General features: G+C 74.3%; 46 protein-coding genes, 1 pseudogene and 1 riboswitch. Of the genes and pseudogenes, 20 read left to right on the top strand and 27 right to left on the bottom strand.

Annotated elements, in window-relative coordinates:
• The coding region (locus VGI02_RS08650) for a hypothetical protein (protein ID WP_331626903.1) at positions 1-226 on the top strand (226 nt) is incomplete at its 5' end.
• Positions 223-1,221, top strand: a pseudogene (locus VGI02_RS08645) (glycosyltransferase family 4 protein); the annotation flags it as partial. The gene VGI02_RS08650 and the pseudogene VGI02_RS08645, both read left to right, overlap by 4 nt.
• A 50-nt stretch (positions 1,222-1,271) precedes the next feature.
• Here the strand turns inward: VGI02_RS08645 and VGI02_RS08640 are convergent.
• The gene (locus tag VGI02_RS08640; RefSeq protein ID WP_331626902.1) at positions 1,272-2,462 is read right to left on the bottom strand and encodes a GNAT family N-acetyltransferase; all 1,191 of its coding nucleotides are present in this window, start codon (positions 2,460-2,462) and stop codon (positions 1,272-1,274) included.
• A 191-nt stretch (positions 2,463-2,653) separates the two neighbouring features.
• Between VGI02_RS08640 and VGI02_RS08635 the strand changes: the two genes are divergently transcribed.
• From VGI02_RS08635 to VGI02_RS08615, 5 genes are all read left to right on the top strand, one after another.
• Positions 2,654-3,262: a hypothetical protein gene (locus VGI02_RS08635; protein ID WP_331626900.1), complete on the top strand. Its 609-nt coding sequence runs from the start codon at positions 2,654-2,656 to the stop codon at positions 3,260-3,262.
• A gap of 512 nt (positions 3,263-3,774) precedes the next feature.
• Positions 3,775-5,241, top strand: a complete 1,467-nt coding sequence (locus VGI02_RS08630) for an ArnT family glycosyltransferase (RefSeq protein WP_331626899.1) — start codon at positions 3,775-3,777, stop codon at positions 5,239-5,241.
• Positions 5,242-5,244: 3 nt separating this feature from the next.
• Positions 5,245-6,591 carry a beta-galactosidase gene (locus VGI02_RS08625; protein WP_331626898.1) on the top strand — a complete coding sequence of 449 codons (1,347 nt, stop codon included), beginning with the start codon at positions 5,245-5,247 and terminating at the stop codon, positions 6,589-6,591.
• Between the two features lie 135 nt (positions 6,592-6,726).
• Positions 6,727-8,268, top strand: coding sequence for an oligosaccharide flippase family protein (locus VGI02_RS08620; protein WP_331626896.1), 1,542 nt, complete (start codon positions 6,727-6,729; stop codon positions 8,266-8,268).
• A gap of 210 nt (positions 8,269-8,478) precedes the next feature.
• Positions 8,479-10,059, top strand: a complete 1,581-nt coding sequence (locus VGI02_RS08615; protein ID WP_331626895.1) for a DUF6777 domain-containing protein — start codon at positions 8,479-8,481, stop codon at positions 10,057-10,059.
• Between the two features lie 60 nt (positions 10,060-10,119).
• Here the strand turns inward: VGI02_RS08615 and VGI02_RS08610 are convergent, their stop codons facing one another.
• Positions 10,120-11,079 carry a GlxA family transcriptional regulator gene (locus tag VGI02_RS08610; protein ID WP_331626894.1) on the bottom strand — a complete coding sequence of 320 codons (960 nt, stop codon included), beginning with the start codon at positions 11,077-11,079 and terminating at the stop codon, positions 10,120-10,122.
• A 72-nt stretch (positions 11,080-11,151) separates the two neighbouring features.
• Here VGI02_RS08610 and VGI02_RS08605 point away from each other — a divergent pair, with 72 nt between their 5' ends.
• Positions 11,152-12,456, top strand: coding sequence for an MFS transporter (locus VGI02_RS08605; protein WP_414638222.1), 1,305 nt, complete (start codon positions 11,152-11,154; stop codon positions 12,454-12,456).
• 142 nt (positions 12,457-12,598) lie between these two features.
• Complete coding sequence (locus tag VGI02_RS08600; RefSeq protein WP_331626892.1) at positions 12,599-14,293, top strand: DUF6777 domain-containing protein; 1,695 nt, start codon at positions 12,599-12,601, stop codon at positions 14,291-14,293.
• Positions 14,294-14,359: 66 nt separating this feature from the next.
• Here the strand turns inward: VGI02_RS08600 and VGI02_RS08595 are convergent, their stop codons facing one another.
• From VGI02_RS08595 to VGI02_RS08575, 5 genes are all read right to left on the bottom strand, one after another.
• Positions 14,360-15,262: an ABC transporter permease gene (locus VGI02_RS08595; protein ID WP_331626891.1), complete on the bottom strand. Its 903-nt coding sequence runs from the start codon at positions 15,260-15,262 to the stop codon at positions 14,360-14,362.
• On the bottom strand, positions 15,252-16,055 hold the full coding sequence (locus tag VGI02_RS08590) for an ABC transporter ATP-binding protein (RefSeq protein ID WP_331626890.1): 804 nt from the start codon (positions 16,053-16,055) through the stop codon (positions 15,252-15,254). The genes VGI02_RS08595 and VGI02_RS08590 overlap by 11 nt, the downstream gene beginning before the upstream one ends.
• Before the next feature lie 27 nt (positions 16,056-16,082).
• On the bottom strand, positions 16,083-17,156 hold the full coding sequence (locus VGI02_RS08585) for an ABC transporter substrate-binding protein (RefSeq protein WP_331626889.1): 1,074 nt from the start codon (positions 17,154-17,156) through the stop codon (positions 16,083-16,085).
• Between the two features lie 277 nt (positions 17,157-17,433).
• The gene (locus VGI02_RS08580; protein ID WP_331626888.1) at positions 17,434-18,375 is read right to left on the bottom strand and encodes an MBL fold metallo-hydrolase; all 942 of its coding nucleotides are present in this window, start codon (positions 18,373-18,375) and stop codon (positions 17,434-17,436) included.
• 182 nt (positions 18,376-18,557) lie between these two features.
• Positions 18,558-19,325 carry an SDR family oxidoreductase gene (locus tag VGI02_RS08575; protein WP_331626887.1) on the bottom strand — a complete coding sequence of 256 codons (768 nt, stop codon included), beginning with the start codon at positions 19,323-19,325 and terminating at the stop codon, positions 18,558-18,560.
• A gap of 86 nt (positions 19,326-19,411) precedes the next feature.
• Here VGI02_RS08575 and VGI02_RS08570 point away from each other — a divergent pair, with 86 nt between their 5' ends.
• Positions 19,412-20,269, top strand: coding sequence for a polysaccharide deacetylase family protein (locus VGI02_RS08570; protein WP_331626885.1), 858 nt, complete (start codon positions 19,412-19,414; stop codon positions 20,267-20,269).
• A 13-nt stretch (positions 20,270-20,282) separates the two neighbouring features.
• Here the strand turns inward: VGI02_RS08570 and VGI02_RS08565 are convergent, their stop codons facing one another.
• Positions 20,283-20,771: a DoxX family protein gene (locus VGI02_RS08565; RefSeq protein ID WP_331626884.1), complete on the bottom strand. Its 489-nt coding sequence runs from the start codon at positions 20,769-20,771 to the stop codon at positions 20,283-20,285.
• A gap of 167 nt (positions 20,772-20,938) precedes the next feature.
• Between VGI02_RS08565 and VGI02_RS08560 the strand changes: the two genes are divergently transcribed.
• Together VGI02_RS08560 and VGI02_RS08555 are read left to right on the top strand one after the other, a co-directional pair.
• Positions 20,939-23,125, top strand: coding sequence for an MFS transporter (locus VGI02_RS08560; protein WP_331626883.1), 2,187 nt, complete (start codon positions 20,939-20,941; stop codon positions 23,123-23,125).
• Between the two features lie 156 nt (positions 23,126-23,281).
• Positions 23,282-24,337 (top strand): isopenicillin N synthase family dioxygenase, encoded by a 1,056-nt coding sequence (locus VGI02_RS08555; RefSeq protein ID WP_331626882.1) that lies wholly within the window; start codon positions 23,282-23,284, stop codon positions 24,335-24,337.
• A gap of 32 nt (positions 24,338-24,369) precedes the next feature.
• Here the strand turns inward: VGI02_RS08555 and VGI02_RS08550 are convergent, their stop codons facing one another.
• Genes VGI02_RS08550 through VGI02_RS08520 form a run of 7 tightly spaced genes read right to left on the bottom strand, consistent with a single transcriptional unit; the run spans position 24,370 to position 33,071 of the window.
• Positions 24,370-25,731: an aminotransferase class V-fold PLP-dependent enzyme gene (locus VGI02_RS08550; RefSeq protein ID WP_331626881.1), complete on the bottom strand. Its 1,362-nt coding sequence runs from the start codon at positions 25,729-25,731 to the stop codon at positions 24,370-24,372.
• Positions 25,728-27,047 (bottom strand): MFS transporter, encoded by a 1,320-nt coding sequence (locus VGI02_RS08545; protein WP_331626880.1) that lies wholly within the window; start codon positions 27,045-27,047, stop codon positions 25,728-25,730. The genes VGI02_RS08550 and VGI02_RS08545 overlap by 4 nt, the downstream gene beginning before the upstream one ends.
• The gene (locus VGI02_RS08540; protein WP_331626879.1) at positions 27,047-27,406 is read right to left on the bottom strand and encodes a hypothetical protein; all 360 of its coding nucleotides are present in this window, start codon (positions 27,404-27,406) and stop codon (positions 27,047-27,049) included. The genes VGI02_RS08545 and VGI02_RS08540 overlap by 1 nt, the downstream gene beginning before the upstream one ends.
• A 17-nt stretch (positions 27,407-27,423) precedes the next feature.
• On the bottom strand, positions 27,424-28,698 hold the full coding sequence (locus VGI02_RS08535; protein WP_331626878.1) for a YeeE/YedE family protein: 1,275 nt from the start codon (positions 28,696-28,698) through the stop codon (positions 27,424-27,426).
• A gap of 38 nt (positions 28,699-28,736) precedes the next feature.
• Complete coding sequence (locus VGI02_RS08530; protein ID WP_331626877.1) at positions 28,737-30,788, bottom strand: hypothetical protein; 2,052 nt, start codon at positions 30,786-30,788, stop codon at positions 28,737-28,739.
• Positions 30,772-32,634: a selenium-binding family protein gene (locus tag VGI02_RS08525; protein WP_331626876.1), complete on the bottom strand. Its 1,863-nt coding sequence runs from the start codon at positions 32,632-32,634 to the stop codon at positions 30,772-30,774. The genes VGI02_RS08530 and VGI02_RS08525 overlap by 17 nt, the downstream gene beginning before the upstream one ends.
• Complete coding sequence (locus tag VGI02_RS08520; protein WP_331626874.1) at positions 32,631-33,071, bottom strand: hypothetical protein; 441 nt, start codon at positions 33,069-33,071, stop codon at positions 32,631-32,633. The genes VGI02_RS08525 and VGI02_RS08520 overlap by 4 nt, the downstream gene beginning before the upstream one ends.
• A gap of 706 nt (positions 33,072-33,777) precedes the next feature.
• Here VGI02_RS08520 and VGI02_RS08515 point away from each other — a divergent pair.
• The gene (locus VGI02_RS08515) at positions 33,778-34,566 is read left to right on the top strand and encodes an enoyl-CoA hydratase-related protein (RefSeq protein ID WP_331626873.1); all 789 of its coding nucleotides are present in this window, start codon (positions 33,778-33,780) and stop codon (positions 34,564-34,566) included.
• 301 nt (positions 34,567-34,867) lie between these two features.
• Positions 34,868-35,485, top strand: coding sequence for a LuxR C-terminal-related transcriptional regulator (locus VGI02_RS08510; protein WP_331626911.1), 618 nt, complete (start codon positions 34,868-34,870; stop codon positions 35,483-35,485).
• 92 nt (positions 35,486-35,577) lie between these two features.
• On the opposite strand, the gene VGI02_RS08505 is transcribed toward VGI02_RS08510, so the two are convergent.
• Positions 35,578-35,778, bottom strand: coding sequence for a hypothetical protein (locus tag VGI02_RS08505; protein WP_331626872.1), 201 nt, complete (start codon positions 35,776-35,778; stop codon positions 35,578-35,580).
• Positions 35,779-35,927: 149 nt separating this feature from the next.
• On the opposite strand from VGI02_RS08505, the gene VGI02_RS08500 reads away from it, so the two are divergent.
• Positions 35,928-36,893 (top strand): quinone oxidoreductase family protein, encoded by a 966-nt coding sequence (locus VGI02_RS08500; RefSeq protein ID WP_331626871.1) that lies wholly within the window; start codon positions 35,928-35,930, stop codon positions 36,891-36,893.
• A gap of 272 nt (positions 36,894-37,165) precedes the next feature.
• Positions 37,166-37,981, top strand: a complete 816-nt coding sequence (locus tag VGI02_RS08495) for a SigB/SigF/SigG family RNA polymerase sigma factor (protein ID WP_331626869.1) — start codon at positions 37,166-37,168, stop codon at positions 37,979-37,981.
• Here VGI02_RS08495 and VGI02_RS08490 read toward each other — a convergent pair.
• From VGI02_RS08490 to lepA, 3 genes are all read right to left on the bottom strand, one after another.
• Positions 37,948-39,948, bottom strand: a complete 2,001-nt coding sequence (locus tag VGI02_RS08490; RefSeq protein ID WP_331626868.1) for an FAD/NAD(P)-binding protein — start codon at positions 39,946-39,948, stop codon at positions 37,948-37,950. The two genes, VGI02_RS08495 and VGI02_RS08490, sit on opposite strands and share 34 nt — an antisense overlap.
• 233 nt (positions 39,949-40,181) lie before the next feature.
• A complete protein-coding gene (locus tag VGI02_RS08485; RefSeq protein ID WP_331626867.1) occupies positions 40,182-42,062 on the bottom strand; it encodes a DEAD/DEAH box helicase in 1,881 nt (626 codons plus the stop codon).
• 173 nt (positions 42,063-42,235) lie between these two features.
• Positions 42,236-44,101: a translation elongation factor 4 gene (gene lepA / locus VGI02_RS08480; RefSeq protein WP_331626910.1), complete on the bottom strand. Its 1,866-nt coding sequence runs from the start codon at positions 44,099-44,101 to the stop codon at positions 42,236-42,238.
• Between the two features lie 248 nt (positions 44,102-44,349).
• Between lepA and rpsT the strand changes: the two genes are divergently transcribed.
• Positions 44,350-44,643 (top strand): 30S ribosomal protein S20, encoded by a 294-nt coding sequence (gene rpsT / locus VGI02_RS08475; RefSeq protein WP_331626866.1) that lies wholly within the window; start codon positions 44,350-44,352, stop codon positions 44,641-44,643.
• 284 nt (positions 44,644-44,927) lie between these two features.
• Here the strand turns inward: rpsT and holA are convergent, their stop codons facing one another.
• Positions 44,928-45,944 carry a DNA polymerase III subunit delta gene (gene holA, locus VGI02_RS08470; protein WP_414638221.1) on the bottom strand — a complete coding sequence of 339 codons (1,017 nt, stop codon included), beginning with the start codon at positions 45,942-45,944 and terminating at the stop codon, positions 44,928-44,930.
• A 137-nt stretch (positions 45,945-46,081) separates the two neighbouring features.
• Positions 46,082-46,201, top strand: a riboswitch (SAM riboswitch).
• Positions 46,202-46,217: 16 nt separating this feature from the next.
• Between holA and thrC the strand changes: the two genes are divergently transcribed.
• Complete coding sequence (gene thrC / locus VGI02_RS08465) at positions 46,218-47,498, top strand: threonine synthase (protein ID WP_331626907.1); 1,281 nt, start codon at positions 46,218-46,220, stop codon at positions 47,496-47,498.
• 12 nt (positions 47,499-47,510) lie between these two features.
• On the opposite strand, the gene VGI02_RS08460 is transcribed toward thrC, so the two are convergent.
• From VGI02_RS08460 to rsfS, 5 genes are all read right to left on the bottom strand, one after another.
• On the bottom strand, positions 47,511-49,892 hold the full coding sequence (locus VGI02_RS08460; RefSeq protein ID WP_331626906.1) for a ComEC/Rec2 family competence protein: 2,382 nt from the start codon (positions 49,890-49,892) through the stop codon (positions 47,511-47,513).
• A gap of 80 nt (positions 49,893-49,972) precedes the next feature.
• Positions 49,973-51,160: a helix-hairpin-helix domain-containing protein gene (locus VGI02_RS08455; protein ID WP_331626865.1), complete on the bottom strand. Its 1,188-nt coding sequence runs from the start codon at positions 51,158-51,160 to the stop codon at positions 49,973-49,975.
• 10 nt (positions 51,161-51,170) lie between these two features.
• Positions 51,171-52,010, bottom strand: a complete 840-nt coding sequence (gene octT, locus VGI02_RS08450; RefSeq protein WP_331626864.1) for a diglucosylglycerate octanoyltransferase — start codon at positions 52,008-52,010, stop codon at positions 51,171-51,173.
• A 49-nt stretch (positions 52,011-52,059) separates the two neighbouring features.
• Positions 52,060-52,689: a histidine phosphatase family protein gene (locus VGI02_RS08445; protein ID WP_331626863.1), complete on the bottom strand. Its 630-nt coding sequence runs from the start codon at positions 52,687-52,689 to the stop codon at positions 52,060-52,062.
• 9 nt (positions 52,690-52,698) lie between these two features.
• Complete coding sequence (gene rsfS / locus VGI02_RS08440; RefSeq protein ID WP_331626862.1) at positions 52,699-53,085, bottom strand: ribosome silencing factor; 387 nt, start codon at positions 53,083-53,085, stop codon at positions 52,699-52,701.
• 69 nt (positions 53,086-53,154) lie between these two features.
• Between rsfS and VGI02_RS08435 the strand changes: the two genes are divergently transcribed.
• Positions 53,155-54,360 (top strand): FIST signal transduction protein, encoded by a 1,206-nt coding sequence (locus tag VGI02_RS08435; RefSeq protein WP_331626861.1) that lies wholly within the window; start codon positions 53,155-53,157, stop codon positions 54,358-54,360.
• A gap of 51 nt (positions 54,361-54,411) precedes the next feature.
• Here VGI02_RS08435 and VGI02_RS08430 read toward each other — a convergent pair whose 3' ends face one another.
• Positions 54,412-54,840, bottom strand: coding sequence for a TetR/AcrR family transcriptional regulator (locus VGI02_RS08430; RefSeq protein ID WP_414638220.1), 429 nt, complete (start codon positions 54,838-54,840; stop codon positions 54,412-54,414).
• A 277-nt stretch (positions 54,841-55,117) separates the two neighbouring features.
• Between VGI02_RS08430 and VGI02_RS08420 the strand changes: the two genes are divergently transcribed.
• Positions 55,118-55,282, top strand: a complete 165-nt coding sequence (locus VGI02_RS08420) for a nuclear transport factor 2-like protein (RefSeq protein ID WP_331626859.1) — start codon at positions 55,118-55,120, stop codon at positions 55,280-55,282.
• A gap of 65 nt (positions 55,283-55,347) precedes the next feature.
• Here VGI02_RS08420 and VGI02_RS08415 read toward each other — a convergent pair.
• Positions 55,348-55,551: YdeI/OmpD-associated family protein (locus VGI02_RS08415; RefSeq protein ID WP_331626858.1), on the bottom strand; the 204-nt coding region annotated here is incomplete at its 5' end.

Here is a 55,551-nt window from a genome sequence, read left to right as displayed (position 1 = left end):
CCTGCTGCACTCCCTGGCCATCCAGGACGCCTGCGAGCACGGCATCCGCTGGTTCCACATGGGGGAGTCCGACGCCGGGTCGGGGCCGGAGCACTTCAAGCGCTACTTCGGCGCCGTGCCCGTCGAGTACGCGGCGCTGCGGTTCGAGCGGCTGCCGCTCTCGCGGGCCGAGCAGACCGCCCGCGCGGCGTTCGGCGCCGTCTCGCGACTGCGCCGGTCGTCGTGAGCCGCGTCGTCCTCTCGATCTACGACGACCTCGGCAACCCGCACTACGGCGGGGGCGGGGCCGCGGTCGCCGCGCGGGTGGCGAGCCGGCTCGCCGACGAGCACGACGTCACCGTCTACTGCGGGTCCTACCCGGGCTCGATCTCCGGGATGCGCGACGGCGTGCGGTACGTCCACCTGCCCGTCGGGTGGGCCGGGCCGCGGGGCGGGCAGATCCTGTTCACGCTGCTCGTGCCGCTGCTCGCCCTCGTCGTGCGCCCGGACGTGTGGATCGAGAGCCTCACCCCGCCGGTGTCGGCGAGCCTGCTGCCGCTGGTGGCGCGGTGCCCCGTCGTCGGCCTCGTGCAGATGCTGTGCGGGGCGGACATGCAGCGCCGCTACGGGCTGCCGTTCGAGGCGGTCGAGCGGCGCGGGCTCGCGCTGTACCGGCACTTCGTGGTGCTCAACGACGTCGACGCCCGCCTCGTCGGGTCGTTCAGCCCGCGGGCCCGGGTCACCGTGATCCCCAACGGGATCGACCTGCCGGAGGACGGCGACGCCGGCGAGGACGTCTCCGACGGGCCGGTGCTCTTCCTGGGGCGCATCGACGTGCGCCAGAAGGGGCTCGACCTGCTCCTCGCGGCCGTCCGGGACGACCCGACGATCCGGCTCGACGTCGCCGGCTCCGGTACCGCGGCCGAGGAGGCGCGGCTGCGTGAGCTGGTCGCGGATCTCGGGCCGCGGGTGCGGCTGCTCGGGCGGGTCGAGGGTGACGCGAAGGAGGAGCTGCTGCGGTCCTGCTCGGTGATGGTGGTGCCCTCGCGCTACGAGACGTTCTGTCTGACCGCACTGGAGGCCATGGCCCACGGCCGCCCGGTGATCACCTTCGACCTCGACCGGTTGGGATGGATCGGGCCCGGCGCGGGCCTCACGGTGCCGGCGTTCGACGTCGAGGCGCTGCGGGCCGGGATCGTCGCGCTGACCGGCGACCGGGCCCTTCGCGCGGAGCTGGGGCGGGTCGCCCGGGCCCGCAGCCGCGCCTTCGACCGGCGGATCGTCGAAGCGCGCTACTCCGCGCTGGTGAGCGACCTGCTCGCGGCGGCGCCCGAAGCTCCCGGACCGCCCGATCGGCCCGCACCGCCCGGGCGCCAGCGGTTGCGGAAGGCGGACAGCCGGGCCCGGGTGTCGTCGGACATGCGGGCGACGGCCTCCGCGCGCAGCCGCGCGGCGCTCGCGAGGGCGGCGCGGTGGGCGGAGCCGGTCAGCCGGTGGCCGAAGACCTGGAGGCGGACCTGCTCGCGGGTGCCGCTGGCGAGGTCGGCCTTGTACGACTCGGCGTCGCCGAGCAGGTCGAGCTCGCTCAGCTCGGGATCCTCGCAGCAGTGATCGACGAGGTGGTGCGTGAGCACGATCCCGGGCCCGAGCTTCGTGAGGTCGTCGTCCATGCCGAGCTTCAGGAAGTACAGCGCGCCGCCCTGGCGCAGGCAGTAGCCGAACGCCACCGAGCGCCCGTCGATGCGCAGGTGCACGAGCCGGAGGATGCCCTCGGCGGCGGCCCAGCGGGCGCCCTCGGTGTAGAAGCGCACGCTCGCCGGGGAGGACCGGATCGCCGAGCCGGCCGCGAGCTTCCACGGCCGCGCCTCGAGGCGGAGTCCCTCGTCGAGCAGCTCGTCCAGATCCCCTGCGCTTCCTGGGTCGTCAGTGCCGTCCCGGACGTCGAGGACGACCTCTCCCGCATCGTCCATCCGGTGGCGTAGCCGGCGCATCCCGTGCCTGCGGTTCTTCGAGAGACGGCGCAGGAACGACGCCTGGTCGCCGGTGGTGTCGATGTAGGGCGACTCGCAGACCGGCCGCTCCAACGACGGCGCCCCGGCCCGCCGCGCGGCCGCGCGGAGGGCGGCGGTCGCGGGGGAGTCGGCGGCCAGCGCGGCGAGGTCGACGGTGGTGCCCGCCGCGAGGAGACGGTCGGCCAGTTCGGCGGCGGCCTCGTCGTCGGCGAGCACCGGGACGAAGCGCGCGGTCTCGTGGTTGGTGGGGGCACGCAGCCCCAGGGGACCCGGCAGCAGTGGGAGCACGCCCACCAGCTCGCCGCCGCGCTCGACGGTCAGCAGCCGGAGGTCGTCCGCGCGACCGAAAGCGTCCGCCCACGCGCCGAGCCAGCCGGGGCGCATGAACGGGGGCGCCCCGGACGCCACGGCGAGGGCGTCCCATCGCGCGCGGAGCTCGGGGTCGGGGGCGCGGAGGTCGCGCGGTCGCATGGGCGCGGACGCTAGTGGGCCGGGAAGCCGCTGACCAGGGACATCGCGCTGCGTCGCCGGACCGTCGCGGGGCGTGGATCGAGGGAACTCCCCACCCCGGTCGAGGGCTCGCACCATCGGATCGGCGGCCGCACGTTGCGACGCTCGTCCGGTCGGTCCGCCAGGGGCCGCACCAGGCCGGAGGAGACGCCATGACCGCCAGCGCGCAGCGTGGGCCCGGCGCGCTCGTCCGCGCGTTCGCCGCGGCACTGCGCGGCGAGGAGGTCGCGCTGCCCGCCCTGCTGCCGCCGGCCCCGTCGGGCCTCGGCTACCCGGCTCCCTCCGCGTACCCGAGGCTCCCGATGCCCTCGGCGGCGGCCCTGGCCCCCGCGGGTCTGACGCCGGCCGGCGCGATCGAGATGGCCGCCGCCGAGCTGGCCGAGCTCGAGGGCGTCGAGCCCCGTCACGCCCGGCCGACCGGGGGAGGACCCCACCCGGATCGGAGGGTCGGCCCCTCCGGCCCGCGGGCTCACCCCCTCGGATCGCCTGCCGCCGACGCGCAGGCTCGATCCCGAGCAACAGAGCACCGGCCCCAGCGGGGTCGCCCGGCCGAGGAGTCACGGATGAACGCCACGATCATCGATCTGCAGACCGAGCGTCTGGCCCGTCGCCGCGTGCGCGCCGGCGCGGTCTCCTCGGCCGCCGAGATGGCCGAGACCTGCCGCGTGCTGCTGTTCCACCGGCGCGCGGCCCGCGCCCCGCGGGTCGCCGTCGGCAACCCGTCCACCGGCCCCGGCCGCCGTGCGGACCTGCAGCGATGACCGGGACGAGGACCGGCGAATCCGTCAAATCCCCCGCGCCGGAGACTGTTCGTGTTCGCGTGGCCGTCGATAGAGTGAATCATTCGGAATCTGTCGCCGCCGACCCTCACACGGAGTTCCTGCGGCCGGGTCTCGGGTCCGGGTGGGGAGGTGGGGACGTGCCCGAGAACCACGGCGTCCCGGGTGGCCGGGCGCAGGGCCCGCGGCCCACCGGCCCCGTCCCGGGGCAACCCCGTCCGTCCGGTCCCCACCCCGCCCGCATCCCGGGTCAGCGCCCCGTCCCGGGTGGACCGCCGCGCCCGCCCGGCCCGCCCCGGCCACCGGGACCGCCCGGCCCGCCGGGGCCGGCGTGGGGTCGTCCTCCCGGCGCCGAGGTGCGCCCGGCTCCGCCGTCCGGTGCGGCCGGACCGCAGGGCCCCGCGCTCACTTCGATCATCAGGCCGTCCCAGCGGGGCCGCACGGGGTGGCTGACCATCGGGCGCACGTGGCCGCTGACGGTCGTCATCGGTCTGGTGGCTTTCGCGGCCCGGGCGATCGGCCTCGCGCGGGCGAACGACCTGTACATCGACGAACTGATCTACGCCCGGATCGGGAACTCCGTCGCGTCGGGGCAGACCCCGACCTTCGACGGCCTCCACTTCTACCTCCACCCGATCGGCTCGTTCCTCCTGGACGCGGCGTTCATCAAGATCTTCGGTCTCGGGTCGCTGCCGGTGATGGATCTCGTCTACGCCCTGCGCTGGCTCACCGCGATCATCGGCGCGGTCACCGTCGTGCTCGGGTTCCGGCTCCTGCGCAAGGTGGTGCCGCTCCCGATCGCCCTCGGCGGCGCGGCGGTCCTGGCGTTCGACCCGTTCATCCTGCGCAACGACAGCCGCCTGATGCTCGAGACGCCGGCCACGATGTGGACCCTCGCCGCCTGGCTGCTGCTCCTCGGCGTCCTGACCAACCCGGCGACCCCGTGGGTCCGGCGCTGGCGCGAGGTCGGGGTGGGCGTGGTCTTCGGGTTCGCCCTGGCGACCAAGGACATGACCGCCATCCAGATCCTCGTCCCGCTGGCCCTCGCGGTCGTCTGGCGGAAGACGCTCGGGTCGGCGCAGGTCGGGCGGATCGTGCTCGGCTCGCTGCTGCCGTACGCGGTCCTCGTGTCCGCGATCGCTGTGAGCGGCGACTTCGGGGAGTGGGCGGACCAGAAGCTCGGCGGCGTCCGCCGGATGATCGGGCTCGACCAGATGACGGGCTTCCACGCGGCCAACGTGAGCCTCGTCGACCGCCTGATCGCCGAGCTCTCCCGCTTCGGGACCAGCTACATCCTGCTGGGCCTCTGCCTCTTCGCCGGCCTGGGCACCGTGTTCGCGAAGGCGACCGCCCGGCGGCTGATGGGCCTGATCGGGGTGTCCACCGGCGTGTTCGGGGTGTACGCCGCGGCGGCGGGAGCCCTCGAGGAGCAGTTCGGCTACTACACCGTCGTCGTCGCCGTCGTGGTCTGCGCGACGTCGCTCGCCGAGCTGCGCGACCGGCGTCCGAAGCTGCGACGTCCGCTCGTGGTGCTCGCGTCGGTGTTCGTCGTGGCCACCCTCGTGCTCGGGATGTCGGCGCGCGTCACCGTCGACGACACGTTCCCGCAGGCGCGGGCCTGGATGGAGACGAACCTGCCGCCGGACGCCCGGGTCGGGCTCACCGGACCGGTCGCCCAGCTCGCCTTCCTGCCCCGCGAGGGCTGGGGCGACTGGCCCAGCCTGACCCAGCTGCGCGACAACAACGCTCAGTACGTCCTGACGTCGGCACGACCGCTCGAGCAGGGGTACGGCGACGCCGCCCCCCAGATGCTGACCTGGTTGCAGCAGCACGCCCGCCCGATCTACACCGCCCACGGGCCCTCCAACGGCGACACCACCGTCTGGCAGGTCGACCGGCCCGCCCTCGACGCGGCGATCGCCGCAGGCCAGGACGTCCCTCCGGTCTCCGAGAGCGGATGAGTCGTGCGCGCTCGATGGTGGGTCGCCGGGTCCAGCGCGGTGGCGGTGGTGGCGGTGGTGGTCCTGCTGACGGCCTTCGGGTCGATCGGCGGACCCGCCCGGCCGGACCGGCCGGCGTTCGGGGTCCTCGGATCGTCCTGCGCTCCCGATCGGGTCGCGGCGCTGCGACAGGCCGGCGTCACCACGGCCATGACCGAGATGCAGTGGGCCCAGGCCGAACCGGCCCCGGGGGTCGTCGACGAGGACTACCTCGCGTCCATCCGGGACCGGGTCCGGGCGTGCGCCCAGGGCGGGATGCGGGTGGTGCTGGGGCTCGGGCTGCAGAACCCGCCGTCGTGGGTCCTCCGCCTGCCGGGCGCGACCTACCTCGACCAGGAAGGCCGCACCTCCTCCCAGGGTGAGGCCGACCTGGTGTTCAGCGCCGAGGCGCGGGACGCCGCCGTCGCCTACCTGCGCGACGTGGCCGGCCGGGGCGGCTTCGAGCGCGTGGCCACCGTCCGGCTCGCCGGGGAGCTCGGCTACCCCAGTCCGGAACCCGGGTCGAGCGGGACGACGTTCTGGGCCTTCGGCCCGGCCGCTCAGGGCGGACCCGGCCGGGCGGTCGGGGTCGAGCCGTCACCGATGCCCGGCTGGCTCCCGGGCTCGCCGACGTGGCAGGACGCGCCGGTCGGCGCCGACGCGGTGGGTCGCTGGTACGACTGGTACGCCGGGTCGCTGGCCGACTCGATCGTGTGGCTGGCGGACGCGATGCGCGGGGTCGGCTTCACCGGGGACTTCCACGTCCCGGTGGCCGGCCGCGGGGTGCTGCCCGCCGACCGGCAGGAGGCGGTCGACGGTCTGCTCGACGGCCGGGCCGACCCGGACGGCGCGCTCGGGAAGGGCGGCGACTACCCCGCGCAGTTCGGGGTGTTCGCCGATCTCGACGCGAAGCTGCGGGGACAGTCCCCGCCGTCACGGCTGTTGATCGACTTCACGAGCCTGGACGACGACAGCGCCGTCCGGGCGCGGGCCGCGGATCCCCCGCAGGACACCTGCCGTCCGGACGACACCACCGCGTCACTCACCGCCGCGGGTCTGGACCGCGGGGCCAGCCAGCGCTGGACGGTCACGCTGGCCCACGAGGCGGGTCTCGGGGTCGTCGCCGAGAACCCGGGACCCCCCGACTTCGACAACACCGGAGGGACCGCGCAGTCGGACAGCGTGGCCGACCAGATGGTCCAGGCCGGCCGCTACGCGCGCGACTGCCGCCTCGAGGCCTGGTACCTCGCGTTCGAGGACCAGCTCTTCGAGCCCGGGTCGGGCATCGACGTGGCGGCCTACGGCCGGGTGATCGCGGGGCCCGGGTCGTGAGCCGGGTGTCGTGAGCCGGGTGTCGTGAGCGCGGAGTAGGGACTGCCCCCGTCGTCTCCAGGGTCGTCCCCATCCCGCCCGACCCCCGCCCGACGGGACGCTGAACTCGCCCACCAGCGAGGAAGGCCACCCACGATGCGAGACCTCCGAGAACACCAGTCCGCCGCCACCGGCACCGCGGTCCTGATGGCCGCGATCGCCCTGGCCGCACCGCTGAACTACGGATTCGGGCTCGCGCTCGCGTGGCTGCTGCCCGCCGCCGACTTCGGCGCGGTCAGCGTGCTGCTGACAGTGCTGCTGCTGGCCACCTCGGTCCTCGCCGCGGGGTTCCCGTGGGCCCTGGCTCGCAGGGTCGCCCGCGAGGAGGACCCGGAGTCCGCGGCCGCGTCGTTCCGGGCGGCCCTGATCGGCAACGTGGGGCTCGGAGCCGTGCTCGCGGCGGGCTTCGCCGGCGTCCAGCTCGCGACCGGCGCGATCCTGCCCGGCGCCGGGACGGGTCTCACCCTGCTCGTCGCGGCCACCATCGTGCTGCTCGCGCTCGGCCAGGTCCTCATCGGCGGCCTCCAGGGCACGCGGCGCTTCACCGCCGTGAGCGCCGCCCGCATCGCGGAGGTCGTCGTCAAGGTGGCGGTCGGTCTCGGCGTGGTCGCGCTGGTCGGCGCCGGCATCGTCGGGGTCGCGTGGGCGCTGCTGATCGGCGCGGCCGCCGCGGCGGGGACGGCGTGGTGGATGTACCGCGACCGCCTGCCCGGCCTGCGCGGCACGGTCGCCGGGTGGCGGGAGTTCGCGGCCGCCGCGCCGATGGCCGTGGCGACCACCGGCTTCGGACTGATCGGCACCCTCGACGTGCTGCTTCTCGGCGTCCTCGGCCAGGGCCACGGCGTCACCGTCGCCGCGATCGGCAGCTACCAGGCGGCGGCCATCCTGGCCAAGGCACCGTTCCTGGTCGGCAGCACCCTCTCCGACGTGGTGTTCCCCTTCATCGCCCGGGCCCGCGGCGCCGCGGAGGCGCACGGCTGGGTCGTCACCGGGCTGCGGTGGGTTCCTCTCGGCCTGGTGCCGATGCTGCTCGTCCTCGCGGTCACCCCGGACTCGTTCATCGGGCGGCTGTTCCCCGCCGACTACGCCGACGCCGCGGGCCCGACCCGGGTGATCGCGCTCGGTGCCGTCGGGCTGATCGTCGGGGACATGCTGCTCAAGGCCCTCTTCGCCCGTCACCTCGCCGGTGCGGCCGCGGTCCGGATCCCCGCCGCCGCGGTCGCCGAGGTCGCGACGATGGCCCTCCTCGTTCCCGGCCACGGAGCGATGGGAGCCGCGGCCGGCTTCGCGGTCGGGGCCTGGGTCGGCGTCGGGGTCCTCGCCTCCGTGTACCTGCGCCACCACCCCGTCGGCGCGCTCCCGGTCCGCCGGGCGCTGGCCTGGTCCGCCGCGGCCGGCGTGCTCACCGGCCTGCTGGCCCTCGCCTCGGCGGCGGGACCCGGGCTCGACCTGGTCATCATCGCCGTGGCCCTGCTGGTCTACGCGGCGCTCGCGGTCGGGCTGGGCGCGGTCCCGGCGCAGGACGTCGCCCGGGCCCGCGGGCTGCTGGGCCGCCTCACGGGGTCCGCAGCCGCACCCGTTCCCGCAGCCGCGCCGGCGGCCGTCCCTGCCCCCGTCCTGGAGGGAGCTCCGGAATGACCGCCCTCGGGCGCGTCCGTGAGGGCGGGCCGTCCCTGCTCCGTGTCTCCTCCGGAGGCCCGGGGTAGGGCAAACCCTCGGCAAGATCGTCGGGTTGTCCCCGGGCTGGTCGGGGGTGGACACGATCGTGGCGGGGCGCTGATCGCGACAGGCTTGTCCTCACACCGGAACGGAGCCGCCAGGGCTTCTCAGACACACCAGGAGCCTTCGATGACCGCCTTCGATCCCCGCACCGTCCACACCATGCCCGGCCAGCAGTTCGGGACCCCCCGCAACGACGCCGCGCAGTACGGCAGCGGCCAGTTCCGCACCGACCAGTTCCGCACCCAGGGCTTCGCGGGCCAGCAGTTCCCCGGCTCGGTCCCGCCGCCGCCCTCACACCCATCCCGGGCCAAGCGCCCGCTCGCCGCGAAGATCGTCGCCGGCATGGTCGCCGCCGGGCTCGTCGTCGGCGGAGCCGGCACCTGGATGGCCCTGTCCGGTGGCTCGGCCGAAGCCGCGGTGCAGACCACCTCGTTCGCCGGGGCCAACCCCACCACCGTCCCCTTCGGGACCGACGCCCCCCAGGTCGCCGCCGTCGCCGCGACCGGCCCGCAGACCGGGGACACCACCGGGCTCTACGCCGCCACCACCCCGGCCGCCTGCACCACCGCCGACTACCTCACCCAGCTCCAGGGCGACCCGGCCAAGCTCGCCGCCCTCGGCGGGGTGTTCGGCATCGGCGCCACCGATGTCCCCGCGTTCGTCGAGTCGCTGTCCCCGGTGGTGCTCCGGGCGAACACCTCGGTGACCGACCACCCCTACACCGACGGCGCGTTCACCGCCCAGCCCACCATCCTCGCCTCCGGCACCGCGGTCCTGGTCAACTCCTACGGCGAACCCACCATCAAGTGCTTCAACGGCAACCCGCTCACCGCCGGCGCTGCCAGCTCCGAGGCGGTCACCGTGGTCCCCACCACCGCGGTCATCACCGAGTACTCGTTCACCTCGATCGACAACACCCGGGTGGTGGTCACCCCCGGCAAGCCCGACCCCAAGCCGATCCCCGGCCCGAACCCCACCACCACCCCGACCCCCGACCCCGCGCTGGTCAAGGCAGCCGAGGCGGCCAAGGCCACCGCTACCACCGCCCGCGCCGAGGCCACCGCCGCCCGGGACAAGGCGAACAACCTCAAGACCGCCGCGCAGATCGCCGCGACCAACCTCACCGCCGCCCAGGCCGACCTGGAGCGGGCCAAGAACGAGGGTGCGAACCCCCAGGTCCTCGCCGAGCTGCAGAAGGTCGTGGACCAGGCCAAGGAAGACGCGGAGACCACGGCGAACCAGGCCAAGTACGCCGACGCCGCGGCCACCAGCGCCGAAGGCACCGCCGCCCAGGCCGACAAGAACGCCACCGACGCCCAGCAGAAGGCCGACGACTCCGCGAAGGCGCCCGCCGAGGACAAGAACAAGAACAAGAACGAGCCGGTGAAGACCAAGGTCGACCCCACCGTCACCGGCCCCGAGGGCCAGGCACCGATCACGGGCCAGACCCCCGCCAACACCTCGATCCCCTGCGGCGCCGTCGCCGACACCACCGCCACCACCAAGAACTGCACCGTCCCCGCCGGCTCCGCCGACACCGCCACCGGCACCACCCCGGCCAAGGACACCACCGGCACCGGCACCGGCACCGGTTCCAAGGGCACCGGCTCCAAGGGCACCAGCGGCTCCTCGACCTCCGGCTCCTCGAGCAGCAGCTCCTCGGCCGGCGGCTCGCAGAGCAGCAGCAAGGAGGGCAACGACAAGTGACCTGACCCCCCGACCACGACGCCCGGCCCCACCACCGTGGGGCCGGGCATTCGTGCGTCGTCAGGCGGTCTCGGCCCACTGCCGCCGGTAGGCCAGCGGGGACATCCCGAGCGTCGCCCCGAGGTGGGCGCGCAGCGACGACGCGCTCCCCAGGCCGGACCCGGCCGCCACCCGATCCACCGGCAGCGTCGTCGTCTCCAGCAGGTGCCGGGCGTGGGCGAGGCGCTGGGCGAGCAGCCAGGCCGCGGGCGAGCGGCCGGTCTCGGCGCGGAACCGTCGGGTGAAGGTGCGGACGCTCATCGCGCACGCCGCGGCCAGGTCCGCGACCGCGATCGGCTCGGCCAGGTGCGCCAGCGCCCAGGCGCGGGCCGCCGCTGTCCCGCCGTCCGCGCGGTCGTCGGGCACCGGTGCGTCGATGAACTGGGCCTGCCCGCCGTCGCGCCACGGGGCGACGACGGAATAGCGCGCGACGGCGTTCGCGACGTCGCTGCCGTGATCGCGGCGCAGCACGTGCAGGCACAGGTCGATCCCGGCCGCGAGACCGGCCGAGGTCAGCAGATCGCCCTCGTCGACGAAGAGCACGTCCTCGTCGAGCTCGACGGCGGGGAAGAGCCGGCGGAAGTCGGCGGCGCGCGCCCAGTGCGTCGTCGCGCGGCGGCCGTCCAGACGACCGGCGGCCGCGAGGACGAACGCCCCGCTGCAGATCGACATCCAGCGCGCCCGCGCCGGGACCAGGGCCAGCGCCTCGGCCACCTCGGGTGGCAGGACGCCGTCGCGGCGCACCGGAACGCAGTGGGTGCCGGGGACGATCACGGTGTCGGCCTCGGCGAGCGCCTCCGGTCCGTGGTCGAGCTCGAGGCGGTACCCGCTGGTCACCCGCACGCTGCGCTGAACCCCGCAGACGCGGACGTCGTAGAGCGGTTCGCCGTTGCGCCGGGCCTCGCCGAGGATCTGCGAGGCCATGGGGAGGTCGAACCCGACGACGGCGTCGAGCGCCAGGACCGCCACGCGATGCACCATGGCCTGATCCTGGCACATATCGACGTTTCGGCCACTGGATCACCGTCGCCGGTTCGACCAGGCTCGACTCCCGTGTCCACGACCACGCCTCCCGCCTCGTCGGGCCTGCGCGCGAACAGCTGGCCCTGGGCGGTCGCCGCCACCGCCTTCGTCGCCCTCATGTGCGCGGCGGGCTTCCGCTCGGCACCCGGGGTGCTCATCGACCCGCTGCACTCCGAATTCGGCTGGTCCCACGCCACGATCTCCGCGGCGGTGTCGGTCAACCTCGTGCTCTACGGGGTGATCTCACCGTTCGCCGCGGCGCTGATGGAGCGCTTCGGGATGCGCCGCGTGGTCACGGCCGGGCTGCTGCTCGTCGCGGCGGGCAGCGGGCTCACGGTCTTCATCGACGCGCCGTGGCAGTTGGTCCTGCTGTGGGGCGTCTGCATCGGGGTCGGGACCGGGGCGACGGCGCTGGCGTTCGTGGCGACGGTGACCGGGCGCTGGTTCGTGCGCCACCGCGGCCTGGTCAGCGGGGTCCTGACGGCGGCGCAGTCGGCGGGCGGGCTGGTTTTCCTCCCGCTGATGGCCTCGCTCGCGTCCTCCCACGGCTGGCGGCCCGCCTCGCTCGTGGTCACCGCGGGCGCGCTGCTCGTCGTGCCGCTGGTGGTGTTCCTGCTCCGCGACCGCCCGAGCGACGTCGGCACCGTCGCGCTCGGCGCCGACCCCGACGCCCCCGAACCCCCCGCCCGCCCGACGGGCGGCGCGGTCCGCCACGCCCTGACGGTGCTGCGCGACGCGGCCCGGACCGGCCCGTTCTGGCTGCTCGCCGGCGGGTTCGCCATCTGCGGCGCAACCACGGTCGGCCTCGTGAACACCCACTTCGTCCCCGCCGCGCACGACCACGGGATGCCGGCGACGACGGCGGCCGGGCTGCTCGCCGTCGTCGGGGTGTTCGACGTCGCGGGAACGATCGCGTCGGGGTGGTTCACCGACCGCATCGATCCCCGACGCCTGCTGATCGCCTACTACCTGCTCCGCGGCGCGTCCCTGGCCGTGCTCCCGATCCTGCTCGGACCGTCCGCCACACCACCGATCTGGGCGTTCATCGTGTTCTACGGCCTGGACTGGGTCGCGACGGTGCCGCCGACGGTGTCCCTGGCCCGCGAGCACTTCGGGGAGCGGGCCCCGGTCGTCTTCGGCTGGATCTTCGCTTCGCACCAGATCGGGTCGGCCATCGCCGCGCTCGGCGCGGGCCTGCTGCGCGACGAGACCGGCTCCTACACCTCGGCGTGGGTGACCGCGGGCGGGCTCTGCGCGGTCGCGGCGGTGCTCTCCCTGCTGGTGCCGAGGGCGGTCGATCGGGAGACGCGGGTCGTGCCCGTGGCCGGCGGGTAGGGAGAACCCCACCGCGGTCCGGGGGTCCTCCCTGCGCTCGTCGGGGGCGCACACGATCGTTGCGCGGGCCCGATCGCGACAGGCTTCTCCCATCACCGAGACGGGACCACCGAGGCCCCGGACCAGCGCCGAGGAGCCCCGCATGACCGCCTTCGATCCCCGCACCGTCCACTCCATGCCGGCCCAGCAGTACGGCACCCCCCGCCCCGACGCCGCGCCGTTCCGGACTCAGGGCTTCGGGAACCAGCAGTTCCCCGGCCCGATCCCGCCGCCGCCCTCCCGGCCGTCCCGCGGCAAGCGCCCGATGGCCGCCAAGCTCGTGGCCGGGCTCATCGCCGCCGGCCTCGTCGCCGGCGGTGCCGGCACCTGGATCGCCCTCTCGGGCGCGTCGACCGAGGCCGCCGTGCAGACCACCTCGTACGCCGGCGCCGACCCCACCACCACCCCGTTCGGGACCGACGCCCCGCAGGTCGCCGCCGTGTCCGCCTCCGGGCCGCAGTCCGGCGACACCGCGGGACTCTTCGCCGCCACCACCCCGCCGTCCTGCAACAACGCCGACTTCCTGGCCCAGCTGCAGGCCGACCCGGACAAGCTCGCCGCGTTCGGCGGAGTCTTCGAGATCGGCGCATCGGACGTGCCGGCGTTCGTCGACAGCCTGTCCCCGGTCGTGCTGCGCGCCGCCACCTCGGTCACCGACCACCCCTTCGCCGACGGCGCGTTCACCGAGCAGCCGGCCGTCCTCGCCTCCGGCACCGCCGTGCTGGTCAACAGCTACGGCGAGCCGACCGTCAAGTGCTTCAACGGCAACCCGCTGACCGGCGGCGCGGCCGCCGCGGGCGCCGTCACCGTCACCCCCACCGGGCAGGCCATCGCCCAGTTCCGGTTCACCAGCGTCGACAACACCACGACCGTCGTCGTCCCGGGCAAGCCCGACCCCAAGCCGCACCCCGGGCCCAACCCCACGTCGGTCACCGCGCGCTACAACTACGACGGGTCGGTGCTGCTCTCCGACGGGCGCATCCTCAACGCCGACGGCAGCGTCCGGGCGCCGAAGGCCCCGATCCCGGCCGGGGGCACCGTGAACCCTGACGGGTCGGTCACCGTGAACGGCAAGACCTTCAACCCGGACGGCACCCAGCGCGCGACCATCACCGTCCCGCCGCAGACCATCCAGCTCCCGGAGGGCGGGTCCACGACCGTCCCGGGCTTCACCATCCGGGCCGACGGCACCGCGGTCGACTCGGCGGGCGCTCCGATCACCCCCCAGCCGAAGGTGATCTTCAACTACGACGGCACCGCGACGGTGATCAGCGGGAACGCGGTCGTCGTCTGGGGGACCGACGGCAACTTCAAGTCCAAGTTCACCGCGGTGGCGCCGGACAAGGTCAACCCCGACGGCTCGATCACCAAGGGCGACGGCAGCATCGTCAACCCCGACGGCTCGACCAAGCGCACGCCGGTCGACCTCCCCGGCCACCAGACCCTCGACCCGAACGGCGGCGAGGACAAGGGCAAGGACCCGAAGCCCGCCGGCGGCACCGACGGCCAGTCCCAGCCCGCCCCGGGTCAGACCGGCACCACCGGCGGCCAGACCTGCGGCGCCATCGTCGCCGACACCGCCACCAAGGCCTGCAAGCTCCCGACCGGCTCCGCCGACTCCGCGACGGGCACCACGACGGACAAGGGCTCGGCGGCCGGCACCCGGAGCGGCTCGACCACCGGCTCCGCGAAGGACACCGGCGCCACCTCGGGCTCCGGCTCGACGGGAAGCAGCACCTTGAGCACCGGCTCCTCCGACGCCGGCTCGCAGACCAGTAAGGAGGGCTCCGGCAAGTGACCTGACCCGACCACCCACGACGCCCGGCCCCACTCCGGTGGGGCCGGGCATTCGTGCGTCGAGCCGCTACAGGGCCGTCGTCAGCCCTCGCGCGCGGAGGATCCGCCGCTCCGCCGGACGGAAGGCCACCAGCTCCACCCCGATGCCGACGACGAGGATCAGGATGATCGCGGCCATCACCGTGGGCATGTCGGAGAGCGACTGGCCCTGGTTGAGGTAGGCGCCCAGCCCGAAGCCGAGGCTGGGCGAGGTCGCAATGATCTCGGCCGCCATGAGCGAGCGCCACGAGAACGCCCATCCCTGCTTGAGCCCGCCGAGGAAGCCGGGCAGCGCCGCCGGGAGCATGATCAGCCGCGCGGACTGGAACCGGGACGCACCCATGGCGTGCCCGACCCGCGGCAGCAGCGGTGGCACCTGGTCGATCCCGGACACCAGGCCGTTCGCGATCGAGGGCACCGCGCCCATGAGCACCACGAAGTAGATCGTCGAATCGGTCAGCCCGAACCACAGCACCGCGGCGGGCACCCAGGCCACCGACGGCAGGCTCTGCAGCCCGGTCAGCAGCGGCCCGATCGCGGAGCGCACCAGCGGCACCGTCGCGACGAGCAGCCCCAGCGGGGTCCCGACGACGACCGCCAGCAGGAAGCCCAGCACCGCGCGGCTGATCGACGTCCAGATGATCGAGAGCGCCTGGCCGTCGACGAGCTGCGCCCCGATCTGGCCGAACACCGCGCCGGGGGCGGGGAGCTTGAACTCCGGCCAGATCGCCGAGGCCCAGAGGATCTGCCAGATCACGATGAACAGGACCACCGCGACGACGGGCGGCACCACGCCCGTGGCGAACCGCTTCCACCACGGCGCGCGGTGCTCCGTGGGGGTGTCGAGCGCGTCCAGTCCCCGCCCGACGTCGAGGCTCCCGTCGGGGTCCCGCTGGTCGCGGGTGAGCACGTCCGCGTCGTCAGCGGCCATGGGCCGAGATCACCTCGCGGAGCTCGGTCGTGATGTCGACGTGGAGCTGGTCCGGGTCGGTGTCGACGCCCGTGCCCCACTCCCGCACCACACGGCCCGGGCGTGAGGAGAGCAGCACGACCCGCTCGGCCAGGCGCACCGACTCCCGCACGTCGTGGGTGACGAACAGGATCGTCGTGCCCGTCGCCTCCCAGACGCGCAGGAGCTCGGCCTGCAGGAAGTCGCGGGTGATCGCGTCGAGCGCCCCGAACGGCTCGTCCATGAGCAGGACCCCGGGCTCCACCTCGGTGGCCCCGGAACCACCCACGCCGGTGGCCGCCGCGAGCGCCCGGGCGAGCGCGACGCGCTGCCGCATGCCCCCGGAGAGCTCGTGCGGCCGCTTCTCGGCCTGGCCGTCGAGGCGGACCAGACGCAGCAGCTCCGCCGCGCGCTCCCGGCGCGCGGCACGGCCCACCCCCGCCAGACGCAACGGCAGTTCGACGTTGCGCCCCGCGGTGAGCCACGGCAGCAGCGCGGACTCCTGGAACATCACCGCGGGACGCGACGACGACCGGTCCACGGTCCCCGTCGTGGGCCGGTCGAGGCCGGCGACGACGTTGAGCAGCGTCGACTTCCCGCAGCCGGAGGCCCCGAGCAGGCAGACGAACTCCCCCGGCGCGACCGAGAGGTCCACGCCGTCGAGCGCGACGACGGCGTCGTCGCCCCGGCCGAAGACCTTCGAGACGCCCCTGACCTCGACAGCGGGCGGGCCCGTCCGGGGCGTGGGGCCGGTGCGCTCGAGCGTGGCGGTCATGTGGATGCCCTCCGAGAGGTGGTGGTGCTACTTCTGGTCGAGGCCGGCGGCGTCCACGGTGGGCCGCCCCGCCGCGGTCAGGGCCTGGTTGAGCGGGCCGACGTCGATCAGGCCCTTGACGTTCGTCGCCGAGTTCGCGGTCCCGGCGGTCACCGCGTCCTGGGCGAGCTGCGGGAACGTCGACGCCAGCGGGTCGGGGTTCAGGCTGACGTCGGCCCACGCCCGGTCGAGGACGTTCTGGGGTAGCGGCTTGCTGCCCGCGGCGCCGAGCCCGGCGTTGGCGGCGCTCTTCGCGGCGTCCGGGTTCGTCCGGGCGAGGTCCTCCGAGGCGACGAGGCCCTTGAGGAACGCCGCGACGGTGGCCGGGTGCGCCTGCACGTAGTCGGTGCGGGCGATGACCACCGTGGTCGGGAACTGGCCGTTCGGCCACAGCGTCCGCTCGTCGATGAGCTGGGTCGCGCCGGCCTGCAGCACGAACTGCGAGGCATACGGCTCGGGCAGCCACCCGCCGTCGAGCTGGCCGGTCTTGTAGGCATCGAGGGCCCGGGCGTTGTCGATGTTGACGACCTCGACCGCGTTCGGCCCGGTGCCGATCGGCAGGTTGTTCTGCTTGAGCCACTTCTTGAGCGAGATGTCCTGGGTGTTCGCGAGCTGCGGCGTCGCGATCTTCTTACCCAGGAGCTGCTGCGGGCTCGTGATGCCGGGCCGCACCACGAGCTGGGCGCCGCCCGAGGTGGCACCGGAGATCACGCGGATGCCGTCGGGGTTCTGCTTATAGGCGTTGATCGCCGGGCCGGAACCGATGAACCCGAGGTCGATGGAGTTGCCGAGCAGCGCCGCGGTCTCCGCCGGGCCGGCGTTGAAGGTCTGCGTCGAGAGCGTCGTCTGTCCGAGGTTCTGCGCGAACAGCCCGTTCTGCACGCCGATGAGGGCGCCGGCGTGGGTGATGTTCGGGAAGTAGCCGAGGCGCAGCTGGGGAGCAGGCCCCTGGTCGGCGACGGGCGCGGTGGAGGACTCCTGGGCGCGGCTGCAGCCCGCGGCCAGGGAGAGGACGGCGAGCGCGGCGACGAGGAGCGCACGCCAGGTACGGGAGCGGGTCACGGGTGGGGTTCTCCTGGGGCCACCCCGCGCGGTCACGGCGGGGTCGGGGACGGGGCAAGGACGTCCCGCCGGCTCGCGGCGGCCCGGGCGTCGTCAGGACGACGACGCCGGGCGCATCCGGGCTGGCGTCAGGAGAACAGACAGGTGGAGCTGTGGAGCCGGCCGAAGTCGACGTGGCGACGGGCCACGAGGCGCACTCCGGAAGCGGTCACGGACGCCAAGCCTGCCATGTCCGGCACCGGCTGGCCACGATCGTGATCCGGACGACGCAGCGCACCTACGCGAAGCAGGTCAGCGGACCCCCGTGGAAAGTGACCATGTCGTCGAGCGCCGCGAACACGTCGATGGCGCCGCCGCGCTCGAGCCCGTCGAGCTCGGCGTAGGCGCGGTGGAGGTTGCCGACGATGCGCTCGGCGTCGGGCCAGTCGGTGAATCGGCCGAGGTCGGTGTCCCGCGCGGCCTGCAGCGGGCTGACCCCGGCCTCGCGTCCGCGCGTCGCGACGTCGAGGACGAAGCGCAGGTAGTCCAGCGTCGCGTCGAGCGGCGCCCGGTCGTGGAACACGGGGCCGTGACCGGGCACGATCGTCCGCGCGGCCAGCGGCGCGAGCACGTTCTCGAGGACGTCCACCGCCCCGGTCACCGACCCCATGAGCAGGAACGGCGTGCCCCCGTTGAACACCAGGTCACCGCAGAACAGCGTCGAGCGCTCGGGGAACCAGACGATCGAGTCGTTGGTGGTGTGCGCGGGGGTGCCGACGTGGATCACCTCGCCGCGCAGGTCCCCGGCGTGCACCGCGACGCGGTCGGTGAAGGTCAGGAACGGCGGGTCGAGGGGCAGGTCGCCCCAGTCCGGGTTCTGCCAGTAGGGCAGCTCACGGGCCGGGCCGAACGCGATGGCCTCGGCGCGCGCCTTCTCGTGCGCGACGACGGTGGCGCCCGCGAACAGCACGTTGCCGAAGGTGTGGTCGCCGTGGTGGTGGGTGTTGACCAGCGTGCGCACCGGGGCGGTGCTGACCGTGGCGATGGCGTCGAGGAAGGCGCGGGTGCGCCGCTCGGTCGAGCAGGAGTCGACGGCGATCACGCCCTGCGGCCCCACGACGAAGCCGGTGTTGTTGATCCACCACGTGCCGTCGGGCTGGACGTACGCGTGGATGCCGTCGGAGACCTCCTCGAGCCGCGGCGGGCCGGGCTCGGTGATGTCGTCGTGGCGGGCGCTCATGAGGTGACCTCCGGTCGCAGTGGGACGGGAGCCGCGGGCCCGTGCACCACTACGGACACTAGGCAATTGATCATGGAAAGATGCACACCTGGAACGGGCAGATTTCCATGATCAACTGCCTAGTCGGAGAATCTACCTACTCCGTCTCCGCGGTTCCTCGTCACGCTCCGGGACCGGCCGTCTCAGTGCGCCGACCAGATCCCGCCGTCGACGGGCAGGACCGCCCCGGTGACGTACGCACTCGCGCGGGAGGCGAGGAAGACCGCGGCACCCGCCATGTCGTCGGGCCCACCGATCCGTCCCAGCACGCTGCTCCGCGCGATCTCGTCGCCGCGCTCGGCCAGGGTCGCGGCCATCATCTTCGACTCGAAGGGCCCCGGGGCGATGGCGTTGACGCGGACGTTGCGCGGCCCCAGCTCGGCGGCCAGCACGCGGGTCAGCTGGTGCACGCCCGCCTTGCTCGCGGAGTAGGAGTACGTCGGCAGCGAGGTGACGCGCAGGCCGTCGATGCTCCCGACGTTGATCACGCTGGCCGTGTCGTCGGCGGACGCGGACGCCTCGAGCAACGGGAGGAACGCGCGGGTCAGGAAGAACGGCGCCTTGAGGTTGAGGTCGACCACCTTGTCCCAGGCCGCCGCCGGGAACTCCTCGAGCGGGGCGCCCCACGTGGCGCCGGCGTTGTTGACCAGCACGTGGACGCGCTGCTCGCGGGCCGAGACCTCACCGGCGAGCCGCGAGCACTCGTCCTCGGTGGACACGTCCGCGGGGGTCGAGGTGACCGTCCCGTGGGCCGCCAGCTCGGCGACGGCGTCGTCGCCCGCGGCCGCCTTGCGGGAGCTGATGTAGACCGACGCGCCGGCGTCGAGCAGCCCGCGCGCGATCATCAGGCCGATCCCGCGCGTGCCACCGGTGACCACGGCGACCTTGCCGGTCAGGTCGAAGAGATTCACGACGTCCTGGTCCTCTCTCACGGGTTCACCCGAGTGCCTCGTGTCGCAGGCCGGGAGCGGCCCGCCCATCGCCGAGGATTCACTCCATGGGGGTACCACGCCGCACGGTCCTGCTGGGCGCGGCCGGAGCCGCGGCGCTCGCGGCCGCGGGCTGCGGTACCGGGTCGGGCTCACCCGCCCCGCCCGCGCCCGCTCCCCCACCGGCCTCGCCGCCCGCTCCCGCCGTCGACCTCGCCGCCCCGGCCGCGCAGGTGCTCGCCCGCGCGGCGGACGTCCCGGTGCTGTGCTGGCACCAGCTGCGGGACTGGCGCCCCGGCGACTCGGCCTCCTCCCGCGCCACCCTGATCTGCCCGCCCGCGTCCTTCCGCGCCCAGCTCGACGCGCTGCAGGCCGGCGGCTGGACCACGATCTCCCCCGACCAGCACCTCGCCCACCTGACCACGGGTGCGCCGCTGCCGCCGAAGCCGGTACTGCTGAGCCTCGACGACTCCCAGGGCAGCCAGATCACCACCGGTGTCCCGGAGCTGGCGAAACGCTCGATGCAGGCCACCTTCTTCGTCATGACGGTGCCCCTCGGCAAGCCGAACTGGATGACGCGCGACGACGTCCGGCGGCTGCACGACGCCGGGCACACGGTCGCCGCCCACACCTACGACCACCACCGGGCCGACCGCTACGCGGGCGCGGACTGGGACACTCAGCTGGTCGAGCCGCGCGCCGAGCTGGAGGGCATCGTCGGCGCCCCGGTGCGCCACTTCGCCTATCCGTACGGCGACTGGAACACCGGCGATTTCGCCCACCTCGACCAGGCCGGATACGTGACCGGGTACCAGTTGGGCGAGCAGCCCGTCGACCCGACGCGGCCGCTGCTCACGCTGCGCCGGATCCTCGTCGGGTCGACGTGGGACGGGCCGCGGCTGACCACCGCGATGGCCCGCCCCTGAGGCGCGGTCGAGCTCAGGCGAGGGACTTCGCGCGGGCGGCCACCGCGGCCGAGCCCAGCGCCCCCACACCGAGCGCGCCGAGGGCGACCCCCGCGCCCGAGCGCTCGATGCCCAGCGCGTGGTCCAGCGAGAGCTTCCCCGGGCCGACGGCCGCGACCGCGAACACGACCGCGGTGAGGACCGCGTTGTACTCCCAGCCGCCCTTGGTCACCCAGGGACCGTTGGGCATGTGCACGTGGTAGAACGCCGAGGCCATCGCGCCGGAGATCATCGTCGCGGCGAGCGGCGTCGCGAGGCCCGCGGCCAGCAGCGCGCCGCCGCCCGCCTCCGAGGCGCCCGCCGCCACCGCGTTGTCGCGACCCGGCTTGAGGCCCATGCTCTCGAAGCCCTGCGCGGTGCCGTCGATCCCGCCGCCGCCGAACCAACCGGCCAGCTTCTGCATGCCGTGCCCGACGAACAGCAGCCCGACCACGAGCCGCAGCACCGCCATACCGATCTTCACGAGAGCTCCCGTTGCTGAACGAAACAGTTGTCCCGTCAAGCTAACCCTCAGGTGTGGGACCTCGCGCAGCGGGGATTCGGTCGGAGGTCACAGGTGCTCCGGTCGCCTGATAGGTGCACACTACAACCGTTAATGTCGTTGCCCGCACTAAAGAACTGGGACCGCCCATGACGACGGCAACCGCCGGGCCCGTCTCGCGAACCCACCCGGACCACCCCGGATACAAGTGGCTCGCGCTGTCGAACACCACGCTCGGCGTGCTGATGGCGACGATGAACTCCTCCATCGTCCTCATCTCGCTGCCTGCCATCTTCCGCGGCATCGGCATCAACCCCCTGCAGCCCGGCAACATCAGCTACCTGCTGTGGATGATCATGGGCTACATGCTGGTCACCGCGGTGCTGGTGGTCACGCTGGGCCGGCTCGGCGACATGTACGGCCGAGCCAAGATCTACAACTCCGGCTTCGCGGTCTTCACGATCGCCTCGATCGCGCTGGCGCTCGACCCGTTCTCGGGGGGCGGCGGAGCGCTCTGGCTGATCCTCATCCGGGTCGTCCAGGGCATCGGCGGCGCCATGCTGATGGCGAACGCGACCGCGATCCTCACCGACGCCTTCCCGGCCGAGCGCCGCGGGTTCGCCATCGGCACCAACTCCGTGGCCGCGATCGGCGGCTCGTTCATCGGTCTGCTCGTCGGCGGCGTCCTCTCCGAGGTCGACTGGCGCCTGGTCTTCTGGGTGAGCGTGCCCTTCGGCGTGCTCGGCACCATCTGGGCCTACAAGACGCTGCGCGACCCCGCGGGCCGTCGCTCCCACAAGATCGACTGGTGGGGCAACCTGACCTTCGGGATCGGACTGATCCTGCTGCTCGTCGGGGTCATCTACGCCATCCAGCCCTACGGAGGTCACGCCGAGGGCTGGACCAACCCGTTCGTCCTCGGCTGCCTGATCGTCGGCGTCGTCGTGCTCGCGATCTTCTGCTTCGTCGAGACGCGCGTCGACCAGCCGATGTTCAACCTGAAGCTGTTCCGGATCCGGGCGTTCTCCTCGGGCCTGGTCGCGACGCTGATGAGCGCGCTCTCCCGCGGCGGCCTGCAGTTCATGCTGATCATCTGGCTGCAGGGCATCTGGCTGCCGCTGCACGGCTACGAGTACGAGCAGACCCCGCTGTGGTCGGCGATCTACATGCTGCCGCTGACGATCGGCTTCCTGGTGTCCGCGCCGATCTCCGGCGTGCTCTCCGACCGGTTCGGGGCGAGGCTCTTCGCGACCGGCGGGCTCGTGATCGTCGCGCTGACCTTCGTCGGGCTGCTGCTCGTCCCGACCGACTTCAACTACTGGGTCTTCGCCACGATCCTGTTCGTCAACGGGATCGGCTCGGGGCTGTTCATCTCCCCGAACATGACCGGGATCATGAACTCGCTGCCCGCCGACCAGCGCGGCGCAGGCAGCGGCATGATGTCGACGCTGCAGAACTCCGGCATGGCCCTGTCCATCGGCATCTTCTTCTCGATGCTCATCGCCGGGCTCGCCAACTCGATGCCCGCGGCCCTGTTCTCCGGCCTCACCGCGCAGAACGTGCCGGCGGGCGTCGCCCAGCAGGTCGCCGGGCTGCCACCGGTCGGGACCCTGTTCGCGGCATTCCTGGGCTACAACCCGATGCAGGAGATCCTCGGACCGCAGGTGCTCGGCGCGCTGCCACCGGACAACGCGGCGACGCTGGTCGGCAAGTCGTTCTTCCCCAACCTCGTCACCGGCGCCTTCCACGACGGCCTGGTCGTCGTCTTCGCCGTCGCCATCGCGGTGTCGCTGGTCGGCGCGATCGCCTCGCTCTTCCGCGGCGCGAAGTACGTCCACCAGGACGAGCCGGTCGCCGCGCGCATCGAGCCCGCCGAGGGCGACCCGGCCGGCCCGGCGCTCCCCGCGCCGACCGTCGACCACGCCCCCGCACCGGTCGCGACGCAGCCCGCGCCCGCCGTCGTCGGGAACGGTTCCGGCAACGATCACACCGAGCGGCAGTTCCCGACGGCACCCGCGCCGCCTCCGGCCCGTCCCGCTCCAGCGGCAGACGGCGGCGGCGTCGTCACCGGGCGGGTCACCGCGACCGACGGCCGTCCGGTGGGGGCGACCCTCACCGCGACCGACCCGAGCGGCCGCCAGCTCGGCCGGGCCCGCACGGACACCGAGGGTGCGTTCACCCTGCGCGCCCGCCCCGGCTCGGCGCTGCTCATCTGCTCGGCCCCCGGGTACCGCCCACGGGCCGAGACGGTGACGGTCGGCGCGGGAGGCGTGCGCCACGACGTCGTGCTGGAGCCCTCGGACCGGCCGGTGCGAGCCCCGGTGGCGGGAAGCTAGCCGCCTGCCCGGGCGCAGGGCCGGCTCGGGTGATCAACAGACCTGCACGGGTGCGACAGCGGCTGTCCGGCACCCGTGCAGGTCTGTTGATCTTGGGAAGCGCGGCGGCCGTGCACACGTGGCGGCGGCCGTCCCGCCTGACGCAGACTCGGTGACATGAGCGAGCTCCTGTCACGCCCCGCCGGGTCGCCGAGCACCCTCCCGGTGCTCGACCTCCGCCGGCTGCACGGCCCCGACCGGCAGGTGTTCCTCGACGAGCTGCGCCGCGCGGCCCGGGACGTCGGCTTCTTCGTGGTCACCGGTCACGGGGTGGACCCGCGGCTGGAGGCCTCGCTCGACGACACCGTCCGGCGCTTCTTCGCACTGCCCGTCGCCGAACGGCGGGCGATCGAGAACACCGGCTCCCCGCACTTCCGCGGGTACAGCCGCGTCGGCACCGAGCAGACCGGAGGCCGGGCCGACCAGCGCGAGCAGATCGACGTCGGGCCCGAGGGCGAGCCCCTCGCCCGCCACGACGGAGACCCGGCCTGGACCGGGCTCGTCGGGCCCAACCGGTGGCCTGCGGCGCTCCCGGGCCTGCGGACCGCGGTGCTCGCCTGGCAGGCCGAGGCGCTGCGGGTCAGCCGCGAGATCCTCCGCGCGCTCGCGGAGTCACTGGGCCAGGCGCCGGAGCACTTCGACCGCTGGTTCGACGAGGAGTCCCACCTGCACCTCAAGATCGTCCACTACCCGGGCGGGACGACGAGCCGTCAGGGCGTCGGCGCCCACAAGGACTACGGGTTCCTCGCCCTGCTGCACCAGGACACCGTCGGCGGCCTGCAGGTGCAGCTGCCCGACGCCCCCGACGGCACGCCCGGCGCGTGGATCGCGGCCGACCCGGTGCCGGGCGGGTACGTCGTGAACATCGGCGAGATGCTCGAGGTCGCGACCCGCGGCTACCTCACCGCCACCCGGCACCGGGTGACGAGCCCGGCGCCCGGCGTCGACCGGTACTCGGTGCCGTTCTTCCTGGGGCCGCGCCTCGACGCCGTCGTGGAGCCGCTCACGCTGCCCCCGGACCTGGTCGCCGAGCTCGGGGAGAGCTTCGACCCCGACGCGTTCGACCCGGCGCACGATCCCGACAACCCGCTGCACGCGGCGTACGGCGACAACGCGGTACGCGGCTGGGTGCGCTCGCACCCGGAGGTCGCCCGGCGCTGGGGGTGGACATAGGTGCGGTCCGCGCTCACCAGGGCGAAGCCCACCTACCAGCCGGGCACCCAACACTCCTGCGCCGGCGCGGGGCGGTAGCGCAACGCCGGGCCCTCGGCCGCCAGCGAACGCAGGCCCGCCACCAACCGGTCGACGTCGGCCCCGGTGTTCTGCAGCCCGAGGCTGGCGCGCACCACCCCGTAGCTCGCGAGCCGGTCCCCACCGGCGATCGCGGCCTCGATCCGGGCCTGCTCGGCGTCGTCGGCGCCGACCCAGCGACGGACCAGCCGGTGGTTGCAGATCGTCCCGGCGCGGACCTCGACGCCGTGCTCGGCCTCGAGCGCCGACGCGACCAGCGCGTGATGCATCCCGTCGACCCGGAACGGGACCGCGCCGATCCGGTCCTCGACGCCGTAGCGCGCCGGATCCACGGTCAGGTGCACGCCGTCCACCGCGGCGAGACGGTTCACCAGCACCTGGGTCAGTGCCCGCTCGTGCGCCTCGATCGCGTCCCACCCGGCGTCGAGGATCGCCGCAGCGGCCGCACCGAGCGCGACGATGCCGGTGGCGTTCCACGTGCCGGTCTGATGCCGCTCGGCGGGCGGGGCCCACAGCACCGATCCGTCGGAAGCGAGCATGTCGATGGAGCCGCCGCCCGGGTCGACAGGATGCCGGTCGAGCACCGCGCGCGGCAGCGAGAGCACGCCGAGCCCGAACGGCGCGTAGACCTTGTGCGCCGAGAACGCGAGGACGTCCACTCCGCTCGCCGCCATGTCGATGCGCCGGTGCGGGGCCAGCTGCGCGGCATCGACGAACAGCAGGGCCCCGGCGTCGTGGGCGAGGCTCGCCAGCGTCGCGAGGTCGGGCCGGTACCCGGTGAGGTTCGACGCCCCGGTCACGGCGACGATCCGGACCCGACCCCGCCACGCGTGCAGCACCTCGGCGAGATGCCCGAGGTCGAGGGCCCCCGCGTCGTCCGCGCGGGCCTCGACGACCTGCGCCGCGCTCTGGTGGCGCCACGGGAGGTTGTTGCTGGTGTGCTCGATCTCGGAGGTCACGACGACGTCGTCGGGGCCCAGGTCGAGCAGCCGGGCCAGGTGGTTGATGGCCGCGCTCGTGTTGGTCGTGAAGAGCAGCGTGTTGGCCTCGGGCTGCCCGAGGAACCGCTCGATCGACGCGGTCGCCTCTTCGACGGCGTCCACCGTGGCGCGCGCCCGCGGCCCGGACCCGCGGTGCAGGGCGCCGTACTCCCCGAGCATGGCGACGACGGCGTCGACGACCGCGGCCAGCGGCGGGGTCGTCGCCGCGTTGTTCAGTGCCGCGACCGGAACGCGGCGCCCGTCGGGCAGGGCGACCGGAGCCCCGGCGTCGAACACGCGGGGCAGGGCGGCGGGCGGGGCGGTGGCGAGAGTCATCGGGGGTCCTCCGGGACCTGCACGGGGAGCGGGACGGTGGTGGCGACGGGGCTCGCCGACAGCGAGCGGGGACGTGTCGGCGGCCCGGGGTCGGCCAGGGTGACGCGCAGGCCGGCCGCGACCTGGACGAGCGCGGCGGCCAGCAGCAGGGCGAGCGGGACGGCCCAGGTGCCGGTGATGTCGTGCAGCGGGCCGAGCAGCAGCGGTCCGGCCACGGCCAGCGCGTAACCCGTCCCCTGGACCTGCGCGGACAGGCGGGTGGCGTCGCCCGCGGCGCGCCGGGCGATGAGGGCCATCGCGAGCGGGAAGCCCCAGTGCGCCGTGGTCAGCAGCACCGCCCACAGCCACGCCCCGTCGGCCGGGGCCACCGCGAGCCCCGCCAGCCCGAGCACCTGCGCCGTCCCGACCCCGGCGACGAGCGCGGTGCCGTGCCCGCGGCGCACCGCCGACGGCAGCAGCAGCGCCGCGGGCAGGGCCGGGACCACGGTGACGGCGAGCAGCACCGGCGCGACGCCGGGCGCGATCCCGGCGTCGCGGTAGACCTGCGGCAGCCAGCCCATCACCGCGAAGGCGCCGAGGCTCTGCGCGCCGAAGAACACCGCGAGCGCGACCGGGCGGGGCCGGTCGGCAAGCGCGACCGGGCGGCGGCGGTCGACCGCGATCGGTGCGGTCACCGGCTCCGCCGCCGCCGACGACGGGTCTCCCCCGACGCCGGGCCGCGCCGTCCCCGACCACGCCCACCCGGCCAGGGCGGCGACCGCGAGCAGCGCCCACACGCCGAGCCCGCCCCGCCAACCCGTCCCGGTGGCCGCACCGAGCGGGACGGCGAGGGCCGCCGGGGCGGCGATCCCGACGAGCACGCCGACGGAGAACACCCCGGTCGCCCAGGGCGAGCGCGTCGCCACCAGCGGCGGCAGGACGACGTTGATCCACGCGACCGCGACCAGCACCACCGCGGTCCCGGCGAGCACGGCCGTCACCGACCCGGCCGCGGCACGGGCGAGCAGCCCGGCCGCGATCACGGCCAGGCCCCCGAGCACCACCGCCCGCGGGCCGAGGCGACGGACCACGGCCGGCGCGAGCAGGCCTGCGGCCGCGAAGACCGCCAGCGGCATCGCGGTGAGCACCCCGGCCCCCAGCGCGCCGAGCCCGAGGCCGCCGAGCGCCGGGGAGGCACGTAGCGATCCGAGCTCGGCGCCCACGGCGGTGACCGGCGAGCGCAGGCACGCCGCGGTGAGCCCGACGGCGACGAGCAGGGCCCCCGCCCCCGCGGCGTCCGGACCGGCCCGCCGGATGAGGGGACGGGAGCCCGTCATCAGTACCCGCCCGATCCGGAGGCGGACCGGGGCGAGCCCGGCGCGTCCGTCGCGCCCTGGGACTTGGCCGGCGCGCTCTCCCCCGAGACGTCCGAGAGCACGGCCAGCGGGGCCACCGCGACGCGCAGCAGCTCGGGCACGCCGAGCGTCGGATCGGGCAGCGGGGCGGCGACCCCCGGCAGGACATAGGTCGCCGTGCCGCCGGGCTCCGGCGCGAGGTGGCCGTTCCCCGCGGTGCCGGAGGTGGCGCCGGACGCGGTGTCGTCGGACGCCGGGGCCGCGGAGGCCACGCCTGCGCCGGTCGCGGCGAGGACGCCGGCGCCCAGGGCGCCGGCGACGAGACGGGTGATCGTGTGCATGGGAGATCCCTTCGAGATCAGCAACGGGAGTCGGACGGCTTGGGGTTGGCCAGTCCGAACAGGGGGCGCAGGGCGAGACCCGCGACGGTCCCGACGAGCGCCGTGAGGCCCCACAGCCAGCCGTGGAGGCTGAACGAGGCGATGCCGGAGAAGTAGGCGCCGATGTTGCAGCCGCCGGCCAGGCGCGCGCCGTAGCCCATGAGGACGCCGCCGAGCAGCGCGGCGACGATCGTGCGCCAGGGCACCGACCGGTGGAGGACGAACGCCCCGCCGAGCGCGGAGGCCACCAGGGCACCGGCCATGATCCCGAAGTCGAGGACCGAGACCCGGTCGGCCAGCACCGGCCCGGCCAGCGACTTCGCGTTCGCCGGCACGTGGAAGTACGCCCAGCTCGTCGGGTCGGCGCCGAGCACCCCGGCGATCTTCGATCCCCAGAGGCCGAACGCCGACGTCACGCCCCAGGCCTGCCCGGAGACCACCAGCACGCCGGCATTGAGGACACCGAGGAGCACCGCCCCGATCCACAGCGGCCAGGAGCCGCGGAGCAGTCGCCGCACGCCACGATCGGTGGGCGGCGCCTCGACCGGCGGCGGGTTACGGCGGCGCGCGATCGCGTACGTGGCCGCGACGATCCCGCCCATCACCAGCAGCGAGACCGCGAGCGCGCCCGGGTAGCCGAGGGTCGCCGCGAGGTTCACGGTCGGGCCCTGCGGCACGGTCTTCGTCCAGAACGTGAACGTCGCGATCGAGGCCATCGACCCGAGCACGAACCCGACCAGGGTGTAGACGATCGTCGTCTGCCCGGATCCGACCGCGAACAGCGTGCCCGAGGCGCACGAGCCGCCGATCTGCATGCCCACGCCGAAGAGGAACGCGCCGACGAACAGCGGGATCCCGACCGGGTTGAGCATCGGCGTCGCCGACCCGGTCAGGCTCAGCCCGAACGGCAGGATGATCGAGAACAGCACCGTCGCGACGGCGAGCATGAGCATGTGGGCCCGCAACGCGGCGCCCTGCCCGACGGCGACGAGCTGACGCCACGCCCCGGTGAACCCGAACCGGGAGTGGAACAGCGTGAAGCCGAGCGCGAGGCCGAGGCCGAGCACCCCGGCCATGCGTGGCCCGGCCACACCCCACGTCGCGGCCGCGAGCGCGACCCAGATGACGAGCCCGATCGCGACCACCAGCCGGTTGGCCGGTGACGCGGTCGGGGCACGGGTGAACGTCGGTTCGACCTGATGGCCGGGGCCGCCGAGCAGGCGTCTCGGCCAGGTGGCGGGGACGGTGGTCATGCACACCTCCACGGGTGCGGGGGACGGGGAAACGGGGATCACGGGAGCGGCCCGGAGAGCGGGACGACGGCGCCGCCCGGGAACCAGGCCCCGGCACGGTCGCCGTGGTTCATGCCGGGCATGCCCGGCATGACGTCGATCGCCGCGGCCGCGTAGAGCCGGGCCGGCCCGTCGGGCAGCCCGCGGGCATGCGCCCAGGCCAGGTAGCCCGACGACGACGGAGCGGCGTCCGCCGACACCATCGTGAGCAGCGCGGCGTAGCCGCGCGGATCGGCTTCCTGCGGGGTGAACGGCAGCGGGAACATCGTCGACGAGCCCGCCGCGAGCACCCCCGGCGTGAGCAGCCACGGCGCGAGGAACTGGCCGCCGGTGAAGGTCGGCGTGCGCGTGGCCCGCGCCGTGACGTCGGTCAGCGTGCCGTGCGCGGACTCCCAGCCCGACAGCACGAGCAGCCCGTCGTCGGGGTGCGGGACGTCGGCGATCGCCAGCCCGATCCTCGCCGCGGTGTCCCGGACGAGGGCGACGGCGGCCCGCGAGCGCGCCGAGTCGTCACCGGCGAGGAACATCGAGCGCAGCCCGCGGGCGTGCAGATCGGTCACCGTCGCCGTGATCTCCCGGGCGTCGCCGGGGGCGAGCGCCGTCGAGGGACAGGCGACCCCGGAGCCGCCGCCCAGCAGATCGCCGAGCAGCGCGTCCGCGCACTCCGGCCCGTCCGGACCGGCGAGCGCCGCCGCGGCGGGCGCCGCGGGCCCCGTCGTCACGGGCACCGTCGCGGTGCCGTGCGGGCCGGTGAGCGTGAGCTCGTCGGTGCCCGCGGGGACGTCGACGACCGCCCACTGTCCGGGCGCACCCGGGCGTGACGTGAACGCCGCCGGGGCGCCCCCGGCAGAGACGGAGTAGCCGGCCCGGTCGGGTGCGGGGACGGCAGGCATCCCGCCCATCCCGTCCATCCCGCCCATCCCGTCCATCCCGTCCATCCCGTCCATGTCGCTCATGGCTTGCGCGGACGGGTCCTGGTCGGCCGCATCGGAGAGGCGGATCAGGGTCGGCCCCCCCGCCGTCGGCGCGACGAGGACCGCCTTCTGCTCCACACCCACCGTGACGGGCCGCAGCAGCGCGCGGCCCGCCACCGGCGCCTGCGGGGTCCCGGGCAGGGCACCCAGGACCGCGACGGCGCCCAGCGCGAGGGCCAGCGCCCCTGCCGACCACCGGGCCAGCTCGCGACGCCGCTCGGCGTAGCCCTGTGCTGTCCCGTCGCCGGCGGTCGCCGGCACCGGGAGCAACGGACCCAGCAGTCCGGCGCCGACCAGCGGCGCGACGGCGACCGCGATCGCGACCGGGCCGTGCGCACCGCCGAACAGGTCGGCGAGTGCCGGACCGTCGACGAGCAGGGCCGCGATGCCGATCGCGGCACCCACCACCGATGCGCCCACCCCGAGCACGGCGACCCGACGACGGGTCGCCCCGTCGATCACCCGGGTCGCGACCGTCGTGGCCGCACCGAGCGCCACGGTGAGCACCACCGCGGCGAGCAGTTCGAGCACGGCGGCCGGGCCCCAGCGCACCACCGCCACCTCGAGGGCGACGGTCGTGGTGAGCAGCGCTGCCGCGACGACGGCCGATCCGAGCGGGAGCAGCACCACGAGGGCCAGGAGCAGTACGTGACCCGCGACGGCGGGCCACCCGGCGTCACCGAGGATCCCGGCGACGACGAGCGCGCCCGCCGCCACCACCCCGGCGACCCGGAGCGCGACGGTCGCCGTCGGACCGACCACCCCGCGTGCCAGGCCCAGCCCGGCGACGAGGGCGCTCGCGACCACGAGCACGACACGCACGGCGATCGAGGCCGGCGCGAGCTGCACCGCCACGAACGACAGCACCACGGGGCCGGCATCGGGACTCGCCGCGACGCCGGTGGTGATCAGCACGACGAGGCCGACCACGGTCGCGAGCGCGAGGGCGCCCGCGATCAGCAGAGCTCCACGACGGCCGGCCGGCGGGCCGACCCTCCCCGACCCGTCCTGCGACGGGTCGGGGAGGGTCGACGCCTCCGGAGCGGGCGCCGTGGTCGTGCTACTTGACGTCACCATCAGCGGTCACGAAGAGCTGCGAGTGCGGCTTCGCGTGGCCGAACGGGCCGTGCGGCCAGTTCGCGCGGTTGAAGTCGATGCACGGCTCACCGGTGTTCTCGTCCTTGAACGCGGTGTCGAGCGAGAGTTGGCCGTTCTTGCCGATGTCCTCCATGCAGACCCGGTGGTCGCCGTCGAGGCCGGTCCGGGCGACGAAGTAGTTCGCCGTGGACAGCCGCGTCGGCTCGTCGGTCTCGTGGTAGAAGCCGTCCTTGCCGAGATCGAGTGTGTCCAGGGCGCCCCAGTGCGGGCCGCCCGCCTTCTGATCCGGGTTGATCGGCAGCACGCTCTTCTCGCTCGGGCAGCCCGGGCCGGGATCGGTCTCCTGGGCCGGGGTGGTGACCGAGCAGGTCGTGCCCGTTCCCGTCCCGACCAGCTGGGAGATGTCCAGCGCGATCACGCCGCCCGCGGTGCCCTTGTCGTTCTTGCCCAGCGCACCGGGCTGACGACCCATCACGGCGTGATAGAGGGTCTTGTCATCGGGGCTGGTCTGCAGCCAGCCACCGTTGAGCCCCGAACCCGTGGTGGCGGCCGGATCGAGCTTCTTCACCGCGGCCGTGAGGTCGTAGACCTCGCGCCAGACCGGGTCCTTCGCGGTGATGTCGGGCGTGTAGAAGATCGCGCCGCCCTGCATGGACATCGTGAAGGCGCCCTGGTGCGCGGGCTGGTTGGTGACCGTGGTCTCCATCATCGCCCGGTTCTCGTTGTGGAGCGCGTCCGTCGCACTCGCTCGCGGCCCCACCGGCATGTACTTCACCGACCTGACCTTCGGATGGGTCGGATCGGAGATGTCCCAGGTCCGCAGCGTGGTGCGTCGCAACTGCGGCGACGGCGCCTTCACCGGGTCGAGGATGATCGTCCTCGGTTCGGCGTAGTCACTGGTCACCATCGTCTTCAGGTCCTCGCGGACCTGGATGCCGTGCGGGTTCGCGCAGGTCGGCGACGACAGGGCCGGCAGGTTGAGGCACTGCTTCGGGTCCTCCGGCGTCGTCGTCGCCGCCGGGGACTCGACGATCTTCCTGCCGGTCTGGTCGAACTTCACGACCTCGCCCGGCGCGCCGGCGAAGCCGTTGCCGGAGCGGACCTCGCCGTGGGTGTAGCGGCAGGGCCCCGGGGCGATCGGGCCGCCCATGTAGGTGCCGTACGCCGTGCCGTCCTTGTTGACCCAGTAGGCGTCGGGCACCGAGCCGCACGCGGTCTGCGTCGGGAGACTGATCCCCGAGAGGCCGACCGCCGGCAGCTTGCTGACGTCGAAGACGTACGTCGCGGCGCTGAACAGGCCACCGGCGTAGACCTTGTTGCCCTTGTGCCAGGCGTACTGCATGTGGTGCGGCTCGTTCTCCACCAGGGGCCCGACGGTCGCGGTGTTCACCACCTTGCCGTAGGCCGGCGAGCCCGTCGTGGCGTCGATGACGGCCATGAAGTCCGGGCCGGGCGTGGCGTTCCGCACGGCGTCCAGGGGCTTGGCCAGCGAGCCGGGCAGCTTCTTGATCGTGGGCACCGCGGTGTCGGCGGCGTTCTCGTCGCCGGTCCACACCACCAGGTACTCGGGACGCTTCCCCACGCCCTGCGCGGCCTGCTGGGACTCCTCCTGCGCGCCGGGGACCACGTGGTTCTCGACCCAGTAGTCCTTGCCGTCGGACCCCTTCACCGTCTGGCGCTGGGGGACGATGTCGGCCTGCGCGCTCAGCGCCGTCGGGATGACGATGCCTCCGGCGATCACCGCGAGCGCGGCGACGACCGTCGCGATCTTGGCGCGCAGCGAGAGGCGATCCAGCAGTCGGCGGTGCCGACCGCCGCCGCTCATGCGTAGTCCTTCGGCCCGGAGCCCGGGATGATCGCGTTCGCGCCTTCGACGGAGTTGAGCGTGCCCTCGACGGGCACGCCCCCGATCACCGTGTCGGGCTTCGCGCCGTACCGGGCGCCCTCCGGCGCCGGGGTCGGGTCGTCGGGCGTCGTCGCTGAGTCACTGTCCAGCAGCGAGGACGAGGACAGCGCACCGCCCACCACCGAGGCGGCCGGGTCAGGACCCAGCACGCCCGCGGTGGGCAGTCCCTGCACCGGCGGCAGGGCGGGCAGAGCGGGCAGACCGAGACCGGACTGGGCAGCACTGGACGGGGCGGCACCGGACTGGGCAGCACCGGGTGCCGTCGCGTCGGGTGACGTGGCGTCGGCGAACGCGGTCCCGGCGAGGCCGGGACCGGCGGTGAGCACGGCGAGCGAGCCGGCGAGACCGCCGAGCACGGCGCGTGCCGCTGGAGTCAGAACCGGGGTAGCGGGGTGTTTGGCATGGAGAGCCACGTGCGGGAACCTCTCTGATCGGGGAACGGGTCGAACTGCGGTGCTCCTCGACGCCACGCCTGCCAGGGAGGACGTCGGAGAGCACCTCGGCCCTCCTCGCAGGCGGCGCCCCGCGATCGCGTTGTCAGACGCGGACGCGGGGCGCCGCCACGCCGCCGCATGGCGGGGCGAAGGAGGGGGAGAGAACCGGGCGGCCGCGAGCGGGCAGTCCGGGGACGGAACGCCGGTCGCGAGCGACCGGGCCGTCAGCGGGTCACGAGGACCCGGTGGGTGTCGGCCGGAGGATCGGGGAAGCTCAGCCGGCCGACCCGGCACACAGCGCGCTCGCCTGCAGACGCAGGTCGACGTGGCGTCGCATCGCGAATCGCCGGGCGGTGTGCATGACCGGAACTTGACCATGGCGACACACGGACGTCAAAACCCCGTGTGCCCGCGTCGCTACGCGCAGCGCAACGGTTCCCGTGACGTACACCACACCGCATCGCGTTCACCTGGGACGGCGGAGCGAGCGTCGGCGCCGTCGATGTCGTCCACGTCTCAACGCCGTACCCACCCGTTCGAGTGACGCTGCGACGTTTCGGCGGGCGGAACCACGGGCAACCGCCGGCCGCTGTGAGTCGCGCGCCTGCCCCCGGCACACTCGGCGACCATGACCGAACTGGTGCACCTCGAGGTCGACTCCGGCCGCGCGACGATCACGCTGGACTCGCCGACGAACCGCAACGCGCTCTCCGCGCAGCTGCGTCGCGAACTCCGCGCGCACCTCGACGCCGCGCTGTCCGACGACGCCGTCCGGGTCGTCGTCCTCACCCACACCGGAACGGTGTTCTGTTCGGGGATGGACCTGCGCGAGTCGCGCGGGGCGGGCGCCGGGGACCAGGGCGTGCAGGAGGTCCCGGCGATCCTGCAGACGCTCTGGCACTCCGCGAAGCCCGTGATCGCTCGGCTCGCCGGCCCCGCCCGCGCCGGCGGGGTGGGCCTGGTCGCCGCCTGCGACATCGCGGTCGCGGCGCGCGCGGGCGCAGGAGGGAAGGGTGCGACGTTCGCCTTCAGCGAGGTCCGGATCGGCGTCGTGCCCGCCGTCATCTCCGTACCGGTCGTGCCCCGGCTGCTCCCCCGGGCCGCCGAGGAGCTGATGCTCACCGGCGAGACCTTCGACGCCGACCGGGCCGCCGCGATCGGTCTGGTCAACCGCGCCGTCGACCCGGACGCGCTCGACGCCGAGGTGGACCGCTACACCGACATGCTCGCCCGCGGCGGACCGGCCGCCCTCGCCGGCACCAAGGCCATGCTGCGCCGCCGTCCGGCCGATGACATGGCCGCCGATTTCGAGGCCATGTTGAGCCTCTCGGCGCAGTACTTCGCCTCCGACGAGGGACAGGAAGGCATGGCCGCGTTCGCCGAGAAGCGCTCGCCCCGCTGGATTCCGGAGGGCTGAACCGCAGGTCAGGGGCGGTTTCGCGGAAGTCTCGAAAAATCTCGTTCCGGGGACTCAAGCCTGATCGGGGGTCCGCCGATGGAGTGGTGTGTTCCCGCTCATGGACCGTCAGTCGTTCACCCGGCCGGCCGACCCGACCTCGTCGGTGCTCGGCGCCACCCGACGGAGTGTCGTCGGGCCGGCGTCGACGACGGCCGTCGCCCCCACCGTCCCGGCCGCGCGGTTCCCGCACGCCGAACAGCCGGTGACCGGGAGGTTCTTCACGCCCGCCGGCGACGCCGCAGGTGCGCCGGCCGGCACCATCCCCGAGCGCATCTCGGTGCTCCTGGTCGACGGGGACCCGCAGCGGCGCGAGGTCGTCGCGCGCTCCCTGGTGACCGCGGGCGCGGGCAACGTGCTCGAGGCGGAGACCTCCGCGGACGCGAGGGCCCGCGTGCTCAGCGGCCCGCCGTGCGATCTCGCCGTGGTCGACCTGAGCCTCCCCGACGGGGGCGCGCTCGGCCTCGTCGGCGATCTCCGCGCGCAGGGCTGGCGCACCGTCGTCCTCGGCGGTCCGGACGATCCCGCGGCCGCGCGGGAGGCGTTCCGGGCGGGCGCACTCGCATACCTGCTGACGACGCCGTCGGTGGGCTTCGGCGGCGCGTCACGGCGCTTCCTCGAGTCGGACGCTCCCGGCCCGCGGCCGGCGGGGGGCGCCCGGGTCCCCGGGGTCGACGACACCCCGTGCGAGCTGTCCGCCCGCGAGGTGCAGGTCCTGCAGTCCGTCGCCGACGGGCACTCGAACCACGAGATCGGCTCCGACCTCGGGCTCTCCGCGCTGACCGTGAAGAGCCACCTCTCGCGCATCGGGCGCAAGCTCGGGACCGGGGACCGCGCGCGGATGGTCGTCCTCGCGATGCGCGCCGGCGTGGTCAGCTGATCCGTCAGCGGATGTTGAGCACGATCACCAGCACGATGAGGGCCACGAGCGTGCCGGACACCCACAGCCGGGCGTAACGGCGGTCCACCCGGTCAGCCCCCGCCGACGCGGCGCCGCTCGACGGCCGCGAGGCGCCACGCGACGGTGCGCTCGACCAGCGAGTCCACGACCGCGGCGATCCCCCAGCACAGCGGGCCGAGCACGCCGACGACCAGGATCACCTGGAGCGTGAAATCGAGCTGGGTCAGCCACAGCTCGACGCCGTCCCACCAGGTCGCCACCGCGTGCAGCACGCGCATCACGGTACGCGCGGACGGCGCCGACGCCGGTGGCGGGCAGGCCTCGACCGGCAGCGTCCGACGCGGCGGTGCGGGCCCCGTCGCCGTCTCCGCGTGACGGGCACGATCGCGGCGGCCGGGGTCGGGCGGATAGGTTCGGACCCATGTTCGCCGTCTATGCGTCCGAGCCCAACGCCGACGATCCCCTCGCCGCCCTGGTGGTGGGCGAGCGTCCCGACCCGGAGGTCCCCGACGGGTGGGTCCGGGTCAAGGTCGAGGCCGCGAGCCTCAACATGCACGACCTGTGGACCCTGCGCGGCGTGGGCATCAAGGAAGATCAGTTCCCGATGATCCTGGGCTGCGACGGCGCGGGCACGCTCGACGACGGCACGCCCGTCGTCCTGCACTCGCTGATGGGCGACCCGGACTGGAAGGGCGACGAGACCCTCGACCCGAAGCGCAAGATGCTCACCGAGTGGGCGCAGGGCAGCTTCGCCGACTACGTCGTCGTCCCGAAGCGCAACGCGCTGCCCCGCCCGGAGGGTCTCTCGGCGGTGTCGGGGTCGGTCATGGGCACCGCGTGGCTCACCGCCTACCGGATGCTGTTCACCAAGTCCGGGCTGCGCGGCGGCCAGACGATGCTCGTCCAGGGCGCTTCGGGCGGGGTCTCGACGGCGCTGATCGCGCTCGGCCGCGCCGCGGGCATGCAGGTCTGGGTCACCGGGCGCACCGACGAGAAGCGGGAGCTGGCGCTGCGCCTGGGCGCCCACCAGGTCTTCGAGTCGAACGCGAAGCTGCCCGGCAAGGTCGCGGCCGTGTTCGAGACGGTCGGCGAGGCCACCTGGAAGCACTCGGTGCGTTCGCTGGTGCCCGGCGGCACCATCGTCTGCTCCGGCGCCACCTCCGGGAACCAGCCCCCGGCCGAGCTGGCCCAGATCTTCTTCCTGCAGAAGAACCTGGTCGGCTCCACCATGGGCACCCTCGAGGAGCTGCGCGACCTGCTCGACTTCGTCGCCACCACCGGCATCAGCCCGGAGATCGGCCAGGAGCTGCCGATGACCGAGGCGGCCAAGGGCTTCCAGGCGATGTCCGACGGCGAGACCGCCGGCAAGATCGTCTTCACGCGATAGACCGGCACCGGACGGGCGCGCGGAGGGTGGAGCCACACTCTCCGCGGCCCGGCCCGCCGCGCGATGTTTGGTCTCCGGCGCAGCGGGGCATGCCGATGGTCCGAGGGTTGAGCGCACAGTCCCGGTTCGAGGCACCTGGCGACCGCATCCCCTCTCCGTGTTCCCGACGCGGATCGCCGTGCCCGTCTCGCACGCGACCGCGACGTGGTTCATCCGGCTAGCCACCGCGGGCCACCTCAGTGCCGTCGTCACGGCACGATCCGGAGGTCTGCATGAGTGAGCGCACCAGCGCCTACGACCAGTACGCCCCTCTCCTCGACGAGCTGTCCACCTGCTCGTCCGACGACCCGCGACGCGACGAGCTGACCCGCCGGTTGGTGGACGCCTACCGGCCCGTCGCCCACAACATCGCCCGGCGCTTCTCGCGGCGCGGCGAGTCGGTCGACGACCTCGAACAGGTCGCCTCGATCGGCCTGCTGCACGCCCTGCGGCGCTACGACCCCACCCAGGGCCGCGACTTCATGTCCTACGCGGTCCCGACGATGATGGGTGAGGTCCGCAGGCACTTCCGCGACGCGGCGTGGACCATCCGCACCCCGCGCGGGGTGAAGGACCGCTACCTGCAGGTGGGCGCCGCCTCGACGACGCTGAGCCAGCAGCTCGGGCGCGCCCCCACGGCGACGGAGCTCTCCGAGCACCTCGGTGTGGACCGTGAAGAGGTCATCGAGGCGATCTCGGCCCACCACTCCTACCGCCCGGAGTCCCTCGACTCCACGCTCACCCAGGGCACCGACACGACGATGGCCGACGTGCTCGGGGCCGACGACCCGGACCTCGACCACGTCGAGGCCCGAGCCCTCGTCCGGGACCTGGTGGGGACGCTCCCGGAGCGGGAGCGCCGGATCCTGGTGCTGCGCTTCATCCACGAGCAGACCCAGTCCGAGATCGCCGCCCAGCTCGGGATCTCCCAGATGCACGTGTCCCGGCTGCTCAGCCAGACCCTCGACCGGCTCCGGGAGCGGGCCCGCGTGCGCGAGATCGGCACCGTCTCCGCTCAGGAGCCGGTGGCGCTCGCCAGGACGGCCTGAGCACACGCGTCGTTGGCGCGGAAGCTCAGGCTGTTCGTGCGCGGCCGGGTGAAGGCGCCCGGCAGGCGCACCGTGGTGTGCGGGCCGACGGCGAACAGCCGCGGATGCGGTTCGTCGTCGGGCCCGGTCAGCACCCGGAAGTCCGCGGCACGGACCGGCACCAGGCCCGTGGTCCGCACGACGAGGGGGACCTCGCGGCTCTCGACGCGGTCGGCGACCGCGTCGAGAGCGCACGGGGTGGCCCGGTCCTCCCAGCGCAGGGTCTCCTCGTCGAGCACGCCGTGCGCAGTCAGCGACGCGAGCATCGGGTCCACCGTGCGTCGCACGCTGGGCGACGCCAGCCGGGCGTCGACGAAGGTCGGGGCACGCACCTCGCCCTGCAGGGACGCACTCGTCGCCACGAAGGCAGGCCCCCCATCGGCGTGCTCGGGTGCTCCGCCGTCGGGGGACTCGTCGATGGCGACGTCGATCCCGGCGCCGAGGAAGGTCACGTAGCCGGCGCGCGAGAGTGCGAGCAGCTGGCGCAGACGGGGTCCGGGCGGCCCGCTGGCCATCGACGAGAACAGGTTCTGCCACCACGACAGGTCATGGGCGCGCGAGCGTGGGGTCAGGCCGCCGCGGCTCGCGAGCTCGCTCGAGGTCATGTAGGCGGACAGCAACGCCGTGAACGCGCCCAGCTCGGCGGTGTGGGCCGGGTCGACGTGGCGGGCCAGGTCGTCCGCGATGTACTCGCGCAGGTGCTTCTGCAGCGTGTCGAGGTCGGCGTCGACCCCGGCGAGGGGCCGGTCGAGACGCTCGAAGTCGAGCCGGTCGGACTCGGCGGGCACCGCCTCCGCGACCAGCGCCTCGCGCGCGTCGGAGTACCAGTCCAGCGCGGCATATCGGTCCGCGAACTCGTCCCAGGTGGTGGTGACGCGGTCGGGGTGGCCGTGGTGGAGCTCGTGGTACCAGCCCCAGCCGACCTCCTTGGCGATGAGCGGCCACACCTCCTCCCGCAGGCTGACCTCGCCGCGTGCGAGCAGCGCCTCGACCTGCTCCGGGCCGAAGAACCGGGGTAGCGGCGGGCGCGGGCCGCGCAGCGTGTACTCGGTCTTCGCGTGGTACGGCACTCCGCGGCCCGACCCGACCGCCAGGAACACCTCGCGCCCGGACGGGACGTACTCGAGCCGGCCGCGCTCGGCCTCGACGAAGCGCCCGCCCCGGCCCTCGTAGATCAGCACCATGAGGTCGACGAACGCCAGGCCCATGCCGCGGGCGATCACGGTGCGTCCGGGCTCGATCGCGTCGAGGTCGGAGTCGGTGGTCTGCTCGGGCGGGAAGTACTGCAGGCCGAGCCGCTCCGAGGCGTCGACGATCGCGGCCTCGTCGTCGGACGGGGTGGCGTCGAGGTGGCCCGAGGCGAGCACGACGGCGTCGGCGGGGACCACGACGGAGCCCTCGGCCGGGTCGTTCATGTCGATGCGCACGCGCCGCACGTCGCCGTCGACGACCCCCACGGCCCGTCCGCGGTGGACGTGCACCCGCAGCCCCTCGGGCAGGGTGTCGAGGACGCGGCGGAGCACGAAGTCCAGGTAGTGGCTCTGCAGCTGGCGGGTCGGGAACGTGTCGGGGCGCAGCCCGCGCACCTCGTCACCGACGCGGCCCCCGGGCACCGACTCACCGTCGAGCTCGCCGCCACGGACCTGCTGCGCCCATTCGATGAGGCTCGGGCCGGGCACGATCGGTCCCTCGCAGACGACCGTGTCGTCGGTGTACATCGTCACGTCCGCGGCCATGGAGTTCATCCACAGCAGCTCGGACTGCGCGCTGCGCCAGATGCGGCCCGCGCCCGCCGGGTACGGGTCGACCAGATGCACGTCGAGGGGGTGCTCGGCGTCGACACCGTGGCGCGGCGCGGACGCGGCGAGGCGTTCGAGCACGCCGGTCCCGCGCGGGCCCCCACCGACGATCACCACCGAGCGCGCCATCCGCCGGTCTCCCCTCGCTCGTCCCTCGACGGTAGGTGCGTCGCGCACCGACTGCCATCGGGTGTGACGCGCTCCGGGCTCCCGGCATTCCCTCGGCACCCGTCCCGCCCCGAACCGCCGGCGGCCCCGGAACGAGCGAAGGGCCCCGTCGCACGAGTGGATCGAGCGACGGGGCCCTTCGGTCAGAACCGGGCCGGCGTCAGAAACTGGCCGGCGTCAGCACGTGGTGGTGCTCAGCGCGAGCTGTGCTCCCGGCGGTCCGGCCGAGCGCCGCGCTCGCCCCGGCCGTCGGAGGAACCCCCGGCCTCGGAGGCCCGGCGCAGTCCCATCGGCCGCCCGGCGACGCGCGCCCGCTGCAGCCGCTTGACGACGTTGCCCGGGACGTCCGCGGGCAGCTCGACCAGCGTGTGGTCGGTGCGGATGTCGATGTGGCCGATGTGCGCGGAGTCGAGGCCCGCCTCGTTGGCGATGGCGCCGACGATCGCGCCCGGCTTCACCCGCTGGTTGTGGCCGACGTCGATGCGGTAGGTGTCCGTGCCCGAGCCGACCGACCACGACGGGGCGGGCGCGCGGCCCTTGCCCTGCCCGCGGCCGGGCTTGTCGTCCCGGCCACGGTCGTCCCGGCCACGCTTGTCGCCGCGTGCCGGCGGGGCCGGCAGGTCCTCGACCAGCAGCGGCTTGCCGCCCTGCACCATCTTCGCGAGTGCGGCGGCGAGCTCGATCGGGTCGACGTCGTGCTCGGCGACGTACTCGTCGATGATCTTCCGGAAGACGGGCAGCGGGTCGCCGCCGTCCTTCTCCCCGGCGAGGGCCGCGGTGATCCGCTCCCCGAACCGGGCCCGGCGTCGCGCGTTGACCTCGTCGGTGCCCGGCACCGACATCTCTTCGGCCTTCTGCCGGGTGGTGTTCTCGATCGCGCGCATCAGCCGGATCTGGCCGCGGGTGACGAACGAGATCGCGTCGCCCGAGCGTCCCGCGCGGCCGGTGCGCCCGATGCGGTGCACGTAGGACTCGGGGTCGGTCGGGAGGTCGTGGTTGACGACGAGCGTGATGCGCTCGACGTCGAGCCCGCGTGCGGCGACGTCGGTGGCGACGAGCACGTCGAGCTTGCCCGAGCGCAGATCGGCGATCGTCTTCTCGCGCTGCTGCTGCGACAGGTCGCCGGAGATCGCGACCGAGGAGAAGCCGCGACGGTTCAGGGCCTCGGAGACGTCCGTGGTGTTCTGCCGGGTCCGGACGAACACGAGGGCGGCGTCGAAGTCCTCGACCTGCAGGACGCGGGCGAGGGCGTCGGCCTTGAGCCGGTCGGGCAGCACGACGTAGCGCTGGCGGGTGTTCGCCACCGTCGTCGTCTTGCCCTTGATCGAGACCTCTTCGGGCGAGTTCAGGTGCTTGCGGCTCACCTCGCGGATCGCCGACGGCATCGTCGCGGAGAACAGCGCCACCTGACGGTCGGCGGGCAGCATGCCGAAGATGTTCTCGACCTCGTCGAGGAAGCCCATCTGCAGCATCTCGTCGGCCTCGTCGAGCACGAAGTACCCGACGTCGGTGAGGTCGAGCGTGCCCTTCTCGAGGTGATCGGCGACGCGACCGGGGGTCCCGACGACGATCTGCGCGCCGCGGCGCAGGCCGGAGAGCTGCGGACCGTAGGGAGCGCCGCCGTAGAGCTGCACCACGTGCACGTGGGAGAGCCCGGCGGAGAACGACTCGATGGCTTCCGCGACCTGGATCGCGAGCTCACGGGTCGGCGTCAGGATGAGCGCCTGCGGGGCGCGCACGTTCGGGTCGATCCGGGAGAGCAGCGGCAGCGCGAACGCGGCCGTCTTGCCCGTGCCCGTCTGGGCCAGGCCGAGGACGTCGCGGCCGCCGAGCAGCAGCGGGATCGTCTCGGTCTGGATCGGGGTGGGCGTGTGGAAGCCCTGGTCGATCAGCGTGCCGAGCACGCGGTCGTCGAGGCCGAGGGTGGCGAACCCGTTGGGGGTCTCGCCGGCGTCCTCGGTCCCGTCGCCGTCCTCGACGGCCTGCTCGCCGGCGTCATCGGAGTCGGCGTCGGCCTCGGTGAGGAACGGGTCGAGCGGAAGATCGGAGTCGGGCAGGACAGCAGCGTTGGTCACAGAACTCTTTCGCGGAGGGGTACGGCGGACGGTTGGAGCTGTCCGCGGACCTCTTCGTTCGGGGTCCCTCCCAGGCCGACAGCTCGGCACCTGCACGAACAGTCTACGCGAGCCGGACACCGCGGTCGGTACGCCCCGTGTCGTGATCCCCGTCGCGGTCGGGGGCGTCCGGGCTACTTCTTGCCGGACTTCGCCTTGTCCACGGCGTTCTGGTCGGTGGAGAGCGCTGCGACGAAGGCCTCCTGCGGCACGTCGACCCGGCCGATCGTCTTCATCCGCTTCTTGCCCTCCTTCTGCTTCTCCAGCAGCTTGCGCTTGCGGCTGATGTCGCCGCCGTAGCACTTGGAGAGCACGTCCTTGCGGATCGCGCGGATCGTCTCGCGGGCGATGATCCGCGAGCCGATCGCCGCCTGGATCGGCACCTCGTACTGCTGGCGCGGGATCAGCTCGCGCAGCTTCGAGGCCATCGAGTTGCCGTAGCCGTAGGCGGCGTCCTTGTGCACGATCGCCGAGAAGGCGTCGACCGCCTCGCCCTGCAGCAGGATGTCGACCTTCACGAGGTCGGCGGCCTGCTCGCCCGCGGGCTCGTAGTTCAACGACGCGTAGCCGCGGGTGCGTGACTTCAGGACGTCGAAGAAGTCGAAGATGATCTCGGCGAGCGGCATCGTGTAGCGCAGCTCGACGCGGCTGTCGGACAGGTAGTCCATGCCGTCGAGCTGCCCGCGGCGCGACTGGCAGAGCTCCATGATCGCGCCGACGAACTCGGACGGCGCCAGCACCGAGACCTTGGTGATCGGCTCGTAGATCGCCGAGACCTTGCCCTCGGGCCAGTCCGCGGGGTTGGTCACCTCCGCCTCGCTGCCGTCGTCGAGCTCGACGCGGTAGACGGTGTTGGGCGCCGTGGAGATCAGCTCGAGGCCGTACTCGCGCTCGAGCCGGTCGCGGGTGATCTCCAGGTGCAGCAGGCCGAGGAAACCGCAGCGGAAGCCGAAGCCCAGCGCGGCGGAGGTCTCGGGCTCGTAGGACAGCGCGGCGTCGTTGAGGCGCAGGCGGTCCAGGGCGTCGCGCAGCAGCGGGTAGTCGCTGCCGTCGATCGGATAGAGGCCCGAGAACACCATCGGCTGCGGGTCGCGATAGCCGCCCAGCGGCTCGGCGGCGCCGCGGCGCTCCCAGGTCACCGTGTCGCCGACGCGGGACTGGCGGACGTCCTTCACCCCGGTCATGAGGTAACCCACCTCGCCGACGCCGAGGCCCTGGCAGGGCTTCTGATCCGGCGAGATGATCCCGACCTCGAGCAGCTCGTGCACCGCGTTCGTGCTCATCATCCGGATGCGCTCGCGCGGGGTGATCCGCCCGTCGACGACGCGGATGTAGGTGACGACGCCGCGGTAGGTGTCGTAGACCGAGTCGAAGATCATCGCCCGGGCGGGGGCGTCGGCGTCGCCGACCGGCGCCGGGACCCGCCGCACCACGGAGTCGAGCACCGCCCCGACGCCGTCACCGGTCTTCGCGGAGATGCGCAGCACGTCCTCGGGCTCGCACCCGATGAGGTGCGCGATCTCCCCCGCGTACTTCTCCGGCTCGGCCGCGGGGAGGTCGATCTTGTTGAGGACCGGGATGATCTCCAGGTCGTGCTCGAGCGCGAGGTAGAGGTTGGCGAGCGTCTGCGCCTCGATGCCCTGCGCGGCGTCGACGAGCAGGATCGCGCCCTCGCACGCCGCGAGCGACCGGCTGACCTCGTAGGTGAAGTCGACGTGGCCAGGGGTGTCGATCAGGTGCAGCACGTGGTCGCGCATCTCGCCGTCGGGCCCGGCGGCGTACCAGGGCAGGCGGACGTTCTGCGCCTTGATCGTGATGCCGCGCTCACGCTCGATGTCCATGCGGTCGAGGTACTGCGCCCGGTAGGCCCGGTCCCCCAGCACGCCCGTGAGCTGCAGCATCCGGTCGGCCAGCGTCGACTTGCCGTGGTCGATGTGCGCGATGATGCAGAAGTTGCGGATTCGCTCCGGCGGGGTGAACGTCTCGTCGGCGTAGCCCACGGTGCCGGGTCGGCCAGGGGTCTGGGCCGACTGCTGCGACGTGGTGGTCTCGCTCAACGAGGTCCTCGTTCCTGCTCGGGCTCGGGCACGGTCTTCGTCCCCATGGTCCCATGGCCCCCGACCGGCAGTGTGCGCATGGGTGATTGGTAATCTGATGGCTACTGCGCCGTGCGGGCTGGACGCCTGTGTCGCTCCCGGGCGCGCCCGCATCATCCAGACGACACGACTGATCGAGGTTCGAAGGCCCAGTGGCGAACATCAAGCAGCAGGAAAAGCGCAACCGCAAGAACGAGGAGGCTCGTCAGCGGAACAGGGCGGTCAAGTCGCGGATCAAGACGGCGATCCGCCGGTACCGCGAGACCGTCGAGGCCGGTGACACCGCCGCCGCCGACGAGCGCCGCCGTGAGGCCGGGCGCCTGCTCGACAAGGCCGCGAGCAAGGGCGTCATCCACAAGAACCAGGCGGCGAACAAGAAGTCGCGCATGGCGCACCGCGCGGATCGCTTCTCCGTCGACGCCAAGGCGGGCAAGACCCCGGCCTGAGCCGAAGCCGCACCGAAGGGCACCGTCGGCCACCTCGCGTGGCTGACGGTGCCCTTCGTTCGTTCCGGGGTGCCGCTGTGCCGGGCCGGGCCGGCGCCACGAGGGGCACACCACGCACGGCGGGGCGGCCCCCGAGCTGCGTGATGTACTCCTGATCACGCAGGCGACCCGCCGGCCCGCGACGACGGGCACGTCAGGCAGCTCACGCAGCACGACGAGGCGCCTGGTGTGCTCCTGATCTTCAGCCGCCCCTGGCAGGCGCCCGTGAGCGGTCGGTCCGGCGCTCAGCGACGGCGGGCGTGACCGGCCAGCGCGGCGAGCTCCACCGTCGCCCGCTCCAGCGCGTAGGAGGGATCGGCCGCGGCGCCCTTGACGTCGGCGTTCACGTCGGCGACCAGGGACATCGCGCGGGTGAGCCCCGGCCCGTCCCAGCCGCGCGCCTGCCCCTGGGCCTTCTTGACCTTCCACGGCGGCATCTTGAGGTCCGAAGCCATCCGGTACGGGTCCCCCCGGCCCGCCGCGCTCACCCGCGCGATGGTGCGCACCGCATCGGCCAGCGCGTCGGCCACCAGCACGTGCGCCACCCCGGTGTCGAGCGCCCAGCGCAGCGCCTCGAGCGCCCCCGCCCGGTCCCCGGTCACCGCGCGTTCGGCGACCGCGAACCCGGTGACGTCGGCCCGCCCGCGGTGGAAGCGGCGGACCGCCTCGGCGTCGACCTGACCCCCGGAGTCGCTCACCAGCTGCGACGACGCCGCGGCGAGCTCGCGCAGGTCCGACCCGATGGCGTCGAGCAGCAGACCCAGCGCCTCCCCGGTGACAGTGCCACCGGCCAGGCGGACCTCGGCGCGCACGAAGTCGGCCCGCTGCTCGTAGCGCTGCAGCTTCGGCGCCTCGGTGACCGCGGCGCCCGCTTTCTTCAGCCCGTCGACCAGCGCCTTGCCCTTGGCCCCGCCCGCGTGCACGACGACGAGCGAGACCCCGTCCGTCGGGGCCTTCGCGTAGTCCACGAGCACCGTGGTGACGTCGGCGTTCGCGTCCTGGGCGGCCTCGAGCACCACCACCCGGGCCTCGGCGAACAGCGACGGGCTCACCAGCTCGGCCAGCAGCCCCGCGGTGACCTCGTTCGCCTTCAGCGAGCGGACCTCGACGTCCGGGTCCTGGCGGCGGGCGGCCGCGACCACGCCGGACACCGCGCGCTCCACCAGCAGGCCCTCGTCGCCGACGACGAGGCGCACCGCCGCGTCGTCGACCTCGACGGACGGGGGCTTCGCGCCTGACGCGGGGCGGGCTCGGGGCGGCACGACGCCATCCTCGCAGGAGCCCCCGACAACGTGGCGTGCGCAACGTCGCTCCGCGGTGGCCCGCCGCCTACACGGTGCCGTAACGTGCCCGTTGCGCGCGGCCCTGATCGATCCCGTCGCGCACCACAACCGAATACGGCTCATCCAGAGGGGTAGAGGGAACGGCCCGACGACACCCCGGCAACCGGCGGCATCCGCGCATGCGGAGGGCAAGACCGGTGCCAATTCCGACCCGCCGCCGGCGGGGAAGATGAGGAGATTCCTTTCATGACCATGACTGCCTCCGGCTCGTCGAGTACCGCCTCCGGGACCGACGGTCCGTCTCTCGATCTCGGTCCCGCCGCCGCTCTCGCGTGCCGGGCCTGCGGCCACCGCCTCGCCCTCGCGGCCGAGTTCGCCTGTCCCCAGTGCTTCGGTCCCCTCGAGGTGGCCTACGACTTCGGCCGCATCACCCGCGAGCAGATCGAGCGCGGCCCGAAGAGCATCTGGCGCTACAAGGACCTGCTGCCCGTCCCCTCGACGGTCGAGGCGCACCCGAACATGGACCCCGGCTTCACCCGGCTCGTGAAGGCCGACCGGCTCGGCGCCGAGCTGGGGTTCCGCAACCTCTGGGTCAAGGACGACACCGGCAACCCGACCCACTCCTTCAAGGACCGCGTGGTCGCCGTCGCGCTCGCCGCCGCGCGGGAGCTCGGTTTCCGGGTGCTCGCCTGCCCGTCGACCGGCAACCTGGCCAACGCCACCGCCGCCGCCGCGGCGCGCGCCGGGTGGGACTCGGTCGTGCTCATCCCGTCCTCGCTGGAGCGGGCGAAGGTGATCATGACCGCGGTCTACGAGACCTTCCTGCTCGCCGTCGACGGGTCCTACGACGACGTCAACCGCCTGGCCACCGAGCTCGCCTTCGAGCAGGAGGACTGGGCGTTCGTCAACGTCAACGTCCGGCCCTACTACGCCGAGGGGTCGAAGTCGCTCGGCTACGAGATCGCCGAGCAGCTCGGGTGGCGGATCCCGGCGCAGACGGTGATCCCGGTGGCGTCCGGCTCGCAGCTCACCAAGATCGACAAGGCGTACGGGGAGCTGGCCTCCCTCGGCCTCGTCGACGGCGCCGGCTGGCGGATCTCCGGCGCCCAGGCCGCCGGGTGCTCCCCGGTGTCGACGGCGTTCGCCGAGGGCACCGACGTCGTCCGGCCGCAGAAGCCGGACACCATCGCCCGCTCCCTCGCGATCGGCAACCCCGCCGACGGCCCGTACGTGCTCGACGCCGTGCGCCGGACCGGCGGCTCGGTCACCGACGTGACCGACGACGAGGTGCGCGAGGCCATGCGGCTGCTCGCGCGCACCGAGGGCATCTTCGCCGAGACCGCGGGCGGGGTCACCGTCGCGAACGCGAAGAAGCAGCTGGAGGCGGGCACGCTCGACCCGGACGCCGACACCGTCCTGCTGATCACCGGCGACGGACTCAAGACGCTGGACGCCATCGAGGGCCAGGTCGGCCCGACGGCGACCGTGCCCGCGACGTCGGCCGCGGTGCGCGAGGCCCTCGGGCTGCGGTAGCACTCACGGCGGTCAACGCCGTTTCGGGTCGGGACGGGGATCGCCGCGGGCGACGACGGTGATCCCCCCACCGTTCCGGCCTCCGCCCGCCCCGGGCACGAGCGCGAGGTCACCGGCCTGGTCGGTGCGCCGCACGAGCGCCCCGGTCCCGGCGAGCAGGCCCATCATCGCCGGGTTCGGGTGCCCGTAGCTGTTACCCCGCCCGACGCTGACCAGCGCGAGCCGCGCGTGCGCCGCCGTGACGAATGCGGGCAGCGAGGACCGCGAGCCGTGGTGCGGCACCTTGAGCACGTCGGCGCGCAGGTCGACCCCGGACGCCAGCAGGGACTCCTGGGAGGAGCGCTCGGCGTCGCCGGGCAGCAGGACGCGTCCGAGCGGGGTGGTGGCGCGCAGGACCACCGAGGTGTCGTTGACCTCGGTGCCGTCGTCCGCGTCGACGTGCGGGCTCGGGTGCACGGGGCCGAGGACGTCGAGCGCGAGACCTGGCCACCGCAGCGTGACGCCCGGGTCGAGGCCGACGATCGGCGCGCCCGCGGCCCGGGCCCGCCCGGTGACCTGGGCGAGGGCCCCGAAGGGCTCGTGCACCGGCCCGAGCGCCACCGCCGCGGCGGGCCGGCCGCGCAGGGCCCCGGCGAGGCCGTCGACGTGGTCGGCGTGCAGATGGGAGAGCACGACGAGGGCGAACGAGCGCACCCCGAGACGGGACAGGCACCCGTCGACGGCGCTCCCGTCGGGGCCCGCGTCGAGGAGCACCGCGCGCCCGGGCTCCCCGGTGGCCAGGACGATCGCGTCGCCCTGACCGACGTCGCACATGACCACGGCCCAGTTCGGCGGCGGCCACCCCACGGGCGCGACGCGCGTCGGCACGAGCACGAGCAGCAGCCCGACGACGACGGCCAGCGCGATCAGCCGGAGGCGCCGCCATCGCAGCGCCACCAGGCCGAGCAGCACGAGCCCCGCCAGGAGCAGCCCACCGGTCAGCCCGCCCGGCCAGGTGAGCGTCGCGCCGGGCACCGCCGCGCACCGGTGCGCGACCCACACCAGCCACGACACCTCCGGGCCTGCCACCCACACCGCGGCGTGCGCGCCCGCGGTCCACCAGGGAGCGAGCACCGCCGCCAGCACCCCGAGCACGGTGGCGGGCGCGACGACGGGTGCGGCGAGGAGGTTCGCCAGCACCGCGACGAGGCTGACCTGACCCGAGAGCCCGGCGACGACGGGTGCCGTCGCCACGTGCGCCGCGAGCGGCACCGCCAGCGCCTCGGCGACCCCGGGCGGGACCCCGCGACGACGCAGAGCGGTCACGACCACCGGCGCGAGCAGGACGAGCGCCCCGGTCGCGAGCACCGAGAGCGCGAAGCCGGCGTCGACCGCCAACGCCGGGTCGACCAGGAGCAGGACGATCACCGTCGCGGCCAGCGCGGGCAGGACGGAGCGCGTCCGTCCCAGGGCGAGCGCGAGGATCGCGACCGAGCCCATCGCGCCCGCGCGCAGCACGCTCGGCGAGGGCCGCGCGAGGACGACGAAGCCGACCAGCGCGAGCACCGCCAGCACGGCCGCTGTGCGCGGGCCGAGCCGACCGAGCCGGGCGAGCAACAGGACGGCGCCCAGGACGAAGGCCACGTTGGCGCCGCTGACCGCCAGCAGGTGTGTGAGGCCTGCGGTCCGGAAGTCGCGGTCGAGGTCGGGCCCGATGCGGGACGTGTCGCCGACGACGAGCCCCGGCAGGAGCGCGCCGGGCTCGTCGGCCAGGACCGCGCGGGAGGCGTCGCGCAGCCCGGCGCGCAGGTCCCCGGCGGCGAGCTGGACCCCGGGCGGCGGCCCGACCTCGCGCGGCGGGCCACGGGTGCGCAGCACCGCGACGGTGAGATCGGGCCGGGTCGAGGCGCCCAGGGTGCCGCTCGCGGTGGCCCGCTGACCGGGGAGCAGACCCGCCCACCCTTGCGCGGGCGCGAGCAGCACCACACGCCCGTCACCGCGCCAGCGCGCGCCCGCCGCCTGGGCAGCGATCAGTTCCCCCCGCACCACGACCCGCGCGCCGCCGGCCGGCCCGGTACTGAGCAGCGGGGTCGGGTCGTCGGTCAGGATCACTTCGAGCGTCGCGGCGGACCCCGCGACGGCCGCGGCGCGCAGGGGGTGCCCGGCGACCTGATGGACCGCGGTGCTCGCGAGCCCACCCACGGCGGCGGCACAGATCCCGGACGCGAGCAGCCCGGCGGCCCAGCGTGGAGCCTCGCCGCCCGAGCCCCGCGCCGCGAGCAGCCGCCGACCGCCCAGCGCGGCGGCGACCAGCGCGAGGGCCGCGAGGAGCACGCCCGGGCCCCACCCGAGCCCGAGTGCCACCAGCGCGCCCACCCATGCCGCCACCGCGGGCGGGACGAGCCGGGCGTCCAGCGGCGGACGCGGCTCGTCGTCGGCGTCGCGCCGTCCGGTGGGCCGCCCGGTCGGGGCGTTCCCCCGCCCCCGGGCCGCGGTCACACCCGCACCAGCTCGCGGAGCGTGCCGAACCGCGCATCACCGATTCCGGGGATCTCGCGGAGCTGTTCCACCGCGGCGAACCGGCCGTTCTGGGTCCGCCAGTCGAGGATCTTCTTAGCGGTGACCGGGCCGACGCCGGGCAGTCCGTCGAGTTGTTCGAGCGTCGCCGCGTTGAGGTCCAGCTTCCCGCCCGGGGCGGGCGCCCCGCTCCCGCCACCTCCGCCGCTTCCTCCGGGAGCCGCGGCCGCGGCCGCCGGAGCCGCCGGGGGCGCGGCGACCCCGACGAGGATCTGCTGCCCGTCGACCACCCGCGACGCCAGGTTGAGCGGCGTCAGGTCGACCGCGGGCAGCGCCCCGCCCGCCGCGTCCACCGCCTCGCCGACCCGCGCGCCGTCCCGCACCGTGACCAGGCCCGGGCGGCGCACCTTGCCCGCGACGTTCACCACCACCGGCCCGCCGGGAGCCGGCGCCGCGACGGCCACGGACCCGGGTGGGCCGCCGCTCGACGGTGCACCGGGCGCGCCGGCCACCACGACCGGCAACGCGGGCACCGGCTCGGCCACCGGCCGACCGGCCCACACCCCGACCGCGGCCGCGACGGCCGCCGCCGCGGCAACCACGGCCAGCCCGATCGCGCCCCATCCGCCGGGGTCCCAGCGCGCCGCGAGCCACGACGCGGGCAGCCACCGGGCCGGTCCGCGGCGCGGTGCGTCCCAGGCGCTGGGCTCCCGTCCCCCGCGGACACGTCCTGGCGCCGGCCGCGCGTCGTCCCCGGATTCCCACGGGTCGTTCGAGTCCGCCGCGTCGATCGAGCCCCAGGACCCCTCGGCGCCTGGAGGCGGCCCGCTCACGACGCGCAGCCGCGCGCCCGGGGTGCCGTCCGGCGCGGTGGGCCACGCCCGCCGACCGCCCTGGTCCGGCGGCCACCCCCGCGGCTCACCCTCGTCCGGCGGCCGCGCCGGAAAACCGGACTCCTGCGCCCACGGCTCCGGACCGGGCCGCACCGCCGGATCAGGCCACCCCGGCGGATCGGGCCACGCCGGCGGACCGGGCCGTACCGCCGGATCGGGCCACGCCGACGGATCGGGCGCCGGCGCAGCGCCCATCGCCGCGCCGGGCCCGAGGTCGGGCGGGCGCGGGGCACCGAGGGTCTGGAGCCGCAGGCGGGCGTCGTCAGGGACCACCTGCCGGACGTTAGGGACGCGGCGGGGCGTCCTCCGAGCTCACGACCGGCGCCTGGGGACAGGACGCGGACCCGGTGCCGTTGGGGACGCCCGACTGCTCCATCGGGCGCGCCGGACCCCCGCCGGACGGCACATCGACCGCCTCCGCAACGGCGCGCGCCACTGCCTCCCCGACGGCCCGGTGCGCGTCCCACCCCCAGTGGATGCCATCCGGATTCCCACGCCCGGTGAGCACGTGCTCGACGACGAGCGGGGCGGAGTCGACGGTGACCACACCCCGCTCACCGGCCCACGCCCGCAGCGCCGCGACATGACCCGACCGGCGCGGGTGCACACCGCCGTAGAAGGACGAGCGGTGCACCGGGGGCAGCAGCAGGACCACCGGGGCGTGCGGGCGCAGCGTCGTCACGGCCACCCGGCAGCGCTCCAGGCAGCGCACGGTCTCGTGCGCGGGGAGCGCGGTGGGCCATCCCGCCGTCCAGCGCGCCGCCCGGGAGGCCGCCGTCGCGTGCCCCGCCTGATACGCGGCCCGCACCCGCGCCCGTAGCCCGGCCGGGCGCAGCACCCCGATCAGCTCGCGCAGGGCGGTCGGCAGCGGCGAGGGCAACGAGTCCATGCCCCCGACGCCGAGCACGAACGCGTCCGCGTGCATGACCGACGCCCACACCCGCGGGTCGGTGCGGACCGCGCCCCAGGCGTGGCGGGCCGTCCAGCCGAGACCCGCGTGCAGGTCGGCGGTGCCCGCCAGCCCGGTGGCGGCCACGTGGGGCCAGAGCCGCGGCTCGTCGGCCGGGTGGGCGGTGGCCGGGCCGTGGAAGCTCAGCGAGTCGCCGAGGACGAGCACGCGCATGGCAGCGATTGTGGTCGCCGGGGCGACGACATCCGCTCACATGGCGCCGTCACACGCCGCCCGCGCCCCACTGGGCCAGCCGCCACCGATCGATACGGAACTCCAGGACCGACCACCGGCAGTTGCCCAGCGGCGCCACCGAGGACCAGTGCTCCACGGGCCAGCCCAGGAACGAGCAGGTCAGCGCACCGATCGTGCCGCCGTGGGCCACGAGCACCGCGGTGTCGCCGACCGCCCCCGGTTCCGACGGACCGACCAGCTCCCGCAGCACCGGCAGCGCCCGCTCGGCCACGTCGACGCGCGACTCCCCGTCCGGCGGCGCGAACGCGGGCTCGCTCCGCCACCGGTCGAGCCCACCGGGCCAGCCCGCCTCCACCTCGGTGTCGACGAGACCCTGCCACTGCCCGACGTCGGTCTCGCGCAGCCGGGGCTCCTTGCGCGGCTCCAGCCCGCACGCCTCACCGACCGCCATGGCCGTCTGGAGGGCGCGCGCCTGGTCGGAGCAGACGAGGGCGACCGGCCGGAACCCGGCCACGGCGGGAGCCGCCTCGACCGCCTGCGCCTGCCCGGTCTCGTCGAGCGGGGGATCCAGGCGGCCCTGCATGCGCCGCTCGGCGTTCCAGCTGGTGCGGCCGTGCCGGAGCAGCACGACGCGCGTGATCACCCCGGGGTCGGTCATGGCAGGAGGTCAGTCGCCTGCGACGACCGGGCTGGACACCTCGGCCGGGAGCTCGATGCGCGGGCAGTCCTTCCACAGGCGCTCGAGGCCGTAGAACTCCCGAGCCTCGGAGTGCAGGACGTGGACCACGACGTCGCCGTAGTCCAGGAGCACCCAGCGGGCCTCCTGCGTGCCCTCGCGGCGCACCGCCTTGACGTCCTCGGCGCGCAGCTTCTCCTCGACGTTGTCGACCACGGCCTGCACCTGGCGCTCGTTGGGCGCGGAGGCGATGACGAAGCAGTCGGTCAGCGGGAGGCGCTCGGAGACGTCGATCGCGACCACGTCCTGGGCGAGCTTGTCGGCGGCGGCCAGGGCCGCGATCTCGGCCAGGCGCCGCGCACTGTCGGTGGCGGCCATCGCCGTCGAGTCTACCCGGACGGGCACGGGCCGGGTTTCGCCCCCGGGCGCGGTGTCCATACTCGACGCATGCCCGACTTCGGCGACGGACTCGCCCAGGGACCCGACCTGCTCGCCGCAGCGGAGACCGCGGTGGCGGCCGCGACGGCGCCGCTGCACGGCCGTCGGCCCGACCTGCTCAGTGTCTTCGTCTCCCACCCCGACCCGGACGTCGCGGCGAGCGCGGGCCAGCGGGCGATGGAGATCGCGGGGGCGACGACGTCGTTCGGCTGCCGCGCGTCCGGGGTCATCGCGGACGGGCGCGGGGTCGAGGACACGCCCGCCGTCGCCGTGTGGGCGGCGTCGCTGCCGGACGTGCGGGTGACGCCGTACCGGTTGCAGGCCGCACGTCACGAGGGCGGCATCTCGGTGGGCGGGATGCCGGTGCCCGCCGAGGACGACGCCGTGGCGGTGCTGCTCGCGGACCCGTTCACGTTCCCCGCGCAGGGCTTCGTCGAGCAGTCCGACTCCGCGCTGGGCGGGCTGCCGCTGGTCGGCGGGCTGGCCACGGCCCCGGTCGGCACGACGGCGCTCGGACCGTCACGGCCTGCCCCGGGCGGTGCCCGGCTGTTCCTCGACGGCGAGGTGCACGAGCGCGGCGCCGTCGGGGTGCTGCTCGGCGGCAAGGTCGGCGTGCGCACGCTGGTCAGCCAGGGGTGCCGACCGATCGGCCCGACGATGACGGTGACGGCCGCCGAGGGCGCCGAGCTCCACGCGCTGGCGGGAATGCCGGCCTACCGCAAGCTCGAGGAGATCCTCCGCGACCTCGACGACGACGACCGCGAGCTCGTGCTGCGCGGCCTGCACCTGGGCATCGCGATGGACGAGTACGCCGACTCCCACGGCCGCGGGGACTTCCTCGTCCGCGGCGTCGTCGGGGCCGACGAAGACACCGGCGCGGTGACGGTGGGCGACGTCGTCGAGGTCGGGCGCACCGTGCGCTTCCACGTGCGCGACGCGACGACGGCGGGCGAGGACCTCGACGCGCTGATGGCGATGAGCGGCGAGGACGGGCCGGTCGGCGGGGCGCTGCTGTTCACGTGCACCGGACGCGGGCGGCTCATGTTCGGCGAGCCGGACTCCCCCACCGGCGGCGCGAGCCACGACGTCCGCGCGGTCCGCCGCGGCCTCGCGCCGCGCGTCGCGGGGTTCTTCGCCGACGGCGAGATCGGCCCGGTGGGCGCGAAGAACCACGTGCACGGGTTCACGGCGTCGGTGCTGGCCTTCGACGAGTAGGTGGCCTGCGGCCTCGTGAGCAGTAAGTGCGGCCATATCGACATGTAGTGCTCACGAGCGCGGGGCGCACCTCAGGCCGTCGACCACGACCTGGATCGCCCGGCGGCGCACCTGCGGGTCGACGGCGAGGAACGCCTGGGCCTGCGCGACGCCGCGCACCAGGAAGTAGATCTCGTCCACGCCGACGTCGGCTCGGACGCGACCGGTCGCCTGTGCGCGCTCGAGGACCTCCCCCACGACCTGTCGGACCCGGGCGGAGGCCGCGCTCGCCGCCTCCCCGAATTCGCCGTCGTCGAGCAGGTGCCCGGCCATCGCGAGCTTCGTCGGCGCGTGCTCGGCCATCTCCGTGACGAGCCCGACGAGCGCGGCCACCGCGTCCTCGCCCGCCCCGGCGCCCCGGGCTCGGTCGCCGAGCCCGTCGAGGTGGGCGACCAGGGCGTGCTCGACGAGGCCGCGCTTGGTCGGGAAGTGCCGGAACACGGTGCCGACCCCGACGCCCGCGCGCCGCGCGATCTCCTCGGTGGATGCCTCGACGCCCTGCTCGGCGAACAGCTCCTGGGCAGCGGCGAGGACCCGACGACGGTTCGCGACGGCGTCCGCGCGACGGGTCGCAGGTCGAGCGCCTCGTCGCGCTCTACGCGGAGCGGACCCACGTCATCCACCCCGTGAACCCCGCGATCCCGGCGCTGCGCACCCGCGACGACCTGCGCCGGCACGACTGGGAGCGCCGGACGCGTTCGGGCCGGCCGACGTGGTCGTGCACACCACGACCGACCCCGAGGTCGTCGTCGCCGACTTCCACTACGAGGTGACGCGGGGGGCGACGACCTCGAGCATCCCGTGCGTGTTCGTGGTGCGGGTACGCGACGGGCTGATCGTGGACTCGCGCGATCATGCCGGCGCGCCGTCCCCTGGAGAGTGAGTGGCGGCTTCCGCTCGTCAGGTGTCAGCAATGGACCATTGCCGACGTCCCGGGCCGCAGCGGATCTACGACTTCTGCGGATAGATCGTCTCCCCGCGCGCGAGCATCGCGACGTACTCCCCGATCCGGCGCGACCGGGTCTCGGCCCGCTTGAGCTGACCGAGCCGATGGGTGAGCGCATAGCGGTTCTGGCTGGTCAGGCGCTCGAACATCGCCGCGGCGGCCGGGTCGGCGGCAATCGCGGCGGCGAGGTCTTCGGGGACGACGGC

Source organism: Actinomycetospora sp. (genome assembly GCF_036497245.1).
Classification (GTDB): Bacteria; Actinomycetota; Actinomycetes; order Mycobacteriales; family Pseudonocardiaceae; genus Actinomycetospora.
The sequence above is the reverse complement of the archived record's forward strand: the minus strand, read 5'-3'. Positions and strand labels throughout refer to the sequence as shown.

What these genes read in the sequence shown, in the direction of transcription:
- VGI02_RS08640 (WP_331626902.1), bottom strand. Translation starts at nt 2,462, where the DNA reads ATGCGACCGCGCGACCTCCGCGCCCCCGACCCCGAGCTCCGCGCGCGA.
- VGI02_RS08635 (WP_331626900.1), top strand. Translation starts at nt 2,654, where the DNA reads ATGACCGCCAGCGCGCAGCGTGGGCCCGGCGCGCTCGTCCGCGCGTTC.
- VGI02_RS08620 (WP_331626896.1), top strand. Translation starts at nt 6,727, where the DNA reads ATGCGAGACCTCCGAGAACACCAGTCCGCCGCCACCGGCACCGCGGTC.
- VGI02_RS08615 (WP_331626895.1), top strand. Translation starts at nt 8,479, where the DNA reads ATGACCGCCTTCGATCCCCGCACCGTCCACACCATGCCCGGCCAGCAG.
- VGI02_RS08610 (WP_331626894.1), bottom strand. Translation starts at nt 11,079, where the DNA reads ATGGTGCATCGCGTGGCGGTCCTGGCGCTCGACGCCGTCGTCGGGTTC.
- VGI02_RS08600 (WP_331626892.1), top strand. Translation starts at nt 12,599, where the DNA reads ATGACCGCCTTCGATCCCCGCACCGTCCACTCCATGCCGGCCCAGCAG.
- VGI02_RS08595 (WP_331626891.1), bottom strand. Translation starts at nt 15,262, where the DNA reads ATGGCCGCTGACGACGCGGACGTGCTCACCCGCGACCAGCGGGACCCC.
- VGI02_RS08590 (WP_331626890.1), bottom strand. Translation starts at nt 16,055, where the DNA reads ATGACCGCCACGCTCGAGCGCACCGGCCCCACGCCCCGGACGGGCCCG.
- VGI02_RS08580 (WP_331626888.1), bottom strand. Translation starts at nt 18,375, where the DNA reads ATGAGCGCCCGCCACGACGACATCACCGAGCCCGGCCCGCCGCGGCTC.
- VGI02_RS08570 (WP_331626885.1), top strand. Translation starts at nt 19,412, where the DNA reads ATGGGGGTACCACGCCGCACGGTCCTGCTGGGCGCGGCCGGAGCCGCG.
- VGI02_RS08560 (WP_331626883.1), top strand. Translation starts at nt 20,939, where the DNA reads ATGACGACGGCAACCGCCGGGCCCGTCTCGCGAACCCACCCGGACCAC.
- VGI02_RS08555 (WP_331626882.1), top strand. Translation starts at nt 23,282, where the DNA reads ATGAGCGAGCTCCTGTCACGCCCCGCCGGGTCGCCGAGCACCCTCCCG.
- VGI02_RS08550 (WP_331626881.1), bottom strand. Translation starts at nt 25,731, where the DNA reads ATGACTCTCGCCACCGCCCCGCCCGCCGCCCTGCCCCGCGTGTTCGAC.
- VGI02_RS08545 (WP_331626880.1), bottom strand. Translation starts at nt 27,047, where the DNA reads ATGACGGGCTCCCGTCCCCTCATCCGGCGGGCCGGTCCGGACGCCGCG.
- VGI02_RS08540 (WP_331626879.1), bottom strand. Translation starts at nt 27,406, where the DNA reads ATGCACACGATCACCCGTCTCGTCGCCGGCGCCCTGGGCGCCGGCGTC.
- VGI02_RS08535 (WP_331626878.1), bottom strand. Translation starts at nt 28,698, where the DNA reads ATGACCACCGTCCCCGCCACCTGGCCGAGACGCCTGCTCGGCGGCCCC.
- VGI02_RS08530 (WP_331626877.1), bottom strand. Translation starts at nt 30,788, where the DNA reads ATGGTGACGTCAAGTAGCACGACCACGGCGCCCGCTCCGGAGGCGTCG.
- VGI02_RS08525 (WP_331626876.1), bottom strand. Translation starts at nt 32,634, where the DNA reads ATGAGCGGCGGCGGTCGGCACCGCCGACTGCTGGATCGCCTCTCGCTG.
- VGI02_RS08515 (WP_331626873.1), top strand. Translation starts at nt 33,778, where the DNA reads ATGACCGAACTGGTGCACCTCGAGGTCGACTCCGGCCGCGCGACGATC.
- VGI02_RS08500 (WP_331626871.1), top strand. Translation starts at nt 35,928, where the DNA reads ATGTTCGCCGTCTATGCGTCCGAGCCCAACGCCGACGATCCCCTCGCC.
- VGI02_RS08495 (WP_331626869.1), top strand. Translation starts at nt 37,166, where the DNA reads ATGAGTGAGCGCACCAGCGCCTACGACCAGTACGCCCCTCTCCTCGAC.
- VGI02_RS08490 (WP_331626868.1), bottom strand. Translation starts at nt 39,948, where the DNA reads ATGGCGCGCTCGGTGGTGATCGTCGGTGGGGGCCCGCGCGGGACCGGC.
- thrC (WP_331626907.1), top strand. Translation starts at nt 46,218, where the DNA reads ATGACTGCCTCCGGCTCGTCGAGTACCGCCTCCGGGACCGACGGTCCG.
- octT (WP_331626864.1), bottom strand. Translation starts at nt 52,010, where the DNA reads ATGCGCGTGCTCGTCCTCGGCGACTCGCTGAGCTTCCACGGCCCGGCC.
- VGI02_RS08445 (WP_331626863.1), bottom strand. Translation starts at nt 52,689, where the DNA reads ATGACCGACCCCGGGGTGATCACGCGCGTCGTGCTGCTCCGGCACGGC.
- rsfS (WP_331626862.1), bottom strand. Translation starts at nt 53,085, where the DNA reads ATGGCCGCCACCGACAGTGCGCGGCGCCTGGCCGAGATCGCGGCCCTG.
- VGI02_RS08435 (WP_331626861.1), top strand. Translation starts at nt 53,155, where the DNA reads ATGCCCGACTTCGGCGACGGACTCGCCCAGGGACCCGACCTGCTCGCC.